Raw genomic sequence first — 43,422 nt, forward strand, 5'->3', positions numbered from 1 at the left:
ATTTAAAACGCATACAGTAGCTATAGGAAATTAATAATCATAATCACCTTTTTTTATGTTTGTTATAATACCAAACCCTAAAATTACTGCCATTAAAAAACTTAAAATACCTAATACAGAAATACTCTTCCAAAGTGGGTGTATTTCAAACACTATAAATAATGAAGCCCCAATTATTAAGGCAACCATAATAAAAGTTGTAATGAGTTGTTTTGTTATTCTTTGGAGCGTATGCACCATAGGATCTATACCCTTATGGGTTAGGTCTACTTTTATTTGACCAGAATTTATTTTGCGTATTGCATTCTTTAAATCAGATGGGAATTCTTCCATATAATCTGTAAGTTCAACAATAGAATTTACAACCTTTTTACCCATTTTTATAGGATTGTATTTTTTAGTGACACTTGTTCTAAGGTAGGGTTTTGCAATTTCAAATTGTTCCAAGTTAGCATCTAGCTTGTTAATAACACCTTCAACAGTGACTAAAGATCTAGCAAAAAGAAAAAAATAAGTAGGAACTTTTAATCCATGAGCAATGATAATATCTTTTAGTTCTAATAAAACCGTACTCATTTCGTTCTCATGGATATCTCTCACATAATATTTTTCTACAAATTCATTAATATCAAACTCCAAATCTCTCATGTTTGAAATAGGCGCATTGTTTGATAGCTGTTGTAAAGTTTTAATTATATTTTTTACATCCTTGTTTGAAATCGCTACGAATAATTTTCCAAAAATTGAAATATCTCTAGGGAGCATACTTCCCATCATGCCAAAGTCTAAGTAACAAATATGACAATTAGGGAGTACCAATAAATTCCCTGGATGGGGATCAGCATGGAAGAAACCATATTCAAAAATTTGTTTAAAATAGCTAATCGTAAGTCTTCTAGCAATAACTTTAGTGTCAAAATCTTTAGCTTTTAACTCATCAATTTGATTGATTTTAATTCCTGAAATAAACTCCATAGCTAAAACTTTTGAAGTTGTAAAAGCTGAATATACTTTAGGAGCCTCGGCAAATTGATCTAAAGTGATATCGTTTTTCAGGTTATTATAAAACCTTTGAATATTAATGGATTCATTAACAAAATCAATTTCTTTCAGAATGGATTCTTCAAAATTTTCAACGATTCCAATGGGGTCAAAGCTTTTTAAAGAAGGAATTCTTCTTTCTAAAACTTCTGCAATTTTATACATGGCCTTAATATCTTCTTCAATAACTTCTTGAATACCAAATCGTTGAATTTTTAAAGCAACCCGCTTACCAGAGTGTAAGGTTACCTTATGTACTTGCGCTATTGATGCCGATGCAAAAGGCGATGGCTCAAACCAAGCAAATAAGTTTTCTACGGTATCTTTTAATTCTGTTTCTACAATTTGTTTAGCAACACTTTCTAACATTGGTGGTACATTGTCGTGAAGTTTTTCTAACTCAAAAGTTAATTCCAATGGCACTAAATCTGGTCTATTACTTAAAATTTGTCCAAATTTTACAAACGTAGGTCCTAACTCTTCGCATACCAGCCTCATTTTAGCCCATTTGCTATTTGCAACGGCATGTTTTCTTGAAGCTTTAGGAATTAATTTTCGCATAAAAGAATATTGATTATTCTCCTCTAAATATTCTACCAAATCTTCAAAGCCATATTTTATTAAAACTTTAAGTATTTGGTTGTACCTAGAGATAGATCTAAAATTCTTTCCAATACCTGTAAGGATGCCCATCGTTTTATGCTTTCATTTTATTTAACCTAGCTTCTAACAAAGCAACAGTCGCGTCCAGCGTTTCCAGTTTTTCATTTAGAGCTTTAATTTCATCTAAATGCGCCACATTTATTTTTTTATAAAATTTAACAATTAGTTCTTCAATTTTTTCATTTAACTCTTCCTTTAATTCATGGGTTTTTAAAATTATTTTATCTGCAAATTCTAATTCATTTCCATTTTCGTCTAATTGAGATTCGGACATGATATTATTGAAATTATCTTTCCCTTTTTCTGAAAACTCACTTATTTTATCTAGAAATTTTGTGTCCTTTGCTAAATAATAAATACTAGAACTTAATGTGAGTAGCTCTAAAATTGTTTTTGTTTTCATAACCATTTGTATTTAACTAAATATATTGACAAATAATGTCATTTAATATGATATTAATCATTTTGGGTTATGGGCTAATGGTTTATTTTTAAAGTAGAATAAAACATTAATTTTTATACCAATGAAAACCAATTCGATCATAACAATAATGACTAAAAATGTGGTATGTATTACACCAGAGCAATATCTTATAGATGTTAAACATATTTATGAGAAAAAAAAATGGCATCATCACATTCCCGTAACAGAAAATGAAAAATTAGTAGGTATGGTTAGTTTAATAGACTTTATGTATCATATTGCTGGAGCTGGAATTAGTGATGACCATAAAATATATAAAGAGTTAAAAGTTAAAGATATAATGACTCAAAAACCATTTTATTTAACAACTAGCGCAACTATTGAGGATGTAGCTAAAGTTTTAACTGAAGGCCATTATCATGCCATTCCTATTCTTGAAAACAATAGACTAGTAGGTATTGTCTCGACTGTTGATGTTATTAAATCTTTCTTAAACGATACCGCATAATATAACTTATTATAATAAGTGTCCCTTTTTAAAATTTCCAATATTATACTACAAAGACTGATGGTTATCATTTCTGCATTTCCCCCTCAAATGTATCTTTATTAGTATTAAATAATGAGTGTATTATGAAAACTACGCTGTATATACAAAACTTAAAATGTGGTGGATGCGAAACTACCATAATAAATAGAATTTCTGCATTAAAAGGAATCTCTAATATATCTATTAAACTTCAATATAGTACAATTACATTTGAATATGAGACCAAAGAAAATATTGACCAGATTAAACAAATACTTTCAAAAATAGGCTATCCCCCTTTTGTCGAAAAAATGATTTAAAGAAAAAAGTGAAATCTTATATGAATTGTGCTACTACTAGAAAAAAAATAGATAAAGACACTATTTCAAGTGAAGTTTAAAAAAATAATATTTAAAAAAAATAATGAATAACAAAGAAGATAAGAGTAATTGGGCTATAGGTGGCGGTATTCTGGGAGGTCTTGGAATGGGCTTCTTTTTTCTAGAAGAGTCTGCTCTAATGTTTGTAGGATCTATAATTCTTGGACTGGGCATTGGTTTGTTAATCACTTCAATTCTTTCAAGAAAAAAAGATTAAACATTTTTAATGTTATAATGCGGTTAAGGATATAAAGGAGTGAACCATTCGAAATGAATTAATATGAAACTTTCATCAAAATTTATACTAGCTTTATTTGTTTTAACCCCTCTATTATTGATATTAAAGTTTTACTGCCCAAAAAACGATGATTATTTTGCATCTTTAAATACATTGGGTAGCAAAACTTTAATTACTAACGCACTTCCAATAACCATTAAAATAAGTCATGATGTTATTATAGAGAATTATTTTCAATTCATAGATTCTATAACAACGACATACGATTCAATGACACCATATAGCTTAACGGAACATCTTCTGGTTAGAACAAATGCGTGGATTATAGACACGCTTCAAAACACCGATTATTATAGAATGAAAGCGCGAGATTCGTTTGTATATAATCAAAAAAAAATGATTGTTTTACCCGAAGGAGCTGTTATAACTATTCCCGATTCTGCAAAGGCTATAAAACTTCTAAATTCATTTAAAAACACCCTTATAGATATTAACATTCCAGAATTTAAACTTCGCCTTTTTGAAGATTCCACTAAACGTTATGAATTCCCAATACGAGTTGGAAGAAACGAAAAGAAATATCTTAAAATGGCGGGAAGAGTGGTCGATTTAAAGACAAAAACAGGCAATGGCACCATTGTAAAACATGTTCGAAACCCAAGTTACTATAACCCAGTAAACGGCCATCGCTATTTTGTAACAAAAAGAGATGACGAAAAAGTTACCAAATTACCTCAAATCTCCTTTATAGAAACCGAAATAAATGGCTTAAGAAATGGACAATTAATTCATCCAACCACTAACCCTATAACTTTAGGAAAAGCTTATTCAAATGGCTGTATTGGCACTAACGAAGCTGATGCCTGGGTTATTTATTATTATGCGCCTATTGGTACAAAAATTAAAATAAGATACGATTTAAATGTGCTGAATGAAAAAGGTGAAAGAATAATGCTAAAAGATATTTATGGTTTCAATAAATGATTGCCCATATTTATAGCATTGGTTAAGTCATTTTCCGTTTTCTTATTGTTAACCCAACAATCTAAATTATAAATAGTAGTTTCTGCAATATTTGTTAAGGCTTCATGAGTTAAAAAAGCATGATGACCAGTAATTAATACATTTGGAAAAGCATTTAGTTTTATAAGCATACCATCCTTTGGAATATCTAAAGAACAATCTTTAAAGAATATCTTTCTTTCATGTTCATAAACATCCATGACCAACCCAGAAATTTGTTTATTATCCAGAGCCTCAATAATATCATTAGTGTCAATTATAGCACCTCTTGCTGTATTAATAATGATGACACTAGGTTTCATCAAAGTAATTAATTCTTTATTTATTAAATGATGTGTATCTGTATTTAAAGGTAAATGAATCGAAATGACATCACTTTGTTCGCATAGCTCTTTTAGTGATACATATTTTAATCGATAATCGATAGTCATTCTTTTCTTCTCCTTAATATCAAAGCCTAATAATTCACAACCAAAACCATGCATAATTTTAACCATAACAGATCCTATGTTACCTGTGCCTAGTATCCCAACAGTTTTATTTTTTAAGTCAAAACCTATTAAGTTATTAATATCGAAATTGAATTGCTTGACACGCAGACTTGATTTTACTAAATTTCTATTTAGAGTTAATAAAAGAGCAACAGCATGTTCTGCAATCGCATGAGGCGAATATACCGGAACATTAGCCACTTTAATGCCCAATTGTTTAGCTGTAAACAAGTTAATATTATCATGGCCAACAGATCTTAGTGTTATATATTTAACACCAAAATCCTTTAGCTTTTCTAAAACTATGTTTGAAGCATTATCGCCAGAAAATATGGATACTGTATTATATCCAACAGCTTTAATAGCGGTTTCAGATGTTAGTGCATCTTCAATAAAAGTTAATTTGTGCTTTCCATTATTTGCGCTTTCCAGATAAGGGATTTCAAATTTTTTAGCACTATAAATAAGTACTTTCATCTTGGTTAATAATTAGATTATAATTTATTGTTGCTTTAGTGATTTCTTAATAGCTACCTCATATTTTGTAATGGATGAATCAATTTTCAATCCAATAAAGCTATCCGATTTAATTAAAAACAACAATGATATATATCATATCTATTGCTTTAAGTTGAGCAATATCATTTTTTATATACTTGATAATATTTACTTTAAAACAAAATTTAATCATGACACTTTTCATACTCATAACACTATTTCTATTGCTCTTAGTTGCCTTGCTACTAGTACCAATAATTATATGTATAGACACCACATCTAACCAATATTACTTACAATTACAAGGTTTAATTAAAGCCCATTTAGAAAATCATGATGCAGAAATTTTTAGAATTAGAATAAACGTTTTATTCATGAAATTTTATATTTATCCATTAAAAAAAAAGAGCATAAACAAACAAAAAAAGGACGATAAAAGACATTTAACAAAGCTTAAAAAGAATATGTCTTTTAGTAGATTTTTTAAAATATTAAGAACCTTTAAAATAAAGCAACTTTTTATAAATATGGATACTGGAAATTGCATTTTGAATGCCAAGTTGTATCCATTATTTGCATTATTAAATTATACCGCAGGAAATTTTCACATAAATTTTCAAGGACGAAATCAATTGGTGTTACTTGTAAAAAACAGACCAATAGATATCATAAAATCATTTATTAACCTTTAAATTATTGTATTATGGATTTACATTTTGAAGAATTATTAGGTCAGATTACTGACTTTATTAAAACAGAAGCCAAAACAGAAACTGTTGTTGGCGAACAATTTGAATTAGGACAATTTAAATGTGTTCCAGTAATAAAAGTAGGTATGGGATTTGGTACAGGTGGAGGCGAAGGCATTGAAACCAAGAACAAAGCCCGTAAAGGACAAGGAGCAGGTGGAGGAGCTGGTGTTGGTATAGAACCCATAGGTTTTTTAGTAACAAAAGAAGAAGAAATATCTTTTATTGAAGCAGGAAAAATTCATGGTTTAGCCGCAGCTTTTGAAAAAGTACCAGACTTGATCGAAAAGATTGTTGATAAAAGAACTAAAGATGAAATGACAACTTAATTCATATCATCCGAAAGTTTTTAGTGGTTAACGTACAGACTGAATGTTTTAAGTTAAAAATTAATGCATTCAGTCTGCTATTGTTGTTATAGGTAGGTTAAATTAAAATACCGCATTAATTTACTAAAATGCAATTAAGTACATGACAAAAATTTATTTCTCAAAATTAATTTTGAGAAATAAACTACTTGCCATTTTCAGGACATCAAAGACCTCACAGGTTTTCAAAACCTGTGAGGTGGGGTTTACGTAATAAAAAAGCTGTAATACGCTATATATATATATATATATATATATATATATATATATAAGGTTTATAGTACTATTCTGAATTTTTGTTATGTACTAAAAAAATGCATTATATATTTACATAACCCGAAACTAAAAATTGCATACGTTTTTGTATATGATTTTATAATTTTCACCATAAGTAGTCTAAGTTTAAAAATAGCTCAAAAAATATCTTCTAACCAAACTAATATCGCTAAAAACTTTGAGAAAATACTAATAGCATCAAATTCATAATTTAGAAAGCATCAGTTTCATTAATTCAATGGCACTTAACCTTCCTTTTTCTTTTATAAATGCTCTTGGCGTGTTATCGCCAATTTCAAAAACCAAGGCTTCCATACCATGAGCAACATAAAAATAATTACGTGATATGATAGCTGGATCCATTTTATCACTTGGTTTAATATTTGGGTTATATCCAGGGATTTCTTTCTTTACATTATCTAACCATTCTGGCACCAATCCAGGCATATTGCCTTTAAAACTGTCGGCTATGGTATAATAAATATCGTCCCAAGTAGAATGGAAATCTATGCCGAAATAGAATTTACCCTTTGTTTCATTCTCCTTTTCTTCAATAAATTTACTCACAGCCAATGTTTCGGGTTGATTAAAATGAGTCCAATCCCTGTTCAAATCAATTCCCCCAGAATTATGTCTCCAATGCCCATTATCAACCCCATCTGGGTTCATCAAAGGAACAACATAGGTTGTGAATTTTTTTCTAAACTTTTTAGCCAGTCTTGAATCAGAACTTATGGTTTCTACAAAAGCTTTCATTGCCAAATACCCTGTAACTTCTGGTGGATGCTGCCGCGATATGACCATAAGCATTCTTTTTGATCTTTTCTTACCAATACTTATGGCAGTCAATGGTCTTCCTTCCTTGCTTTTGCCAATTTGCAGATTTGAGATAAAAGTTTTTTTTGATAAATCATCAACCCATTTTTTAACATGTCTCGAGGTTTGAAGTTCTTGGGCACTTACCCATAAAGTATCTGAACTTACTTCTAACGTCATTTGTGCATTTAATGCAAGTGAACCTGGACCAAAATTTTTGTCACCTTTTTCATATTCCACATAATCTGTAGAATCTATTGATGTCCAATTTAATCCGTCATTACTTAATTTAGGATAATATCTATGCTTATAGCCTTCACTATATGTAAGGGTTACATAAATTCGTTTTTTTTGTTTAGACCAAACTTTAAAAGCGTACCAAGGGCTTGTGTTTATTGGTGTATTTTCAGGAGTTATAAGTACCGTATATGTACTGTCATTATCTTTAGCTATACCATTTAATCGACCGCCTTCAAAATTATTGAAAAAATAAACAGCATCCGTTTCAAAAGGAAATATTCCTTTCCATTGTTTTTGTACGGGTTTTGCAGTTGTTACAATTTGTTTTATAGGCTCTTGCCCTTTAAAAACAGGTTTTTGAGCATACGTGTTCAGTGCAAATATAAAACTGAATATCAAGGCTATTTTTTTCATACTTTTTTTGTTAATGGGTTGACTCTTTTTCAAGTTTGTTAAAATATAATTTAGTGGCCTGCATTACTTTAGGCGCCAATATAATACCAGATACCATTGTTGGGATAGCCATAAGGGCAAAGCTTATATCAATTAAACTTACAATTCCTGTCATAGAAGAAACAGCACCTATGATAATGCTGGCGATATAAATATAATTATAAGCCTTTTTAAATTTTGTCCCCAATAAAAAAGAGATGCATTTCGAACCATAATACGAATAAGTAAATAAAGATGTAAAGGCAAAAATAGACACAATAAATACCAGTAAAAATGCCCCATAACTTGGCATGGCCTGAATAAAAGCATATAATGTAATGGTGACTCCCTCTATATTTGGCTGTAACCAACTATTGGTAACAAGAATGGCCAAAGCCGTTAAGGTGCAAACAATAATGGTATCAATAAAAGGGCCTAACATGGCTATTAAACCTTCCCTTACAGGCTCTTGATTGCTTGATGCTCCATGTGCCATTGGCGCAGTACCTATACCAGCTTCGTTTGAAAATGCCGCTCTTCTCACACCAACAATTATAATGCTACCAATACTACCGCCTAAAACGGCGTTGCCTGTAAAAGCATCTTGAAAGATGAGGTATAATGAAGGAACTATAGCCGTATAATTAACTATCAATATATAACTAACCGACAAGAAATATAATATGACCATAGCTGGTACAAGCTTTGAGGCAAAACTTGCAATTCTTTTTATGCCTCCCAAAATTACAATAGAAACAAAAACACTGATTATAATGCCTAAAATGAGTGTTGATTCAATAGATACTTGATACCCCAAAGCAGGAAGCAAAATATCATTTAGCACTTGCGTTAATTGGTTGGCCGTAAAAACAGGTAGCGATCCTATGAGTCCGGCTATTGAAAAAAATATCGCTAGTGGTCTCCATTTTTTCCCCAACCCTTCGGTAATAACATACATTGGGCCTCCTTGTATTTCACCTGAACTATCTTTACCACGATACATTATGGACAAGGAGCAGGTAAAGTATTTTGTGGTCATGCCAATAATAGCACTTACCCACATCCAAAACAAGGCACCTGGCCCTCCCATTGAGATAGCAATGGCGACACCAGCGATATTGCCCATTCCTATAGTGGAAGAAAGCGCAGTAGATAATGCTTGAAATGCACTTATTTGTCCTGGATTATTTTTGTTGTCATATTTACCTTTTAATATGGCTATGGCGTACCAAAAATGTTTAAATGGCAATAATCTGGAATAGATTAAAAAATAAATGCCACCACCAATGAGTAAAATCAATAAAGGAATATCCCAAATCCAATTACTAAACGCAACTATAGCCTCCTCAAAACTTTGTAATAAGTTACTCATTGTGTCCAAATAATTCGGAATATTGTTTATACTGTTTTTGTTGTTTTCCTTCCAATTCTATATTTTTCCCTTGTATAAAGGTATGTGTAATCTTATTTGTTCTGATATCCAAAGCATCTCCGGTTGATACAAATAAAGTGGCATCCTTTCCAACTTCAAGTGACCCTAAAGTATTGTCAATGCGTAAAATTTTTGCTGCATTTAAAGAAATTGTTTTTAAGGCATCCTCTTTGCTAAGACCAAAAGCTGCAGCTACTCCAGCATAAAACGGTAAATTTCTGGACGTTGACAACATCCCTTCATGGCTTATCGCTACCACAATGCCTTCTTTAGAAAGAAGATATGGCAGTTTATATCGCAGATCGTAATCCATATCTACCTTACTTGGTACACTATGAGTAGGAGGCAGAATTACCGGAATATTATTTTTCCTTAAAAAATCTACAACCAATAAAGTCGATTCTGCTGATATGAGTACAACATGCTCTATTCCCATTTTTTTTGAAACTTGAATGCTTTCAATAATTTCTTTTGGTTCAATAGCATGTATAAACAACGATTGTGTACCATTAAATAATCCTTGTAAAGCCTCAAGTTTTAAGTTTGGTTTATTATCTTCTTGTTTCCCATAAGCAATCGCTTGTGTAAATAAATTTTTCAATTCTGTTACATTAGTATCATAATTTTTGTTAGGATTTGACCGTCTTGTATGCGTTGCAGCATCGTAAGAAGTCCGGCTGGAACTTGGCCAATTCAAATGTATGCCTGTGCCAAATTTGTATAAGGATTCTTCCCAATTTCTACCATCAAGTTTCATTACTGACGATGTACCTGAAACCATACCGCCTCTTGGAGCAGTTTCAACAGTTAAAATACCATTAAATCTTAAAACTGGTAAAAATTCTGAATCTGATTTAAAAGCAAAAGCTGTATTTAAATTCGGGTTAATCCTACCTTCTTCATTTCTATCATTTGAGTGTGGTACACCACTAATTTCTTCAATACCAATTAAAGAATTGAGTAAAATAAATCCAGGATAAATATGTTGCCCAGAGACATCAATTACTTTATACGCAGAATTATCAATCTTTGTGTTTTCTAATTTATCAACTATTGAAATTTTACCATTTTCAAATCCTATAACAGCATTTTGTATCACCTGGCCTGTGCCAATATGTAAAGTGCCACCAACTAATATAACAGGTTCATTTTCGCTTTTTATAGCTAACTTATCTTGTGCAAAAATGTTGAATGACATGCCGCAAGTAACTAGTAAAATTAAGATTTTATAGTTTTTAGTATGTTTCATTTGTATTGGATTTAATAATTAATTTTGAACACCTAAATACTCGCAGGTGAAATCTGGTTTTGATATGGAAATGTGTGGTTCAACATTTGAACCTGTTTTAATGGCATTCTTCATTGCGCTGATGATTCTGTTTCTTTCAGTTTGAATGCCTTTTCTTAATTGCTTATCTTTTTCAATATCGAAATACACCATGCCTTCTATTATTGTTTTTTCGGCTTTTGCATAAATTGAAAGTGGGTTTTCTGACCACAAAACAACATCGGCAGATTTTCCAATTGTAATGCTTCCCATGGTATCGTCCAAATGCAATAGTTTAGCGGGGTTAAGTGTCACAAGTTTTAAAGCATCTTGTTCATTCATATTGCCATATTTAACAGATTTTGCTGCCTCTTGATTAAGATGCCGTATAGTTTCCTGACTATCAGAATTGACAGCTGTAACAACGCCTTCATTATGCATTACTGTTGCGTTATAGGGAATGGCATTTCTGGTTTCCCATTTAAAATTCCATTTGTCTGAAAATGTGGAACCGCCTACACCATGTTTCAACATTCTGTCTGCAATCCTGTAACCTTCTAAAGCATGCGTAAAAGTGTTAATGTTAAAATTAAATCGTTCTGCTACATTCATGAGCATCAACATTTCACCTTGCTGATAGGCATGACAAGAAATATACCGCTTGCCTTCCACAATTTCTAATAAGGCTTTATTAGCTAAATCTACTCTAGGTTTTACTGTATTGTCTTTCTTTTTTAAAGCATTAAACTCTTGCCAGTGCTTTTTATACGCCAATGCTTGTGTAAACACATCGGTATATACTTGTTCCAATCCCATCAAAGACCTAGGAAACCGGATAGAAGGTGCACTTTTTGACCGCTTGGGGTTTTCGCCTAAAGCAAATTTTATAAAGGGTTTAGCTTCTTTTATTTTTAAGCCTTCAGGATTTTCTCCCCATCGTAACTTGATAAGTGCAGACTGGCCTCCTATTGGGTTAGACGAACCATGTAATATTTGGGCTGCAACAACGCCTCCTGCCAATGCTCTGTAAATATTGATTCGCTCTGAATCTAAAGCATCACTCATTCTTATCATGGCAGATACCGTGGCAATATCGTTTACGGCACTTAACGCAATATGGGAATGCTCATCAATAATGCCTGCCGTTAAATGCTTCCCTGTTCCGTCAATTATTCTTGCTTTAGATACTTTTAGATTTTTACCAATTTGAACTATCACTCCATCTTTAAGCAACACATCGGTTTCGGTTAAAACGCCCTCATTTTCATTGGTCCATACTGTTGCATTTTTTATTAATATATCTTGTTGTATTGGTTTTTTAGGGCTGCCGAAGGCTACAAACGGAAAAATGACATCACCTAAATCTTTTCTTTGCAAATCCGTTTCTTTCTGTTGATTTGTTATATTTTGTAATGACTCTTTTGCTTTAGAGGCCTTCCAGTCAATCCATTTACCATCATTGCCCTGCCCTTTACCTTGTAGAACCATTTTCTCTGGGTCATTATTTATCCAACCTCCTAAACGATAAAAAGATTCAGAATCTTTATTAAATTGAAGGGTTACTATATCTCCGGTCAATTTAAAATCTGTTTTTATTTCTGTTGAATTCTGATTAAGAACCTTTGCATTATAACCCTTTTTTGATTTTTTAACCACCAAAGAATAATCTTCACCATCAATCGAAAGCGAGTAGGTTCCATTAATTGAAGGATTATCCTCTTGAGTAACAATATAATTTTTGCCTTGAACCCAGTTTTCATAAATAACCGTTTGCTTATCAAAAATTTTTCCAGAAGTAATTATGAAATTTGCCAATTTTCCGCTTTCTAAAGTTCCTATTCTATCTTCCTGATGCAACAATTTAGCTGGCAGTACTGTTAAACTATATAAGGCCTGTTTAGGACTTAAACCATAAGCTACAGCTTTTTTAAGATTGGATAAAAAATTATCCGTTTTGCTCTGACCGTGAGATGTAATAGCAAAGGCTACACCTTGTTCTTCGAGGCGCGCAGGATTAGATGGTGCCAGTTCCCAATGCTTTAAATCAGCCAAGGAAATTTTTTCAGTATCAAAAGGATTTGAAACGTCATAAGCTGCTGGAAAATTAAGCGGAATTATAAATGTTGCGTTTAACGCTTTAATTTCATCAATCCGTTGGTACTCGTCCCCACCACCCTTAATGATATAGTCAATGTTAAATTCTTTTGCTATTTTATGTGCTCTTAAAGCACTTAACCAGCCATTGGTCTCAAATATTTGTGGAAGTTTTTTTGTATTTAAAATAGCTTCCAACGATTGGTCCATAAAAGGTTGGTTCTGAAATTGATTATACCATTCCGCATCATAAAAGGTTTGACGTAATAATGCAATACTTCCCATAGGTGAAATGGGGAAATCTTGAGTTGAACTGCCTTTATGAAAGGAAAAATGAGCAGCCACTTTTGATAGTAACATTTCATGGTTTTCATTATTTTCTCCAAGGGTAACCAAAGATGCTGTTCCTCTGGACACACCATCTGGTCTAAATGTAGCTACAAGCCCAAATCCTTGTTTACGAAGCTGTTGTGCTCGCTTTCTATCAACCAAAAAATGTTCAGATGCATTATATTCAGATTTTATAGCTTCATTAGCATTGTATGAACCCTTTGTATTAGATTGTATTTGTTCTCTTTTAACATAAGGGTTTCCTCGTGGCGAATTCTTCACTTCAGGTTGTCCGTATGTACTAAAAACATCAATAAAAGAAGGGTAAATATATCTTCCTTTTGCATTTATTTCGGTGTAACCGGTTGGTACTTTTCTTCCATTGACCACTTTTTCAATACTTTTGTTTCTTATTAATAATGTGGCATTTTTCAATAGCTCTCCTGGTGCAGGAATTATGGTTGCATTGGTAATAGCAAAAGTATTTGGAAGTTGGTTTGAAACACCATTTTCAGGAAATGTCTCTTGGCTATTTCCTATATACACCATTAAAAATGTATATATAAAAGCCAACCATAATGAGCGCTGATATCTAATTACTTTATTTCTTTTCATTGGGTCTTTATTTTATTGTAAAAATCATACTTCAAAAAATGTTGACGTATTCACAAGATAGTTTGCTTCATCTTTATGATAAAATTCATTGGTTAAAGGAGAATATGTGTAGTCCTTACGCCATTGTTTATGGCATTGCATAAGCTGGCTAATGGCGTCAATAATATATTGCAATTCCTTATCTGTCATAGTTGGGTGAAGTGACAAACGAACCCAACCTGGCTTTTCTGAAAGATCGCCACGATTAATTTCATCTGTTATTTTTTTGGATTGCTCTCTGGTAACTTCCAATAATAAGTGGCCATAAGTCCCTGCACAAGAACAACCACCCCTAACCTGGATGCCGAATCTATCATTTAACAATTTAACAACTAAATTATAGTGTATATTTTCAATGTAAAATGAAAATGCTCCCAGCCTATATCTAACATCTTTGGCAAGTAAGTGCAATCCAGAAATATTCGATAATTTCTCATAACATGCTTTAACAAGTTCATTTTCACGAAGACGGATTTTTCCGACGGTCATTTTCTCTTTCAACTTAATTGCCAAACCCGCTTTTATGGCTTGTAAAAAACCCGGAGTGCCACCATCTTCACGTACTTCAATATTATCAAAATAATGATGTTCGCCCCAAGGATTAGTCCAAGTCACAGTGCCTCCTCCAGGATGATCTGGAATTTTGTTTTTGTATAGCGTTTTATTAAAAATAAGAACGCCTGAGCTACCCGGTCCACCAAGAAATTTATGAGGTGAAAAAAAGATAGCATCCAAACGTTGGGCAACATTTTCAGGATGCATATCCATATCTACATAAGGTGCAGAGGCTGCATAATCAACAAAGCAATATCCTCCATTTTTATGCATTATTTCTGCTAGTTCATGAATATTGGTGCCAACTCCAGTAACGTTGGAGCAAGCAGTGAACGCTCCAATTTTTACTTTTCGGTGCTTATGTTTTTCCAATGCTTTAATTAAATTATTGGCATTGACAAATAAATTTTCAGAGGGTTCTAACACCTCAACATCTGCAATTGTTTCCAACCAAGTTGTCTGGTTGGAATGATGTTCCATGTGTGTTAAAAAAACTACTGGTCTATCTTCTTCAGAAATATGGATTTGGTTGGCATATTTTTCAGGAATTTTAAGTCCTAATATACGCTGGAATTTACATAGAACACCCGTCATTCCAGAATCTGATGTAATGATAACATCATCATGAGAAGCATTGACATGTTTTTTAATGATATTATGTGCTTCTTCATAAATATTTGTCATCAATCTCCCTGTGTGGCTGGCTTCAGAATGAGTGTTCCCAACCATGGGGCCTATACGATCCTGTAATATTTTTTCAATGGGTCCATATAATCTTCCGCTTGCAATCCAATCTCCATAAATGAGTGGTTTAGAACCATAAGGCGTTTCAATTTTTGCATTGATTCCAATAATATTCTCCCTAAATTCTTGAAAATATTGTTCTAATGTTGTTTGTTTGCCTGTAATCATATTTTAAAAGTAAAGACTGTCTAAAAAGAAATGTATTTTATTTTGATGAACTAATTCAAATAAATTATCTATATAGGTTAACTGCTCGTTTTGGTTGAATACAAACAATCAGTAATTGGAATTTAACTTATTTAGACAGTCTTTATTGTTATTTATGTAGTTGGCTTTTATTATTGAATTCTATCATAATAGCAACATCCTGGTAGGTCGTCATATGCTGTTTGACTGGCTTTATCAAATTCAGTATCATGACCAACAGAAGCTATAGCTTTTGAAATATTTTTTTTCTTTCCTTTTTTATTTGAAACACCTACAGTTAATATTTTAGTCTCTTTATCCCATACTGCACTAACCACTTCAGGAATACTTTTAGCTGCTTTTTCAATACGTTTTTTACACATTCCACATTTTCCATTAACGCTGAAACTATATGATTTAACAATTTTGGCAGTTGTTTTAGTTTCATTAGCTTCATCTCTATCATATTGGCAACAACCTGGCAAATCATCATATACAGTCGCTTCTGCTTTATTAAACTCGGTATCGTGTCCTATGGTGGCTATTGCCTTGGAAACTTGCTCTTTTGTGGTGGTAGCATCGGAAACATCAATATTGATGACCTTACTTTCCTTATCCCAAGTGGCATTTGTAACACCAGAAACCGCTTTTGCCGCTTTCTCGATTCTCTTTTTGCACATCCCACAGTTTCCTGAGACCTCAAAATTGAAAGATGCGACCGTTTTTGCCGTGGAAGCTTCCGTGTTTTCAGTTCCTTCCCTATCATATTGGCAGCAGCCTGGAAGTTCTTCATACATTGCATCATTAGCTTTATTAAATTCTGTGTCATGACCAGCTGCCTCAATGGCATTTGCAACATCAATAATATTGGTATGCCTTGCCATGATAACTTTTATGATTTTAGTCTCTTTGTCCCAGTTCACAGAAGATACCCCTTCAACAGCCGATGCTGCTTTTTCAATGCGTTTTTTGCAGCCGTTACAATTACCGAGTACCTCAAATTCGGAGGTTTTTTCTTGTGAAAACCCAGTATTGATTGTAAATAATACTATAAGGCAAATCATTATACTTGATAAAATTGATTTTTTCATAAAAAAATATTTTTAAACTATTTATTCTATTTGTTTGTTTATAAGCACTTTGAAGACAACTAATAACCATGTAGTTAAAACATAATATTGTAATACTCCAAACTATTAGCTATAAACCCTTGATTTTAATTTATGGATAATACAGACTAGAATCTATTAACCAAAACCCTAGTCTGTATTGGTAGATATTACATTTTATTACTACTGATTCACTTTTGTAACCTCAAATAAGCCAGGATCTTCTGGTGCCATTTGATTTGACAGAATCTCATCTTCAGGATATAAAAAGCGTTCTACATTTTGTGTTGCCGTTGGTACATTTAAAGGGAATGGAACAGCAACATCGGAGTCACTCTTCTTCAGTCGTCTTGCATCATCAAAAGGCATAAAGGTTGTAAATCCTGAAACGTACCGTTCTTCAATAATTTCCCTCAATAAGGCTCTATCAGGATTTATACCATCCATATTTTCAATTCCTCCAGCATCAAAATCTGAAGCTATATAGGCATCGTATGTGTAAGGTTCTGAAGAGAAATTGGAATTTAAAAACGCACCAGTATTCAGAAAATTACGGAGTTCATTTAAATGTCCTAAACCTATAGTGAAACTTTGAGTACGTGCTCCAGCTTCAGCAAGGATTAGCAAGTTTTCTTGATAAGTAATCATTGGTTGCGGTTCAAGTTCGTTGGCAATACCTAAATTAATTTCGGCGCTTGTCTGGTCTATGGAATAGTATCCAAAACGTGCCGTTTCATCGGTTTTGGTGTTATTACGGGACATACCGCTGCTGTTATCCAATAATCTGATTAAATAACTATCTCCGGTGCCAGTATTAGGACCGCCAGAGAGAACAATAAAATATTTATTTTTGGTACTGTTTTCACCTGCCACATTCAAAGGGTCAAACACCATGCTGTTGCCACTGGAAGAAATTCCGTTTTGAGCAGCATTATAGGCATTGTCATACTCCTTTGTGTGCATATAGTAACGTGCCTTTAATGTCCAAGCAGATTCCAGCCATTTTAAGCGGTTGCCATCAAAAATATAATCTTCGATAATGACACTTCCGTCCGCGTTTTCCAAATCATCAATGGCTTCCTGAAGCAGTATTTGCAGCTCATCAAAAACAGTACGTTGATCGTCAAATCTAGGATCTTCAATATCACTAACAGCTTCTGAATAAGGAATATCCCCAAAAAGCGAAGCATAAGTTCCAATAAGATGAGCTTCGAGTACTTTAGAAATGCCTTGGTAAAATGGATTATCTGTTGTTCTGCCACGCATCTCGCGCATAGGTGTAATTACGCTTTGGTAACCATCCCAACCAAATGTTGTATTTGTTACGTTATACAAAAACCTTTCCTGATCAACTTGTTCAAAGCCTATTAATTGACTTGAATAATACCCAGCCATTCTGCTAAAAGCACCTAGCTGTATATTAATATTGGATAGTTCGGCACCATTAAGAAAAAGACCCGCATCAACAGCGTCAAGTGTAAGCTGATTGGGATTTTTATTTAGGTCATCAACAATGTTTTCGCAACCACTTAAAATTATCGTTACAAAAACGAGTATGTATTTTATATATATAGATTTCATAGTTTAAGGTTTAAAAATTAGCTTGAAGATTAAACAATATGGATCGCGTACCTGGATTATTAAAATAATTCATTCCGAAAGCATTACTAACACCATAGTTGTTAGTTTCCGGGTCAACACCAATAAGGTCGGTCCAAAGTATAAGATCTCTACCTGTAACAGATATCCTTAAAGATTCGAGTGAAAGTTTCGATGACACTTTGAGTTTGTTAAAGGTATAACCCAAGGTCACGTTTCGTAATTTAGTCCAAGTAGCGTCTTCAATATAAAGGTCATTAAGCTTGTTAAAGCCCAAACCACCACCTATACCACGATAATAGGACTCATCCAGAAGTACATTTCCGGCACCAAAATCTTTTATATTGCCACGAACTGTTGTTCCTGCGGTGAATACATTACCATTCAAGTTTGTTAAATCCTCAGTAAGAGTAACTTCATTTGCTACATCTTCATGAACTCCAAAACCATAAAGTACAATTCTGGTCCTGTTTATAAACTCACCTCCTTGCGAGTGTTCGAACAGAAAGCTAAAATCTAGGTTTTTCCATTTCAGCTCCAGCCCCAAGCCGCCGCGCCAATCTGGATTTGGGTCGCCAATTACACGCCTATTCCTGTCCAATTGTGGAAAACCATTTGCATCAAGTGCTAAACTGTTATCTTCGTTACGAAGTGCACCTGGCAACCAGAAAGAACTCATTGCAAATCCTTTTACTGCTTTGGAAGTTCCACCGATATCAACGGTTTCGGCACCAGCAATATCAAGCACCTTGTTTTTATTATCATTAAAGTTTGCATTAAGTGATATTTGCAAATCTTGACTATCTATTATTTTACCATTAAGATCAATTTCAAATCCTTTATTTTCTATTACGGCAGCATTGGTATAATTTGTGCTAAATCCTGAACTCGGATTGGTATTAACCGCAAAAAGGATATCTTTTGTTTCATTTTTGTAGTAGGTTAACCCCAGACTAATTCGGTTCTTAAAAAACCTTAAATCTGTTCCTACTTCCCATTCGGTTTTTATTTCAGGTTTTAAATTTGAATTTCCTTTTTCAGAATCTACTAAAAAGCTACCACCAAAAGTTGAAAAACCAGTTGATGCCAAAGTATCAAACTTATAAGGTGCAGGTTGTATCCCTACTTTTCCCCATGCAAACCTTAATTTTCCAAAGCTTAAAGTTTCCGATTCAATTAAATCGCTAAATTGCCAAGCCATATCTGCTGAAGGATAAAAGAAAGTTCCTTTTATAGTAGAAGATGCCTCTAAAGCTCCAGAAACATTGACGAACAATTGATCAAATAAATTGAACGCTAAAATACCATATCCTCTATTTGAACGAATTTTTCGTATGTTCCTATTCCAAGATGATGCTGCTTGATCTGGGTTAAGATCGGGGGTAGGAAGGCTGGAATTTACAGCAAATGGGCTAACGGTATTAGTATTGGAAAACCGTTGTCTGTCATTAAAGTTCCATCCTAATGTTGCCGAAACTTCTACATCCTTATTAATGTCCTGTGTGGCGATAACTATACCATCAAAATTAAGTTCCCGACTTGTTATATCGGTTTGTGTCCAAAGTCCACCACTACGATTACCACTTGCTGAACCTATGGGAAAAAAAGAACTCCTGGAATCGGAATAATAATCCAAGCCACCTCTCAAAATAATTTTCAACCAATTAATCGGATCCATGGTCAGTTCAGGAGAAATAATAAACCTATTGACTTCATTAGGTGATTTCTGTTCATTTATAGTCCATAACGGGTTATTATAAATAGGGTTTTGAGATTCTCCGAATTGTCTCCGATAGGATCGTTGCCTGTCAGGAAACACATCGCCATTACTTGCCACATAAGTACCAATATAATCTGAAATATCAAAATCTGCTGCAGTTCGTAAAAGCCCCAACAAAATACCATTTGTATTTTCTCCAGCTTGTATTATCCTATTTGAATCTGTGTTGGTATATGATATTTTATTGCTCCAACTTAACCAGTCGGTAAGTTGTGCCTGCGTATTGAGCCGCAAGTTTTGACGTTTGTAATCGAAATTTTTAATAATACCCTCTTGGATAAGGTTTTCATAACTAAAAAAATACGATGTCTTTTCGCCTCCACCACTTACAGAGATGTTGTGTTGGGCATAAACACCTGTTTGGAACACTTGATCGTAGTTACTGTCAACAAAGGTTTCCCTAGAGTTTTTTGTAGTTACAGGATAGTATGTATTTCCTGAGGTATTTGATTGAAAATATCGCCCGGTTTCATCTACTTCATCTGGGCCTCCTGAACGGTCTGAAATCTTATCTCCCCATGATTCACTTCTATTTATTGCTCTAACACCACCTCGTCCTTGTCCAAATTTATCTTGCAATGGGGTTTTTACGTTAATCTCATCAAACGATTGTGTAAAGGAATATTGTACTGTTGGTTTACGATTCAAATTTCCATTTTTAGTGGTAATAACAATAACACCATTGGCGGCTCGTGAACCCCATAGTGCTGCTGCCGATGCTCCTTTTAAAACTTGTACCGATTCGATATCTTTGGAATTGATATCATCTAATCTAGATTGTTGGCTAATAGTAACATTCCCAATATTGTCATTACTCACAGGAACGCCATCGAGTATAATTAAAGGTTGGCTTGCGCCTTGAATGGTATTGGCACCTCTTATTTGGATTGCAGACCCTGAACCCGGATCGCCATTTGATTTACCAATTCTAACACCAGACGCCTTGCCTGCCAAAGCATTAATAACTCCTGCCTCGCCTGATTTAACAATACCTTCGGTTTTAACAATGGAGCTGGTTGATCCAGATTCGTCAACAAATTGCTTCGTGCCAATGGCAGTAATAATAACTTCGCTTAACTCATCAAAATTTGCCAGCAATACAATATTTAAGGTTACCGTATTATCTACTTTAATCTCTTGAGTAGTATACCCTAAATAAGAAAAAACTAATACATCGTCAATGTTGGTATTTATGACATAACTTCCCTCAAAATCACTGACAACGCCCTTATTTTTTCCCTTAATAATAATATTTACTCCTGGTAAGGGTATTTCGTTTTTATCTGTAACTGTCCCGCTAATTTGCTGCTGTGGTTGCGAGCCATTATCATCAGGGTTTTTTTCTAAAATAATTGTTTTATTATCGGACAAGGTGAAGTTAAAATCTCCATAATTAAGGCTTCGTTCGAGGAGTTTATTGGCCTTGATTATTCCTTTTTTAAGATATACTTTTGGTGCATCTTTAAATAAATCTTCTTGATAGATAAAAGTGTAATCGGTTTGGTTTCGAATTAACTCAAAAACCTCATCGACGGTCAGGGTTTTATCAATATCTATTTTAATTTTTGTGTTTTGCGATAACATATTATCCGACGAAAAACTAAAAATTGTAGTACAGAACAAGAAAATAAAAGTTCTCATGATGTTGATTAAGAGCTTTTTTTTAATACAGAAAAAAACTTTGGTTAAATTAATTTTCATAAATTTGCATGTTAGTTGATTAAACAATTGATTAATACTCAAAAAGGGAGTGATAGTGGTACTTTGAACGGTGTAAACTTCGTTCCCTTTTATTTTTATTTTAAGATTATTTTGTTGTTGTTTATTTCATAGGCATTAATAAAATTAGTGTTTTTTATAGTTAATAGAATATCTTCAATCTTTTGTTTTTTACTTAATACGCCAATAAATTTAACATCTTCAAGATCTTTGTTTAGAAAAACAACTTCGGTGTCATACCATCGAGACAATACTTTCATAATATCTTTTAATGATTTGCTTTTAAAACTAAAGATCCCATTTTTCCATGAGATTTCATCATAAACGTCTATAGAAATGACAGATATGCTTTTATTGTTAAGATGCACTATGGATTGTTGATTTGGTTTTAATGTTTCTTTCTCAACACCAATATCTAAAACCACTTTACCTTCAACCAACGTGGTGTATATGCTATTTTCGTCTGAATATGCCTTGATATTGAATTCTGTTCCCAATACTTCAACTTCTTGCATTTTTGTAAGAACTTTAAATATTGCCCCATTATGTTCAGTGCTTGGGGAAACATCAAAATAGGCCTCGCCATATACAAGTTCTACCTGACGGCTTTCTCCGTTAATAAATGCTACGGGGTATTTTAATTGGCTTTCTGAATTAAGCCATACTTCTGTGCCGTCGGATAATATAATATGAAATTGACCTCCTCTTGGAATCGTTAAATAATTGTATGTTATTTCTGGTTTTGTCGTTGATGCCACCTCATAAATTATCTCTTCACCGTTACTCGACAAATTATTTGCAACATACTTTTGCCCTTTTTCCAAAGCAACTTCTGAACCATCGGAAAGAGTTAAAGTGGCTTTATCTGTACCTGTTTGGATGTTGTTATTTACGATGATTGGGGTATTGTCATTGTCGTCTATTGATTTACTAAAGAAATTGACCCTGAAGAAATAACCCGATGCCAAAATACCCACAACCACCGCAGCAGCAGTATATTTAAACCATGCTTTTCTGCGTAGTGGTATTGGTTTACTTGGTTCTTTGAAATCTTGCTTTTTAGCAGCAGCAGCAAGTTGTAAAGGTTCTTTAAGTTTTACTAGTATAGTATTCCAAGCTTTATCACTATCTAAGTTTTCGGCAAGTCCTATGCGTCTTGATTTTTTATAAAAGTGTAGGTAGTTGGCAAACATTTGCTTGTTTTCAACACTTTCATTTAACCATTGTTGTAAATCGTTAAATTGTTTTTTACTTATTTCATTGGTAGTATAGGCCGAAATAAGTTTTAAAATATGGGCGTTCATTTTATGCATTATTAATCTCTTATACTATATATATAACAAAAGATCAAAAATGGGTGACAAGAAATTTGATTTTTTTTAAATAAGAAGCAACATTATGATTACATCTAGTGAACCACGAAGCTTCTTTAAGGCTCTTGAATAATGTGTTTTTACCGTATTTACTGAAATACCAAATTGTTTTGCCACTTCCTTGTACTTTAAATTTTCAAGTACAATCGCTTTAAAAACTTCTTTGCTTTTCTCGGGTAAGGCCTCGACTTCTTTTAATAATTTCTTTTTTTTCTCCTCAATACTCACCATATCAACATTTTCAACTTCCATTAAATTATTAATTTGATCTTCAATTTCTTCGAAATGATATTTCGATTTCTTTTTAACCGCCTGTAGCGTGTTATTCTTTACAGACTTAAAAAGGTAGGGGCTAATAGCTCCTTCAAATTTCATATATATTTTTTCGTCCCAAAGTTTTACAAATAGATCTTGTACAATGTCTTCGGACAATTGAAAAGAGTCACAATATTTTAAAGCGTAGATACTTAATGGTATATAATACAAATCAAACAATTCTTTGTAAGCAGCAGGATCTCCGCTTTTAAGTTTCGCAAGGATTATTAAGTCTTTTGAATTCATCTGTTAAAATAAACAATAAGAAATGTTTGCCAATAATATTATGCTAATATAGTTTAATTTGACAAATGACATTGCGAACCTAAGAGCAGTGACGAATGTATATAGAGCGATGTAAAACGTTAGTTTCTTTTTTATAAATACCACAGGCTTTTGCTATTTATTTTAAACAACTATTTGTTTTTTGATTAGAACAAAGTGTTAGTAATGCTAATGAATTGGTGTTTTCAGAAATAGCCTTATCCTCTTTAACGATATCTTACGCTTTAGGTAAAAGAGTAATTTTAACTGTTTCCTTTGTTTTTTCTCGTTTGGTGAATATCCAACAATTGTAATCTTTCCTTTTGGTGACTTGATTTGTAGTAAGTTCTTTTACATCTTAATAAGACAGACCAATATAACAAGCAAACTTTTGTGGATTATAAATGTCTTTGTAGCCATTAGTTTTGACCCACATATTCCAAGATACTATTTCCCCAACTCCAAGAGCAGATGTAGCAATTCGATGATTATTATTCAATATCTGGTCTTGTGTAATAATGGTATTTATCATTTTTTTATAAGTACCTGACAAAAATTAATTTTGAGAAATAAACTACTTGCCATTTTCAGGACATTAAAGGTCTCACAGTCCACGATAGCTATCGGGATTGAAAACCTCTGAGTTCTACGTAACTAAAAATTCGTAATATGCTATATCTGTGTGGTTTATAGTGCTATTCTAAATTTTTGTTATGTCCTAAAAATTTTTAGGCAATATTTAATCAAACATTTAGCTCCATTCTTGAAAATAATATAGAACAACTCATTAATACTATTCCTTCCAGAATTCTTCAATTTCTTCAAGCGTTTTTCCTTTTGTTTCAGGAATGTATTTATAAGTAACAATCATTATTATTATTATAAATGCAATAAATATAAAATAAGGTAAAGAACCATTCCAAGTGGCTCCATTATTTACGTCGCTATCCATAACTACTGGAAAAGATTGCGATACCACATAATTTGCCGCCCATTGTGCTGCAACAGCAACGGACATAGCAACGCTACGTATTTTATTGGGAAACATTTCTGAAAGTATAACCCAAACAACCGGCCCCATAGAAAGCGCAAATGACGCTATAAAAATCAGCACACCTAATAATGATAAAAAACCAACAGATTGTTGTTGTAGCGTAATTCCTAATAATAAAAATCCAACAATCATACCAATAGACCCAATGTATATTAATGGTTTTCTTCCAAATTTATCGACCGTAAACATAGCAACAAAAGTGAATATCAGGTTAATAAATGCTAACAATATCTGTTGTGCTAAAATGTCTTCTTTTCCAAAACCAAGTGCTTTTTCAAAAATATCGGCACCATAATATAAAACAGCATTTATTCCTGTAAATTGTTGCAAAACGGACAGTGTCGTTCCTATAATTATAATTCCAAGTATTATTTTCGAAAAATAATTTACTTTAATATCGCTATCGCTGGTTTTAAGGGAGTCTTTTATCTCTTCTATTTCTTTATTCGCTTGATCTGCACCATGTATCTTAGTCAAGATAGCTAATGCATCATTATCTTTTCCTTTAAGCGCTAACCATCGTGGGCTTTTAGGGACAAAAAACAATAGTATTAAGAATAGAGAACTTGGAATTAATTCTGACCAGAACATGTGTTTCCAACCAAATGCTATATTCTCCGCTTCAGATAAATTATTTCCAATAAAATAGGTGGCCAAAAACACTACAAAAAAACCAATGACTATGGCGAGCTGGTAGTAAGTAACCATTTTTCCGCGTATATCACTTGGTGCAATTTCGGCTATGTACAGCGGTGCATTCATTGATGCAATACCAATACCCAGGCCACCAATAATTCTGAATACAACTAATAAAGAAACAGACTCTGAAAAAATAGATGGCAAACCAGAACCATAGGCTGATATTGAAAATAATACGGCTGAAATTATTAAAGAGTGTTTTCTACCAAATCTTATACTTAAAGGTCCAGAGATAATGGCACCAACTAAACATCCTAACAGGGCGCTTCCTACTACCCAGCCTTTCATTGCTGAATCCAAATCAAAATGTTTACTTAAATAAAATTGAGCCCCATTAATAACACCTGTGTCATAGCCGAATAATAATCCGCCTAATGCAGATACTGCTGTTATTAATAATAAAAATGTTTTTTTATTCATAATTTGTGTTTTTAGTTAGTTTTTGTTAATTGTATTTCAATATAAACAGGCAAATGATCTGACGGATATCTACATTCTACAGAATCACTTAAAACGGCATATTTATTGACTTTAATATTACTTTTACTTGTGAAAATATAATCAATCCTTCTAGTTACTGGTTTATCAAAATTGAAACCATTAAAAGTACCTATGGAACCAAAAGGTTTAGTTTTTGAAACCTCTCTGGAATCGCTAAAATAGTTTTTAAAAAGTTGAATATTCTCAGTTTCTGGTTCTAAATTAAAATCGCCCATTAAAACCACTGGATAATTTTTGGTATTTAATTTCTCTATTGTTTTAAGAATCAATTTAGGGCTTTCCATCCTTGCAACCTTCCCAACATGGTCAAAATGCGTATTGAATACCCAAAAAGCTTTATTAGTTTTTATATTCTTAAAAAGTGCATAAGTACAAACTCTGTTGCAAACGGCATCCCAACCCATCGAGACTTTAATGGGTGTTTCAGATAGCCAAAAGGTTGAACTTTCTATTATTTTAAATTTCTCCTTTTTATAAAATATCGCCGAATATTCACCTTCATCTTTACCTTCATCACGTCCCACTCCAACATAACTATAATTTACTAACGTATGGTCCAAATATTTCATTTGATTTGGTAATGCCTCCTGAACACCAATAACATCTGGTTCATAAAAATTAATTTGTCCAACAACTATTTCCTTGCGGTTTTCCCAACTATTATTGTCTTCTTTTGGATAATCTAATTTGATATTGTAAGTCATAATTTTAGTAGTTTCCTGTCCGTACAACATGCTAAAACTAAATACCAATACTATAAATAAACTGAACCTTTTCATTTTTTAATTTTTAGGAATTAATGAAATTGCACATCCACCACCTTGAGCTAAATTAAGTTTTAAAATAGTACTTTTATTCACATTGTTCTCTTCTATTTCAAAAACTTCTGGATTATCTAAATAATGAGATTCTGATGTATCTTTATATAATCTCGCTATATAAGTTTTACCTTCATCTAAAAAGTCAAGTTTTATTTTTATAGTGCGTTTATTTTCATCAGTAATCGCACCCAAAAACCAATTTTTAGTACTTTTTTCTTGTCGTGCAACAGTAATAAACTCACCTATTTCTGCATTTAAAACTTTAGAAGTATTCCAATCTACTCCAACGTCTTTAATAAATTGCATTGCTGGGTGCCCTTTATAATGCTCTATTAAATCTGGTACCATTTGCACAGGGCTATACAACACCACATATAAAGCTAATTGATGCGCCAATGTAGTATTGATTTGATTTTCTGGTCTTGATGGTTTTAACGAAGTATTGAAAATTCCTGGCGTATAATCTATAGGACCTCCTAACATTCTGGTGAATGGGACAATGGTTAAATGTTCTGGCGGATTGCCACCATCTTTAGCCCAAGCATTATACTCTTGCCCTCTAACACCCTCACGAGCAATAGCTACTGGATAGGTTCGCCGTTTGCCTGTTGCTTTAATAGGCTCGTGTGCATTAATAGCCACTTGAGTTTCCAAACCTTTTTCTAATACTTTTTGATAATGGTTTACCATATATTGACCATGATGGTACTCCCCTTCTGGAAGAATACTACCTACGTAGCCTGTTTTTACCGCATGAATCCCAAGATTTTTCATCAATGCAAAAGCGGTATCCAATTGTTTTTCATAACGAATAATATCTGCAGAGGTTTCATGATGCATTACCAATTCTACACCTTTACTTTTCCCGTATCGAACCACTTCTTCTAAATCATAATCTGGATATGGTGTTACAAAATTGAAATGTACTTTTTTATTTTTTTTATCCCACCATTTTTCCCAACCTGTATTCCAGCCTTCAACAAGCATTCCGTCAATATTATGCTCTGAGGAAAAATCAATCATTTCTTTAGCATATTTAGTATTTGCTCCATGGTACTTTCCTGAATAATCCCAACTCCCTGTACCAATATGCATATCCCACCAAATACCTGAATATTTCATAGGTTTAAAATATAACATGTTATCAATAATACTTGGGTCGTTTAGATTTACAATGAGCTTAGATTCAATCAAACTTCCTGCTCTATCTGCAATTTGAATGGTCCTCCATGGTGTGTTAAATGGTGTTTGTCGTTTTACTTTTATGTTTTCACTGTTACCTACTAATTCGCTTTTCATTTTTAAATTTTGAGTATCAACCGCTAAGGTCATACCTGCATAATTAGTTAAATCAGCCTCATGAAAACTTAAATACAAACCAGAACTCGTTTTCATGGTTACAGGTGTATTTACAGCATTTTCAGGTATGTAGGTTTGCCCTAAATGTGTCTCCGGTTCATAATGCTTTAAAGCATCAATTTCAGAAAACTTAGTGGTGTTATAGAGGTATTCGTAAATATCCCAATCGCCAGGAATCCACCATACTTTATGGTCACCTGTCAAATTAAATTCGGTGTTTTCATCAATAATCACTACATCATTCAAATGCTCTTGCTTCGGGAATTCATATCTAAATCCAATACCATCATCATAGACTTTAAAGACAATATTCAATCTTCGTTTTAATTTTGAGGTTTCTACTAATTCAACTTTAAGTGCATTATAATAATTTCTAACTTGAGCGTCTTCTCCCCAAATCATGTCCCAAGTTTCATCTGTAGTAGATGCCTTTACATTTATAATTTTGAAGTTTTCGCTCAAAGGCGAAGACGCTTTCAAATCAAAACTCATTTTAGAAGTATCAATTACTTTTTCATTTTTGTAATTAACTACATAAGTTGGTTCCCCTTTATCTGAAATAAAAAAATCGACTTTCACGAATTCATTAGGAGAAGTAACCGTTGTATTTAGTTGACTATTATTACATGATAAAATTGTAACGGCAATGATTAAAATTGAATAAACGATTATAATGGTATAAATTGATTTTAACTTTAAAATTATTTTCATAATTATTGAAATACTGTTTTACGGTGTAAAAAGGATATCGCTTTTTATTGAAATACCATTTTCATTAAAGGCTTCAACCTGATAATAATAGTTTGTATCTGTGTTTAAAGCTCGTAACTCGTAATTAGGCTCATCATAAATTAAAGCAGATAAATTGAGTTTGTCTTTAGAGATTCCCCAATAAATGACGTAGCCGGTTGCGCCTTTAACGTTATCCCAAGTAAGGTCTGCATTTCTCCTATCACTTTGGCGTACTACATTAAAGTGTTTAGGACTAGCGGGAAGGTTTTCTAACCCATTACCAAACACTCTGAATTCAGAAATTGACAAATTTTTAGTTGAACAAAAAATATGATTGTATCTTACATAACGTCCTCTTTCAGGCTTTTCGAGCTGAATATATGCGTGAGGTTGGTCTTTTTTATTTTTAGAATAATCGATTATGGTTCTCCAGTTTTTACCATCATCAGAAGTTTCAATTATAAACTGCTGCCTTAAATCTTCAGGTCTCCCAAAAATGACACTATTAAAATCTTGAAAATTAATTTGAATTGCTTTGATATCCATTTGCTTTTGCAAATCAATTTCAACAAAAATGGAGTCGTTATTAGCTTCAGATACCCAAAAAGATCTTATTTCTTCATCATTAATTTTAGCAATATCATATTCTTTAATTTGCCCAAGCATATAGCCACTCTTACTTTCATCTTGAACATTAATTTCTGCTTTAACCGTTGCAGAATTGGTTGTTACAGGTTTGTTGTAGGATAGTAGCATCCAACCTGTAAAACGGTTTTTATGCTCGTTAACTTTGGCATTGGGTAAATAATGTGGATAATCACCATAAGCTGTATTCACATACATTTGTCCATTATCTTCAAATCCTGCGGGATACATTCCTAACCGTCTTTCAAATAACTGATTTACTGAAATTGCCATGGTGGAGTAATGCCATAGATTGCCATTGTTATCTTTTACCGTGCTTCCGTGTCCTGAACCTTTTAGAAAACCTCCTGGTTTATAAGAAATAGGGTTATATGCTGCGTATTTAAATGGCCCAAGTGGGCTTTTGCTAGTGTAAACACCATCGGCATACACGTTCCATTGAGTTCCTGGAGCACCATATTCTAGATAATAGGTGTCATTGTGTTTCATCATCCAAGGACCTTCAATAAAAGGATCTATTTCAATTTCCGATTTGTGATCTTGACCAAAACGTTCCCAACCATGGTTTTTTGGATCTAAGTAAATAAGGTCTGTTTGCTCACCGATTGGAATATAGTCATTATCAACATCCAATTCTATGCCGCGTATAGGCCATTTGTTTGAAGATTCTTCATAGAGATATACTTTACCATCATCATCTACAAAAAGGTTGGGGTCTTGAACACCACCTTTAACGCTAACAACTGCATAATTAGTTTTCCAATCGCCTAATTCAGGATTATCAGTTTCAATAACCGCACCTCGTCCTGATGGGTCTCCAAGCACAATGATTTTACCGTCTATAATTGCCGCCGCCGGAGCATTACTCCCGTTAAAATACCAACTTTGTGGTTTTATAAACGTCCAGTTGCTCATATCATCAGAGGCCCAATACCCATGAGAACGGGTAGAAAATAAATAAAACCTACCTTTAAAATTTACCACTGCGGGGTCTGCCCCAGAACGATGGGATACATTGTTTTTTGCTCGATAATGAGACATGTAAGAATAGTCTATGTCGATAGGATTACAGTAAGTTTTGTAATTCTTTTGTTCTGTTGTAGTGAATTGATTATTGTTAGCTGTTTTGGAATTATCCTCTTTTTCAATACATGATTGAAGAAAAAACCAACTAATAACTACAATGAGATATCTCATAATTGAAAAATTAATGTTCATAAGATTTTATAGGTTTTCCTCGTAAACGTTCAAAACTTTTATAGCTTCTTTTAATTTGTGCTTTACTAGCTTGTTTGAATTCTTCATCTGTAACTTTATATTCTGTCTGTAACTGATTTAATCGCTCTCTAAGTTTTACTTCTATAGCATCATAATTCTCATCATTTATTACATTATTGATTTCTGATGGATCTGTTTCTAAATCATACAATTCCCATTCATCAATATCATCATAAACATGAATTAGTTTATAACGCTTGGTACGAACACCATACATTTTTTTAACCATGTGAAACGCAGGAAAATCATAATAATGATAATAAATTGCATCTCTAAAATCTTCATCTTCTATAGTATTAGTCAATAATGGTTTTAAAGATTTTCCTTGCATATCGTTTGGAATTTCAACTTGTGCAAAATCTAAAAAAGTTTCAGCAAAATCTAGATTTTGGGTTAAAGCAGTCACTTTTGTCCCTGGTTTTATAGCTCCTGGGAATTTCATAAGCATAGGCATTCCCAAAGATTCTTCATACATAAAACGCTTATCAAACCAGCCTTTTTCACCTAAATAAAAACCTTGGTCTGTCGTGTAAACCACAATGGTATTTTCTTCTAAATTATTAGCTTTTAAATAATCTAGAATTTTACCAACACCTTCATCAACTGCTGCAATAGTGGCTAAATAATCTTGTAAATAGCGTTGCAATTTCCATAAGTCTAAATCTTTTCCTGATAAATTGGCATCGTGAAACGCATCGTTTTTTGGTTGGTAGGCTTTATCCCAATCTGCTCGTTGCTCAGGTGTCATGCGCTCAAAATCTGTTTTCCATGGGTTGTGTGCCAATTCTGGATTCCCTTTTTTCTTTGTCATTTTTAAATCATGACCTTCATACATATCCACATAAATGGTTTGCGACTGTTCTTTTGAAGCCATTGAACCCTCATGGTCTGTAAAATACGTATCAGGTACAGGAAACTTTACATTATCATATTTATTGACGTGTCGTAAAGCGGGCATCCAATTTCTATGCGGTGCTTTGTGCTGAACCATCATCATAAATGGCGCTGTATCATCTTTAATTTTCTCTAAATACCGAATCGCATCTTCAGTAACGATATCAGTTGCATACCCCTGAATCATAGTCGTATCTACCTTTTTAGTTGCTGGGTTTTTAGCAACAAAATTAGGATTGTAATAATTGCCTTGGTCTTGCAGAATGTTCCAATAATCGAACCCTTCAGGAACGCCATGCAAATGCCATTTACCAATAACAGCCGTTTTATAACCTGCATTTTTTAGTAGTTTTGGAAAAGTTTGTTGGCTACCATCAAAACGATCACCATTCATTTTAAACCCATTAATATGACTATGCTTTCCTGTTAGAATTACAGCACGACTAGGACCACAAATAGAGTTGGTACAGAAATTATTTTTGAAAATCGCGCCTTCATTGGCAATTCTATCAATGTTTGGTGTTGGTGCTAATTGACTTATTGGATGCCCATATACACTTATAGCTTGGGTGGCATGGTCATCTGCCATGATGAAAATAATGTTTGGTCGTTTTGAGCTTTCAACAGCAACTTCCTTTTTTTTGTTTTTACAAGATTGAAAAGCTATGGTTATTAAAAGTATATAGATTATGTTTTTCATGGCTTTTTTATAATTATTCTTTTTGTTTGAATGGTTTCTTTATGCTGAATCGTTTGATTGAAAAATTCTAGAATATTATCTAGCTGATTAAAAGGAATTTGACTTAATTCATGTTTTCCTCCAACGACTTTATAAAAATAATACGATGCTCCCAAATCATTTAATTTATTGGCTATAATTTCAGAGCCATCTAAAATCAAATAGCCCAAACTGTTTGTAGCACAATAGTGGTGTGGTGCTTTTCCAACAGGCACTAAGTTATCCTCTGTTCCATGAAACATAACTGTTGGTACAGCATTTTCTATGGTTATATAATCTGCATCTACCACAGCACCAGCCAAGGAAATTACTCCTGCAAAATTTACATCGTTATATTTTGAAACATCATCTACAAAAAACAATTTCAAGTACACAGCATTTAAAACCCCTTCTGCACCAGCACTACTACCTCCAGCTATAATCCTTGTTGGATCAATTTGAAATTTATCTTTATTATCGACTACATACTTCGCAGCATCCAAATAATCAATGGCGGCTTGTCTAAAAATATCGAGTTTGAAAGTTTTTGGACAGTCGCAACCAAAACCTGTTTCAAAATTTTTGAGCAATAATCTATATGAAATTGAAATTCCTATATATCCATTTTTCGTTAAGTATTTCATCATTTTAACTTCATCTGGATTATCTTTTTTTCCGCTAGAAAACCCACCTCCGTGCATCCATAAAACCACAGGTAAACTATCATGAGTTTTGATGTTTTTTGGTGTATAAATATCCATTTTTAAGGAGTCTGAACCTTTTATAGCATACGTGTAAGTGGCTTTGTTTTGAGACCACATGAAACTACTTATGCATAAGAACAATACAAAAAGTTTAAGATTTGAATACAGTAATTTCATTTTGATGGTTTATTTTTATTATATCTATTTCAGTCTATTTAATTCAGTTTTTCAATTAAAACACCACTTATTACAGGTTTTCCTTCAATAGGTTTTAAAGTAATTGTTAGCCCTTCATTATTGTTCACATTAATGATAGCCGTTTTTTCAACACCATATTTTTCTGGATATTGTTCAGCCATATTAAACTGATTTTCAATACATTCCTCATTCAAAAAAATATCAAAAATGCGTTGTTCTTTTTCACTTTTAGATAATTCAACAATAACATTCAAATTATAAATATTCTCTGTAGGCTTTATTTTAGGCTCCACAAAAAACAAACTCACTTTGTAAGCGCCATTGGGTATATCTAATTTATAGTTGGTACAGCCTTCCAACATGGTTTGAAACAAAGGTTCCGAATTCGTGTTTCTAATACTATAAGACATCCCTTGATGCTTATCTTTACTTACATTAAATACTTCTCCATTTACATAGCCAAACTTTCCTTTTTCATAAGGTTGGTCTGGAATAAAAGTGATTTGATGTTCTTTATCTGCAAAGTAGAAATGGGATCCCATATTGATTCCAATGCGTGAAAACGTATCAAAATTTAACGCATCTGTTTTTAAGATTTGAATCGTTTTTTCTTCGGAAATATTTTCAGTAATTACCTTGATATGATTTGTTCCATCTTGAAATGGTAGGTAAACCGTAGCCACTCCATTTTCGAATGAAATCTCTTGAAATTTGCTGCCATTTAAAAAAACTATGCCTGAATTTTGATTAGAGTACATTTGAACAGGATACGTATCGTCATCAAATACTGTTAAACCATCCAAATGAGTTGAAGCCATATAAATAAAAGGTTCCTTTTTATTTAAGACTGATTTATACCAATAATAAATATCCTTTGGAGTTCTATCGAACTGCACCAGGCCTTTTTGATTAACGTGCGGAATGGCATCGCCACGAAACTCCGACCCAAAATCGGCAAAATTCCAAGCGGTCATGCCTGCCATATAAGTTCTATCAGTAATTTGCTGATAGTAGGATTGATGTAATTTAGCTTGATAATCGGTTGAAAAATCAAACTTTTTTGGGTTTTTAGTAAAAATTCTAACATCGGCTCCGGGTCCATATTCAGAAAGTAATAGCGAACGGTTTGGATATCTTTTGTGTTGTTCATCTAAAAAAATACCCAAATCTGGAATATCTTTATCATACCAGCCAAAATATAAATTCCAACCAAATAGCATGGGTAAATCGGCTATTCCAGTTTCGTTGTACAATTCGTTTAAATGACCAGCCATAACCGTAATATGGTTTGGTGCCAACTCGCGAGTTAATTGCTCTAATAGTTTTGCTAAAGTTAGAGCTGTCTTTTTCTTATTTTCCTTCTCGATGTTGGTAGATTTATTGTCAAAAGCTAATCTTAAATAAATCTCATTCATGTAGCCTAACATGACCACGGAAGGGTAATTATAATATTGTTTTACATGCTCTTTTTGCATGTTTATACACACATCAAAAAACGCCTTAGAATCAGTTACTTTATTGACTATTGGAATTTCAGACCAGACTAAAATTCCAAGTTTATCACACATATCATACAATTCTCTGGACTGAGGATAGTGCGCATTTCTAAGCACATTGGCTCCCATATTTTTTATGAGCTGAATATCCTTTTTTTGAAGTTCCATAGGCACCGCATTTCCATAACCTTTATAATCCTGATGCCGATTAACCCCTATGAGTTTTATGAGTTTTCCATTTAAAAAGAAACCTTTATCAGCATCTACACTAACCCAACGGAAACCTATATTTTGCCATTTTTCATCTAAAAAATTTCCGTGTTTATCTAATAGTTGAAGTTTTAGCTTATATAAATATGGTGATTCTGGAGACCATAATTTTGGATTTTTAACTTCGGAAAATTTAATGGTTGCGACTTCGGAAGTATTGCCGTTAATCTTCAATATTTTTTGTTGACTTTGAAGTATTTGCTCTTCAGCATCCAAAAGCATAATTTTTATAACATTTGAAGCTTTAGAATTTTCAAAATTATCAATTATAACTTTTACAGAAACGCCTACTTTATCTTCTGAAACATGATAATAATCTACATAAAATCCATCTGATGCAAAATCGGACAACGAGATATGTTGCTTTGGTTTTGAAATGAGTTGTACATCGCGATAAATGCCACCGTAAAACGTGAAATCTGCATCTAATGGTGGAATATCAAGGTTATGGGTATTATCAACTTTAACTTCAATTAAATTATAAGTATCATAATTTATATATTTAGAAATATTAAAATTGAAAGCAGTATAGCCTCCTTTGTGATTTCCTATATGATGTCGATTTACATAAACATCAGTTTCTTGATTTACACCTTTAAAATGGAGGTAATGTTCAAATTTACTACTTTCAGCAGAAAAAAAAAGTTGTTTTTTATACCAACCAACACCTCTATGATAGCCCATTTCATCATCAAAAGCATCATCCTTATTCCAGGTATGTGGAATGTTTACGGTTTGCCAATTTTCAGAAGTTTTATCGCCTAAAAAAAACTGCCAACCAGAATTTATGATTTTTGACTGCGCATCATTTTTAAACGAAAAAGCCACACAAAAAAACAAGCATAGATATATAATTTTGTTTTTCATATATGGTATAGATTAGCTATTAATCGTTTAAGTTAAAAATGTGTTTAAATTTAAAGTCAGAGTTTGGCGCAATAGCAATTTCAAATTCGCCCGATTCAACTCCATAAGTCATTTCGCTATTGTAAAATTTTAAATCTTCAACTGAAATTGTAAATGTTACCACTTTACTTTCTCCTTTTTTTAAAAATATTTTCTGAAAGCCTTTGAGTTCTTTAACAGGTCTTGTAACGCTTCCTACTTTATCATGAATATATAGTTGAACAATTTCATATCCATCCATATTTCCTGAATTAGTAATTTTAACGGAAGCAATAATACTGTTTGAGAATGTCATCTGATTGGATGATAATTTTAAATCGGAATATTGAAATGACGTGTAACTCAAGCCATGTCCAAAAACAAACAATGGTGTATTTGGCACATCGATATAATTACTTTTATAATCCTCTCCAGCATTGGATTCAGGAATTGGTCTTCCTGTATTTTTCATGTTATAATAAATTGGTACTTGACCCACATTTCTTGGAAATGTAACGGTTAATTTGCCTGATGGATTAACTTCTCCAAAAAGTAAATCTGCAATCGCAGATCCTCCCATAGTTCCTGGAAACCAAACTTCTAATATGGCATCTACTAAATTAACTTCATCAGAGAGGTTTAACGGTCGCCCATTCATTAATACTAAAGTGATTTTTTTATTAGGATTAGCCTTTCGTATTTTCTTAATGAGTTTGGGCTGGATTCCTGGGATTTTCAAATTGGTTCTTGAAGCCGCTTCACCACTCATGTTATGTCCTTCTCCCATTACTAACACGATTTCATCTGCTTGTTTAGAAGCTGAAATTGCTTTGTTAAAACCAGAGTCATCATCTTTCAAAATCTCACTACCTTTAGCGTATAAAATCTGATGTGGTTTTAAGTATTCTGAAAGCCCTTCAAATACACTTATGGCTTTTCCATTACGGTCGCCTTTGGCAGCCCAATTTCCTAGAATATCATATTCATCCTTAACTAATGGCCCTATAAATGCAATCGATTTTGAGTTTCTATTAAGTGGTAATGCCTCATTATTATTCTGTAATAACACTGAAGAAGCCGCAGCAATTTCTCTAGCTTTAGCTAAATATTCTGGTTTGTATTTTGTATTTACTTCACGCTCTTCATCAATATATCGATAAGGATCATCAAACAGCCCTAATTTATATTTTGCTAGTAAAATTCGTTTACAAGCATCGTTTACATAATCTTCAGAAACTTTTCCCTCTTCAACCAATTTTTTTAAATGTAAGCGATAAATTTCTCCCATCATATCCATATCTACGCCGGTGTTCATTCCTATTCTGGCAGCATCTATACTATCTTTTGCAAATCCATGTGGAATCATTTCGTTAATAGATGTATAATCGGAAACAACGAATCCTTCAAAGTTCCATTCGCCACGAAGAATATCTCGAAGCGTAAACTTATTACCAGAAGTTGGCACGCCGTTAAGCTCGTTAAAAGCCGACATAAAGGTTTCTACACCGGCATCAACAGTTGCTTTAAAAGGTGGTAAATAAACATTTCGCAATTCACCTTCTCCCATATTTACAGTATGATAATCGCGTCCTGCTTGTGCTGCACCATAAGCTACATAATGTTTGGCGCAAGCTAAAATGGTATTGGGTTGCGATAAATCGTCTCCTTGAAATCCATGCACATAAGCTTTAGCAATTTGGCTTCCTAAATACACATCTTCTCCTGCGCCTTCAGAAATTCTTCCCCAACGCGGTTCTCTAGAAATATCTACCATAGGAGCAAACGTCCAATGCAACCCTTCTGCAGAAGCTTCTTCAGCGGCTATACGCGAGCTTTCTTCAACCATTTTTAAGTCCCAACTAGCAGACAATCCTAAATTGATTGGAAAAATGGTACGATGACCATGAATCACATCGTAACCAAATAATAATGGAATTCCCAAACGAGTTTCTTCAACTGCAATTTTTTGCAAATTGCGAGTCCCTTTAACAGTAAAAGCATTTAACATGGCTCCCATATTACCTTCGCGAATAAACTTGCCATTGTCCGACCCAACAATTGGTCCAGTCTGATCCCAACTACCACTATACATAACCGTTTGACCAATCTTCTCTTGAAGCGTCATAAGTTGCATCAACGAATCTACTTTGGCTTCAAATAGTTGTTGATTTATTTGCGCTTCTGAAAAATAACAGATGATTAAACTGAATATGAGTACTATTTTCGATTTTATAAATGAGTTCATTAAAATATTTTAATTCATTAATTGAAAACTAATTGCTGTGCCTCCTCCTTTTGCCAAATTCAAATTTAATGTTGATTTACGGGATACTGTTTTGGTAGTTATTTTATAACTTTTAGGGTTGTTTTCCCAATCTGCATCTTTACCATCTTGATATATAGTTGCCTTGTATTTTTTGCCTTTAGCTAAAAAATCTAATTTAATTTCTGTGCTTCTTGCATTTTCGTCAGTGATAGTTCCCAAGAACCAGTTTTCAGAATTTTTATCTTTTCTAACTACGGTTAAATAATCTCCAGGTTCCGCTTCTAAATAAATAGATTCTTGCCAATCTAAAGGCACATCTTTTATAAACTGAAAGGCATCTAGATACTTTTCGTAATTTTCGGGTAAATCTGCAGCCATTTGCAGTGGTGAGTATAATGTAACATAAAGAGCTAACTGTTTTGCGAGTGTTGTATGTACTAATTCCTTTTTGTTAGAATCATAGATATTCATTTTGGTTTCAAAAATACCTGGTGTATAATCCATTGGACCTCCAAGTAAACGTGTAAAAGGTAAAATAGTTTCGTGCTCTGGTGGATTTCCATTACTCCAAGCATTAAACTCGTTTCCACGAGCAGCTTCAGCAGCAATATAGTTAGGGTAGGTTCTACTATAACCTGTAGGCCTTACACTTTCATGAGAATTTACCATAATTTGATAATCCGCAGCACGTTGTGCAACAAAGTTGAAATGATTTACCATGGTTTGCCCATCGTGAAATTCTCCACGAGGAATTATCTTGCCAACATAACCAGATTTTACAGCAGGGTAATTATATTTCTGCATCAGCTCAAATGCACGATCTAAGTGACGTTCGTAATTAGCAACCGAACCAGAAGTTTCGTGGTGCATAATCATCTTTACTCCTTTAGATTTTGCATAATTTCTAACTTCTTCTATATCAAAATCAGGATATGGTGTGGCAAAATCGAATACGTCTTCTTTCCATTTACCAAACCAATCTTCCCAACCAACGTTCCAACCTTCAACTAAAACGCCATCAAAACCATGTTTTGCTGCAAAATCTATATAATGTTTTGTATTTTCTGTTGTTGCTCCATGTTTACCTGATGGTATCATACGACTAGTTCCTGCATTCTGCGCATTTTGACTTCCTGCATAATCCCAAGTAGATTTCCCTACATGCATTTCCCACCAAATACCAATATATTTCATAGGTTTTATCCACGAGGTGTCTTTAATTTCACTAGGTTCATTTAAGTTTAAAATCATTTTTGAAGCCACAATTTTACGTGCATCATCACTAACCATAATGGTTCGCCAAGGCGTATGGGATGGTGTTCTTAAATAAGCTTTATCGCCAATGGCATTAGGTACTAAACTAGAAGAAAGTGCAAACATTTTGGTATCAACATCTAAATGCATTACAGGATAATTAACTACGGCTGCTTCAAAAATATTAATGTATAAACCATCTGAAGATTTCATCATTAAGGGTGATTGCACTCTATAATCGCTTTGAATACTTTTTAACGAAATGCCATTTCCTAAATCTAATTTAGAGTTATCAATTTCAGAAAGTTTCGTTTCATTATATACATATTCCTGACTGTCATAATCCCCTGGAATCCAAAATGTTTTATGATTCCCTGTTAGATTGAATTCGGTATTTTCATCTGAAATAATAAAGTATTCAACTGTGTTCTCAAGAGTAAATTCATATCTAAATGCAACGCCTTCATCATACACCTTAAAAACAATATCTAATTTTTTGTTTGTTCCTTTTTGATTTAAATGAAATCGTTTTTCGTTATAAAGGTTTCTTATTGAGAATTGCTCTCCTAAAACAGGCTGCCAAGTTTCATTAACTGTATTTTCTTCGGTTCCAACCATCATAAAATCATCAATCAATGACGTCTTGCCTTTTAATGAAACACCCAGTTTACTTAACTTGATGACGTCTTTGTTTTTGTAAAGTACTTTATACGTTGGTTCTCCTTGTGAGGTTAAAGAGAAATTAACTGTAATATCTTTTGAAGGTGAGTGGATTTGCTGTGCAAGCATTATTTGAAACGAGCAACACAGCATAAGTACTATTATTTTTTTCATCAATAATGATTTAGTTTATTAATTCAAATTCAGATTTCATAGTCGTATCTGAATTGGTTCCCACAAACACCTCAAACATGCCTGATTCAGCTACAAAATTCAAATCGTAATTATAAAATTTCAAATCATTAACGGTTAATTTGAACGTTATAGTTTTTGTTTCACCTTTCTCAAGTTCTATTTTTTGAAATCCTTTTAATTCTTTTACTGGTCTGGTTATAGAACCTACCAAATCCCTTATGTATAATTGCACGACTTCTTTTCCGTTAAAATTACCAGAATTTTTAATATCGACTGAAACTTCAATCGAGCCTTTTGGTGTCATTTGATTGGTACTCAATTTTAAGTTGGAATAGTCAAATTGCGTATAACTTAACCCAAACCCGAATGGATATAAGGGTTCGTTTCGTACATCTAAATAATTTGATTTAAATTTCTCGAACTTTCCTTCATTATTGCCCAATGGTCGTCCAGTATTTTTATGATTGTAATAAATAGGAATCTGCCCTACATTTCTAGGAAATGTCATTGTTAATTTCCCTGAAGGATTCACATCACCAAACAGCACATCTGAAATTGCTAAACCAGCTTCACTACCCGAAAACCAAACGTTAAGAATAGCTGGTACATTTTTATTTTCTTCTACTAAAGTCAAAGGTCTTCCTGTAAAAAGTACAACAACAACGGGTTTTCCGGTTTTTAAAAGGGCTTTTAAAAGATCCTTTTGAACTTGCGGAATATCGATATTAGTTCGACTGCTACTTTCACCACTCATTTCAGAAGCTTCTCCTAACGCCGCCACAATAACATCCGATTTTGAAGCTATAGCCAAAGCTTCATTAAGTAATTGATTGTCTGTCCTTCCGTCTCTTGGAATATCCCTTCCAAACATAGTTCCAAGTTTTTCAAATTCTAAATCATAATCCAAATTACTTCCTTTGGCATATAATATGTTAGCTTTGTCACCAACAACAGTTTCTAACCCATCTAGAAATGAAATAACATTTTCCATTTTAGTTGCAACACTCCAGGTTCCAGGCATATTCTCTTTTGTATTTGCCAGTGGTCCTACAAGGGCGATAGTTCCTGATTTTTTTAATGGTAAAATGTGATTATCATTTTTTAATAATACCATAGATTCTGCACTTACTTTTCTAGCAAATGCTCTATTTTCTTTTGTGAAAATCTCGGTTTTTGCTCTATTATCATCACAATATTTAAAAGGGTCATCAAATAAGCCTAATTGGTACTTTGCTGTTAAAATACGCTTTACAGCCTTATCTAAAGTTTCTATAGTTATTTTACCTTCTTCCAAAGATTTTTTTAGAGTAGTTAAAAAACCTTCAGCAACCATATCCATATCTAATCCAGCATTTAAAGCTTGAGCAGACACTTGTTGAAAATCTCCAACTCCATGATATATCATTTCTTCTATTCCAGTATAGTCACTAACAACAAAACCATTAAAACCCCAATCCGTTCTTAACAAATCAGTTAATAACCATTTATTACCCGTGGCTGGAACACCATCAATTTCGTTAAAGGCAGCCATTACGGAGCCTACACCTGCATCAATAGCGGCTCGGTACGGAGGCAAGTATTCATTGTACATTCTAATACGGCTCATATCAACTGTATTATAATCTCTACCAGCTTCTGGTGCACCATATAACGCAAAGTGCTTTACACAAGCTAGCATTGTATTATCTAATGTTAAATCATCACCTTGATAACCTTCTACCATAGCTTTTGCTATCTCACTTCCTAAAAACACATCCTCACCAGAACCTTCAGATACTCTTCCCCAACGTGGGTCACGAGAAATATCAACCATTGGCGAAAAAGTCCAGTTGATGCCATCAGCCGTGGCTTCTTTTGCGGCTACTTGAGCTGTTTTTTTAATAAGCCCCATATCCCAAGAACAAGATAATCCTAAAGGAATTGGGAAGGTTGTTTCATACCCATGAATAACATCCATTCCGAAAATTAAAGGGATTTTTAAACGGCTTTTTTCTATAGCAATTTTTTGAACTTCTCTAATACTGGCGACAGATTTTATATTGAAAAGACCACCAACTAATCCCTTTTCAATTTTAGTTCCTATATCAGAATTAGTGGCTTGACCAGTTGTAAATTGTCCAGCAGATGGCAAGTTTAATTGCCCTATTTTTTCATCTATAGTCATTAAACTTAAAATAGAATCTACTTTTTCTGCATAAGGAGCATTGCTGGAAGAAAGTGTATTAGATTTAGTTTGGTTTGAATTGCATGCTACTATTACAATTGCTACAATACCAAAAAAAATATGTTTGATTTTTATTAGTTTACTCATTATTTAATGTTTAATATTTGAAAATAGCCAGGGTAATAATTCTGATTCGGCAAAAGCAGAGTCCCAACTATTATGATTGTCTTTAGCATACAAAGTGAAATTTGGTTTACCGCCATTTTTTAAAATGGCATCTACCATATTTACTGAATATAATGGATTTACAACATCATCATTGGCTCCGTGAAATACCCAAAGTGGGATTGTCTTTGCATATTTTTTTGTGGCTTCAGGGTTTCCTGCACCACAAATAGCAAATGCTGCCGCAAAAAATTCTGGTTTTCTAAATAAGATTTCAAAAGTACCCATGCCTCCCATTGATAAGCCACCAACATAAATTTGATTTTTATTGATAAATGTTTTTAAAGCCATATCATCCATTAACTGCATGGTTAACTCCAAGGGCTTGGTAGGCCCAATATCTAATGGGAATTCTAATTTTATTGGTTTTGAAGACTTATCAACTGTTGCGTTTGCCCAAAAAGACTTCTTTGAACACTGAGGGAAGATGACAATGGCTGGAAACGAATCTCTGTTTTTTTCTGAAGCAAATATCGAACTTCCATGTACCAATTGTCTTTTGTTATTATTACCTCGTTCTCCTGCTCCATGAAGAAACAATACTAAAGGGTACTGCTTTGTTTCGTCAAAATGTTTTGGATACATGATACGGTACAATAAAGTGTCTTGGGCTTTAATGTATTTCTTCTCTTGATAAAGTGATTCTTGTGCAACCATTTTACCGCCAAAAAAAATCACTATTAAAACAAGTAATTTTATACTCTTTGAATGTGTCATTTATATTATTTATCTGTACTTACCCTTAAACGTCGTTATATATTAATAATTAGTAGTGTTCGATTAAAGAATCAAGACCGCTTCGCTGTTAGAACCAA

30 protein-coding genes are annotated in these 43,422 nt (G+C 33.3%); 6 read left to right on the forward strand and 24 right to left on the reverse strand.

Annotated elements, in window-relative coordinates; all coding sequences use genetic code 11:
- Positions 1-30: 30 nt before the first annotated feature.
- Positions 31-1,734 carry an AarF/UbiB family protein gene (locus AAC024_RS09040; RefSeq protein WP_339894991.1) on the reverse strand — a complete coding sequence of 568 codons (1,704 nt, stop codon included), beginning with the start codon at positions 1,732-1,734 and terminating at the stop codon, positions 31-33.
- A gap of 4 nt (positions 1,735-1,738) precedes the next feature.
- Positions 1,739-2,107, reverse strand: a complete 369-nt coding sequence (locus AAC024_RS09045; protein ID WP_339894993.1) for a hypothetical protein — start codon at positions 2,105-2,107, stop codon at positions 1,739-1,741.
- A 121-nt stretch (positions 2,108-2,228) separates the two neighbouring features.
- Between AAC024_RS09045 and AAC024_RS09050 the strand changes: the two genes are divergently transcribed.
- The 4 genes from AAC024_RS09050 to AAC024_RS09065 all read left to right on the forward strand — a co-directional run bounded on the left by AAC024_RS09050 (position 2,229) and on the right by AAC024_RS09065 (position 4,259).
- Positions 2,229-2,636, forward strand: coding sequence for a CBS domain-containing protein (locus AAC024_RS09050; RefSeq protein ID WP_339894995.1), 408 nt, complete (start codon positions 2,229-2,231; stop codon positions 2,634-2,636).
- A 125-nt stretch (positions 2,637-2,761) separates the two neighbouring features.
- Entirely contained in the window at positions 2,762-2,977 is a 216-nt protein-coding gene (locus AAC024_RS09055) for a heavy metal-associated domain-containing protein (protein ID WP_339894996.1), read from the forward strand.
- A gap of 103 nt (positions 2,978-3,080) precedes the next feature.
- Complete coding sequence (locus AAC024_RS09060; protein WP_339894998.1) at positions 3,081-3,254, forward strand: hypothetical protein; 174 nt, start codon at positions 3,081-3,083, stop codon at positions 3,252-3,254.
- 63 nt (positions 3,255-3,317) lie between these two features.
- Positions 3,318-4,259: a L,D-transpeptidase gene (locus tag AAC024_RS09065; RefSeq protein ID WP_339894999.1), complete on the forward strand. Its 942-nt coding sequence runs from the start codon at positions 3,318-3,320 to the stop codon at positions 4,257-4,259.
- On the opposite strand, the gene AAC024_RS09070 is transcribed toward AAC024_RS09065, so the two are convergent.
- Entirely contained in the window at positions 4,241-5,266 is a 1,026-nt protein-coding gene (locus AAC024_RS09070) for a 2-hydroxyacid dehydrogenase (RefSeq protein ID WP_339895001.1), read from the reverse strand. The genes AAC024_RS09065 and AAC024_RS09070 overlap by 19 nt on opposite strands.
- A gap of 212 nt (positions 5,267-5,478) precedes the next feature.
- Here AAC024_RS09070 and AAC024_RS09075 point away from each other — a divergent pair, with 212 nt between their 5' ends.
- Together AAC024_RS09075 and AAC024_RS09080 are read left to right on the forward strand one after the other, a co-directional pair.
- Positions 5,479-5,979: a hypothetical protein gene (locus tag AAC024_RS09075; RefSeq protein ID WP_339895002.1), complete on the forward strand. Its 501-nt coding sequence runs from the start codon at positions 5,479-5,481 to the stop codon at positions 5,977-5,979.
- Between the two features lie 11 nt (positions 5,980-5,990).
- Positions 5,991-6,365, forward strand: coding sequence for a GerW family sporulation protein (locus AAC024_RS09080; RefSeq protein WP_339895004.1), 375 nt, complete (start codon positions 5,991-5,993; stop codon positions 6,363-6,365).
- 519 nt (positions 6,366-6,884) lie between these two features.
- On the opposite strand, the gene AAC024_RS09085 is transcribed toward AAC024_RS09080, so the two are convergent.
- From AAC024_RS09085 to AAC024_RS09185, 21 genes are all read right to left on the reverse strand, one after another.
- Entirely contained in the window at positions 6,885-8,150 is a 1,266-nt protein-coding gene (locus AAC024_RS09085) for a M14 family metallopeptidase (RefSeq protein ID WP_339895005.1), read from the reverse strand.
- A gap of 10 nt (positions 8,151-8,160) precedes the next feature.
- Positions 8,161-9,540, reverse strand: coding sequence for an alanine/glycine:cation symporter family protein (locus AAC024_RS09090; protein ID WP_339895007.1), 1,380 nt, complete (start codon positions 9,538-9,540; stop codon positions 8,161-8,163).
- Complete coding sequence (locus AAC024_RS09095) at positions 9,533-10,849, reverse strand: amidohydrolase family protein (protein WP_339895008.1); 1,317 nt, start codon at positions 10,847-10,849, stop codon at positions 9,533-9,535. The genes AAC024_RS09090 and AAC024_RS09095 overlap by 8 nt, the downstream gene beginning before the upstream one ends.
- A gap of 18 nt (positions 10,850-10,867) precedes the next feature.
- Positions 10,868-13,906 carry an amidohydrolase family protein gene (locus AAC024_RS09100; protein WP_339895010.1) on the reverse strand — a complete coding sequence of 1,013 codons (3,039 nt, stop codon included), beginning with the start codon at positions 13,904-13,906 and terminating at the stop codon, positions 10,868-10,870.
- A 24-nt stretch (positions 13,907-13,930) separates the two neighbouring features.
- Positions 13,931-15,412, reverse strand: coding sequence for an aminotransferase class V-fold PLP-dependent enzyme (locus AAC024_RS09105; protein ID WP_339895011.1), 1,482 nt, complete (start codon positions 15,410-15,412; stop codon positions 13,931-13,933).
- A gap of 170 nt (positions 15,413-15,582) precedes the next feature.
- Positions 15,583-16,521 carry a cation transporter gene (locus tag AAC024_RS09110; RefSeq protein ID WP_339895013.1) on the reverse strand — a complete coding sequence of 313 codons (939 nt, stop codon included), beginning with the start codon at positions 16,519-16,521 and terminating at the stop codon, positions 15,583-15,585.
- Between the two features lie 201 nt (positions 16,522-16,722).
- A complete protein-coding gene (locus AAC024_RS09115) occupies positions 16,723-18,120 on the reverse strand; it encodes a SusD/RagB family nutrient-binding outer membrane lipoprotein (protein ID WP_339895015.1) in 1,398 nt (465 codons plus the stop codon).
- Positions 18,121-18,130: 10 nt separating this feature from the next.
- Positions 18,131-21,559, reverse strand: coding sequence for a SusC/RagA family TonB-linked outer membrane protein (locus AAC024_RS09120; protein WP_339895017.1), 3,429 nt, complete (start codon positions 21,557-21,559; stop codon positions 18,131-18,133).
- Positions 21,560-21,714: 155 nt separating this feature from the next.
- Positions 21,715-22,941, reverse strand: a complete 1,227-nt coding sequence (locus AAC024_RS09125; RefSeq protein ID WP_339895019.1) for a FecR family protein — start codon at positions 22,939-22,941, stop codon at positions 21,715-21,717.
- 75 nt (positions 22,942-23,016) lie between these two features.
- Entirely contained in the window at positions 23,017-23,571 is a 555-nt protein-coding gene (locus AAC024_RS09130; RefSeq protein WP_339895021.1) for an RNA polymerase sigma-70 factor, read from the reverse strand.
- An 811-nt stretch (positions 23,572-24,382) separates the two neighbouring features.
- A complete protein-coding gene (locus AAC024_RS09135) occupies positions 24,383-25,762 on the reverse strand; it encodes a sugar porter family MFS transporter (RefSeq protein WP_339895023.1) in 1,380 nt (459 codons plus the stop codon).
- An 11-nt stretch (positions 25,763-25,773) separates the two neighbouring features.
- Positions 25,774-26,622: an endonuclease/exonuclease/phosphatase family protein gene (locus tag AAC024_RS09140; protein ID WP_339895024.1), complete on the reverse strand. Its 849-nt coding sequence runs from the start codon at positions 26,620-26,622 to the stop codon at positions 25,774-25,776.
- A 3-nt stretch (positions 26,623-26,625) separates the two neighbouring features.
- Positions 26,626-28,734, reverse strand: a complete 2,109-nt coding sequence (locus AAC024_RS09145; RefSeq protein ID WP_339895026.1) for a glycoside hydrolase family 97 protein — start codon at positions 28,732-28,734, stop codon at positions 26,626-26,628.
- Between the two features lie 18 nt (positions 28,735-28,752).
- Positions 28,753-30,597 carry a family 43 glycosylhydrolase gene (locus AAC024_RS09150; RefSeq protein WP_339895028.1) on the reverse strand — a complete coding sequence of 615 codons (1,845 nt, stop codon included), beginning with the start codon at positions 30,595-30,597 and terminating at the stop codon, positions 28,753-28,755.
- A gap of 10 nt (positions 30,598-30,607) precedes the next feature.
- Entirely contained in the window at positions 30,608-32,272 is a 1,665-nt protein-coding gene (locus AAC024_RS09155; RefSeq protein WP_339895029.1) for a sulfatase, read from the reverse strand.
- Positions 32,269-33,171 carry an alpha/beta hydrolase gene (locus tag AAC024_RS09160; RefSeq protein WP_339895031.1) on the reverse strand — a complete coding sequence of 301 codons (903 nt, stop codon included), beginning with the start codon at positions 33,169-33,171 and terminating at the stop codon, positions 32,269-32,271. The genes AAC024_RS09155 and AAC024_RS09160 overlap by 4 nt, the downstream gene beginning before the upstream one ends.
- A gap of 38 nt (positions 33,172-33,209) precedes the next feature.
- Positions 33,210-35,825, reverse strand: a complete 2,616-nt coding sequence (locus tag AAC024_RS09165; RefSeq protein ID WP_339895032.1) for a glycoside hydrolase family 2 TIM barrel-domain containing protein — start codon at positions 35,823-35,825, stop codon at positions 33,210-33,212.
- Between the two features lie 19 nt (positions 35,826-35,844).
- On the reverse strand, positions 35,845-38,088 hold the full coding sequence (locus AAC024_RS09170) for a glycoside hydrolase family 3 N-terminal domain-containing protein (protein WP_339895034.1): 2,244 nt from the start codon (positions 38,086-38,088) through the stop codon (positions 35,845-35,847).
- A gap of 9 nt (positions 38,089-38,097) precedes the next feature.
- The gene (locus tag AAC024_RS09175; RefSeq protein ID WP_339895035.1) at positions 38,098-40,197 is read right to left on the reverse strand and encodes a glycoside hydrolase family 97 protein; all 2,100 of its coding nucleotides are present in this window, start codon (positions 40,195-40,197) and stop codon (positions 38,098-38,100) included.
- A gap of 10 nt (positions 40,198-40,207) precedes the next feature.
- Positions 40,208-42,529, reverse strand: coding sequence for a beta-glucosidase BglX (gene bglX, locus AAC024_RS09180; protein ID WP_339895037.1), 2,322 nt, complete (start codon positions 42,527-42,529; stop codon positions 40,208-40,210).
- A 3-nt stretch (positions 42,530-42,532) separates the two neighbouring features.
- The gene (locus tag AAC024_RS09185) at positions 42,533-43,324 is read right to left on the reverse strand and encodes a phospholipase (protein ID WP_339895039.1); all 792 of its coding nucleotides are present in this window, start codon (positions 43,322-43,324) and stop codon (positions 42,533-42,535) included.
- Positions 43,325-43,422: the final 98 nt, after the last annotated feature.

It is taken from the genome of uncultured Algibacter sp. (assembly GCF_963976535.1).
GTDB lineage: Bacteria > Bacteroidota > Bacteroidia > Flavobacteriales > Flavobacteriaceae > Algibacter_B.

Coding starts and splice junctions, on each gene's coding strand:
- AAC024_RS09040 (WP_339894991.1), bottom strand. CDS start 1,734: ATGGGCATCCTTACAGGTATTGGAAAGAATTTTAGATCTATCTCTAGG.
- AAC024_RS09045 (WP_339894993.1), bottom strand. CDS start 2,107: ATGAAAACAAAAACAATTTTAGAGCTACTCACATTAAGTTCTAGTATT.
- AAC024_RS09050 (WP_339894995.1), top strand. CDS start 2,229: ATGAAAACCAATTCGATCATAACAATAATGACTAAAAATGTGGTATGT.
- AAC024_RS09055 (WP_339894996.1), top strand. CDS start 2,762: ATGAAAACTACGCTGTATATACAAAACTTAAAATGTGGTGGATGCGAA.
- AAC024_RS09060 (WP_339894998.1), top strand. CDS start 3,081: ATGAATAACAAAGAAGATAAGAGTAATTGGGCTATAGGTGGCGGTATT.
- AAC024_RS09065 (WP_339894999.1), top strand. CDS start 3,318: ATGAAACTTTCATCAAAATTTATACTAGCTTTATTTGTTTTAACCCCT.
- AAC024_RS09070 (WP_339895001.1), bottom strand. CDS start 5,266: ATGAAAGTACTTATTTATAGTGCTAAAAAATTTGAAATCCCTTATCTG.
- AAC024_RS09075 (WP_339895002.1), top strand. CDS start 5,479: ATGACACTTTTCATACTCATAACACTATTTCTATTGCTCTTAGTTGCC.
- AAC024_RS09080 (WP_339895004.1), top strand. CDS start 5,991: ATGGATTTACATTTTGAAGAATTATTAGGTCAGATTACTGACTTTATT.
- AAC024_RS09085 (WP_339895005.1), bottom strand. CDS start 8,150: ATGAAAAAAATAGCCTTGATATTCAGTTTTATATTTGCACTGAACACG.
- AAC024_RS09090 (WP_339895007.1), bottom strand. CDS start 9,540: ATGAGTAACTTATTACAAAGTTTTGAGGAGGCTATAGTTGCGTTTAGT.
- AAC024_RS09095 (WP_339895008.1), bottom strand. CDS start 10,849: ATGAAACATACTAAAAACTATAAAATCTTAATTTTACTAGTTACTTGC.
- AAC024_RS09100 (WP_339895010.1), bottom strand. CDS start 13,906: ATGAAAAGAAATAAAGTAATTAGATATCAGCGCTCATTATGGTTGGCT.
- AAC024_RS09105 (WP_339895011.1), bottom strand. CDS start 15,412: ATGATTACAGGCAAACAAACAACATTAGAACAATATTTTCAAGAATTT.
- AAC024_RS09110 (WP_339895013.1), bottom strand. CDS start 16,521: ATGAAAAAATCAATTTTATCAAGTATAATGATTTGCCTTATAGTATTA.
- AAC024_RS09115 (WP_339895015.1), bottom strand. CDS start 18,120: ATGAAATCTATATATATAAAATACATACTCGTTTTTGTAACGATAATT.
- AAC024_RS09120 (WP_339895017.1), bottom strand. CDS start 21,559: ATGAGAACTTTTATTTTCTTGTTCTGTACTACAATTTTTAGTTTTTCG.
- AAC024_RS09125 (WP_339895019.1), bottom strand. CDS start 22,941: ATGAACGCCCATATTTTAAAACTTATTTCGGCCTATACTACCAATGAA.
- AAC024_RS09130 (WP_339895021.1), bottom strand. CDS start 23,571: ATGAATTCAAAAGACTTAATAATCCTTGCGAAACTTAAAAGCGGAGAT.
- AAC024_RS09135 (WP_339895023.1), bottom strand. CDS start 25,762: ATGAATAAAAAAACATTTTTATTATTAATAACAGCAGTATCTGCATTA.
- AAC024_RS09140 (WP_339895024.1), bottom strand. CDS start 26,622: ATGAAAAGGTTCAGTTTATTTATAGTATTGGTATTTAGTTTTAGCATG.
- AAC024_RS09145 (WP_339895026.1), bottom strand. CDS start 28,734: ATGAAAATAATTTTAAAGTTAAAATCAATTTATACCATTATAATCGTT.
- AAC024_RS09150 (WP_339895028.1), bottom strand. CDS start 30,597: ATGAGATATCTCATTGTAGTTATTAGTTGGTTTTTTCTTCAATCATGT.
- AAC024_RS09155 (WP_339895029.1), bottom strand. CDS start 32,272: ATGAAAAACATAATCTATATACTTTTAATAACCATAGCTTTTCAATCT.
- AAC024_RS09160 (WP_339895031.1), bottom strand. CDS start 33,171: ATGAAATTACTGTATTCAAATCTTAAACTTTTTGTATTGTTCTTATGC.
- AAC024_RS09165 (WP_339895032.1), bottom strand. CDS start 35,825: ATGAAAAACAAAATTATATATCTATGCTTGTTTTTTTGTGTGGCTTTT.
- AAC024_RS09170 (WP_339895034.1), bottom strand. CDS start 38,088: ATGAACTCATTTATAAAATCGAAAATAGTACTCATATTCAGTTTAATC.
- AAC024_RS09175 (WP_339895035.1), bottom strand. CDS start 40,197: ATGAAAAAAATAATAGTACTTATGCTGTGTTGCTCGTTTCAAATAATG.
- bglX (WP_339895037.1), bottom strand. CDS start 42,529: ATGAGTAAACTAATAAAAATCAAACATATTTTTTTTGGTATTGTAGCA.
- AAC024_RS09185 (WP_339895039.1), bottom strand. CDS start 43,324: ATGACACATTCAAAGAGTATAAAATTACTTGTTTTAATAGTGATTTTT.